The organism is Bacillus sp. FJAT-27245 (assembly GCF_001273955.1).
Lineage (GTDB): Bacteria > Bacillota > Bacilli > Bacillales > Cytobacillaceae > Bacillus_D.
In genome coordinates this window covers 2,025,644-2,082,514 of the sequence record NZ_LIGI01000001.1, presented here as the reverse complement: position 1 = coordinate 2,082,514, position 56,871 = coordinate 2,025,644, and the positions used below count along the sequence as shown (strand labels likewise).

68 protein-coding genes (2 of these 68 only partly in view) are annotated in these 56,871 nt (G+C 40.2%); 30 read left to right on the top strand and 38 right to left on the bottom strand.

The genetic code is table 11. The features are described 5' to 3' along the window. Window positions 1–107, bottom strand: the 5' portion of a protein-coding gene (locus ADU24_RS23315; RefSeq protein WP_197277496.1) for a hypothetical protein. Its footprint begins 46 nt before the window's first position; only the first 107 of its 153 coding nucleotides appear in the window; its start codon is at window positions 105–107; the stop codon falls past the left edge of the window. Window positions 108–305: 198 nt separating this feature from the next. Between ADU24_RS23315 and ADU24_RS10080 the strand changes: the two genes are divergently transcribed. Beyond that, window positions 306–1,379, top strand: a complete 1,074-nt coding sequence (locus ADU24_RS10080; protein WP_053366505.1) for a hypothetical protein — start codon at window positions 306–308, stop codon at window positions 1,377–1,379. Between the two features lie 21 nt (window positions 1,380–1,400). Continuing rightward, window positions 1,401–2,018: a hypothetical protein gene (locus ADU24_RS10075; RefSeq protein ID WP_053366504.1), complete on the top strand. Its 618-nt coding sequence runs from the start codon at window positions 1,401–1,403 to the stop codon at window positions 2,016–2,018. 196 nt (window positions 2,019–2,214) lie between these two features. On the opposite strand, the gene ADU24_RS10070 is transcribed toward ADU24_RS10075, so the two are convergent. From ADU24_RS10070 to ADU24_RS10040, 6 genes are all read right to left on the bottom strand, one after another. Then, complete coding sequence (locus ADU24_RS10070) at window positions 2,215–2,667, bottom strand: hypothetical protein (RefSeq protein ID WP_053366503.1); 453 nt, start codon at window positions 2,665–2,667, stop codon at window positions 2,215–2,217. Between the two features lie 168 nt (window positions 2,668–2,835). Further along, window positions 2,836–3,597, bottom strand: a complete 762-nt coding sequence (locus ADU24_RS10065; RefSeq protein ID WP_053366502.1) for a TraX family protein — start codon at window positions 3,595–3,597, stop codon at window positions 2,836–2,838. A gap of 192 nt (window positions 3,598–3,789) precedes the next feature. Next, the gene (locus ADU24_RS10060) at window positions 3,790–5,109 is read right to left on the bottom strand and encodes an FtsW/RodA/SpoVE family cell cycle protein (protein WP_053366501.1); all 1,320 of its coding nucleotides are present in this window, start codon (window positions 5,107–5,109) and stop codon (window positions 3,790–3,792) included. Next, window positions 5,106–5,540 carry a PadR family transcriptional regulator gene (locus ADU24_RS10055; RefSeq protein ID WP_053366500.1) on the bottom strand — a complete coding sequence of 145 codons (435 nt, stop codon included), beginning with the start codon at window positions 5,538–5,540 and terminating at the stop codon, window positions 5,106–5,108. The genes ADU24_RS10060 and ADU24_RS10055 overlap by 4 nt, the downstream gene beginning before the upstream one ends. Window positions 5,541–5,543: 3 nt before the next feature. Next, a complete protein-coding gene (locus ADU24_RS10050) occupies window positions 5,544–6,056 on the bottom strand; it encodes a sigma-70 family RNA polymerase sigma factor (protein ID WP_442853758.1) in 513 nt (170 codons plus the stop codon). 1,015 nt (window positions 6,057–7,071) lie between these two features. Then, complete coding sequence (locus ADU24_RS10040) at window positions 7,072–8,724, bottom strand: AMP-binding protein (RefSeq protein WP_053366497.1); 1,653 nt, start codon at window positions 8,722–8,724, stop codon at window positions 7,072–7,074. A gap of 375 nt (window positions 8,725–9,099) precedes the next feature. On the opposite strand from ADU24_RS10040, the gene ADU24_RS10035 reads away from it, so the two are divergent. Then, entirely contained in the window at window positions 9,100–9,585 is a 486-nt protein-coding gene (locus ADU24_RS10035) for a pyridoxamine 5'-phosphate oxidase family protein (protein WP_053366496.1), read from the top strand. A 435-nt stretch (window positions 9,586–10,020) separates the two neighbouring features. Here the strand turns inward: ADU24_RS10035 and ADU24_RS10030 are convergent, their stop codons facing one another. Then, window positions 10,021–10,758 carry a hypothetical protein gene (locus ADU24_RS10030; protein WP_053366495.1) on the bottom strand — a complete coding sequence of 246 codons (738 nt, stop codon included), beginning with the start codon at window positions 10,756–10,758 and terminating at the stop codon, window positions 10,021–10,023. A gap of 12 nt (window positions 10,759–10,770) precedes the next feature. Beyond that, a complete protein-coding gene (locus tag ADU24_RS10025; protein ID WP_053366494.1) occupies window positions 10,771–11,040 on the bottom strand; it encodes a hypothetical protein in 270 nt (89 codons plus the stop codon). 412 nt (window positions 11,041–11,452) lie between these two features. Here ADU24_RS10025 and ADU24_RS10020 point away from each other — a divergent pair, with 412 nt between their 5' ends. Together ADU24_RS10020 and ADU24_RS10015 are read left to right on the top strand one after the other, a co-directional pair. Then, window positions 11,453–11,851 carry a GNAT family N-acetyltransferase gene (locus ADU24_RS10020; RefSeq protein WP_053366493.1) on the top strand — a complete coding sequence of 133 codons (399 nt, stop codon included), beginning with the start codon at window positions 11,453–11,455 and terminating at the stop codon, window positions 11,849–11,851. 185 nt (window positions 11,852–12,036) lie between these two features. Next, on the top strand, window positions 12,037–13,161 hold the full coding sequence (locus ADU24_RS10015; protein ID WP_053366492.1) for a phosphotransferase: 1,125 nt from the start codon (window positions 12,037–12,039) through the stop codon (window positions 13,159–13,161). A gap of 55 nt (window positions 13,162–13,216) precedes the next feature. Here ADU24_RS10015 and ADU24_RS10010 read toward each other — a convergent pair whose 3' ends face one another. Beyond that, complete coding sequence (locus tag ADU24_RS10010) at window positions 13,217–13,540, bottom strand: CotD family spore coat protein (RefSeq protein WP_082306872.1); 324 nt, start codon at window positions 13,538–13,540, stop codon at window positions 13,217–13,219. A 280-nt stretch (window positions 13,541–13,820) separates the two neighbouring features. On the opposite strand from ADU24_RS10010, the gene ADU24_RS10005 reads away from it, so the two are divergent. From ADU24_RS10005 to ADU24_RS09975, 7 genes are all read left to right on the top strand, one after another. Beyond that, on the top strand, window positions 13,821–15,872 hold the full coding sequence (locus ADU24_RS10005; RefSeq protein ID WP_053366491.1) for a sensor histidine kinase: 2,052 nt from the start codon (window positions 13,821–13,823) through the stop codon (window positions 15,870–15,872). Between the two features lie 11 nt (window positions 15,873–15,883). Then, a complete protein-coding gene (locus tag ADU24_RS10000) occupies window positions 15,884–16,528 on the top strand; it encodes a response regulator (RefSeq protein ID WP_197277495.1) in 645 nt (214 codons plus the stop codon). Between the two features lie 177 nt (window positions 16,529–16,705). Continuing rightward, entirely contained in the window at window positions 16,706–17,356 is a 651-nt protein-coding gene (locus ADU24_RS09995; protein WP_053366490.1) for a hypothetical protein, read from the top strand. A 197-nt stretch (window positions 17,357–17,553) separates the two neighbouring features. Beyond that, window positions 17,554–18,345, top strand: coding sequence for an STAS domain-containing protein (locus ADU24_RS09990; protein ID WP_053366489.1), 792 nt, complete (start codon window positions 17,554–17,556; stop codon window positions 18,343–18,345). Between the two features lie 354 nt (window positions 18,346–18,699). Further along, window positions 18,700–18,960, top strand: coding sequence for a hypothetical protein (locus ADU24_RS09985; RefSeq protein ID WP_053366488.1), 261 nt, complete (start codon window positions 18,700–18,702; stop codon window positions 18,958–18,960). Window positions 18,961–19,081: 121 nt separating this feature from the next. Beyond that, window positions 19,082–20,113, top strand: coding sequence for a DUF3231 family protein (locus ADU24_RS09980; RefSeq protein ID WP_053368876.1), 1,032 nt, complete (start codon window positions 19,082–19,084; stop codon window positions 20,111–20,113). A gap of 255 nt (window positions 20,114–20,368) precedes the next feature. Continuing rightward, window positions 20,369–20,857: a hypothetical protein gene (locus tag ADU24_RS09975; RefSeq protein WP_053366487.1), complete on the top strand. Its 489-nt coding sequence runs from the start codon at window positions 20,369–20,371 to the stop codon at window positions 20,855–20,857. A 102-nt stretch (window positions 20,858–20,959) separates the two neighbouring features. Here ADU24_RS09975 and ADU24_RS09970 read toward each other — a convergent pair whose 3' ends face one another. After that, window positions 20,960–21,256, bottom strand: a complete 297-nt coding sequence (locus ADU24_RS09970) for a DUF6258 family protein (protein WP_053366486.1) — start codon at window positions 21,254–21,256, stop codon at window positions 20,960–20,962. Between the two features lie 475 nt (window positions 21,257–21,731). Here ADU24_RS09970 and ADU24_RS09965 point away from each other — a divergent pair, with 475 nt between their 5' ends. Then, on the top strand, window positions 21,732–22,094 hold the full coding sequence (locus ADU24_RS09965; RefSeq protein WP_197277494.1) for a DUF2750 domain-containing protein: 363 nt from the start codon (window positions 21,732–21,734) through the stop codon (window positions 22,092–22,094). A gap of 21 nt (window positions 22,095–22,115) precedes the next feature. Further along, a complete protein-coding gene (locus ADU24_RS09960) occupies window positions 22,116–22,400 on the top strand; it encodes a hypothetical protein (protein ID WP_053366485.1) in 285 nt (94 codons plus the stop codon). Window positions 22,401–22,449: 49 nt separating this feature from the next. Here the strand turns inward: ADU24_RS09960 and ADU24_RS09955 are convergent, their stop codons facing one another. From ADU24_RS09955 to ADU24_RS23655, 9 genes are all read right to left on the bottom strand, one after another. Then, the gene (locus tag ADU24_RS09955) at window positions 22,450–22,806 is read right to left on the bottom strand and encodes a hypothetical protein (protein WP_053366484.1); all 357 of its coding nucleotides are present in this window, start codon (window positions 22,804–22,806) and stop codon (window positions 22,450–22,452) included. 66 nt (window positions 22,807–22,872) lie between these two features. Continuing rightward, window positions 22,873–23,589 (bottom strand): hypothetical protein, encoded by a 717-nt coding sequence (locus tag ADU24_RS09950; RefSeq protein ID WP_053366483.1) that lies wholly within the window; start codon window positions 23,587–23,589, stop codon window positions 22,873–22,875. Continuing rightward, entirely contained in the window at window positions 23,573–24,106 is a 534-nt protein-coding gene (locus ADU24_RS09945) for an RNA polymerase sigma factor (protein ID WP_053366482.1), read from the bottom strand. The genes ADU24_RS09950 and ADU24_RS09945 overlap by 17 nt, the downstream gene beginning before the upstream one ends. A gap of 140 nt (window positions 24,107–24,246) precedes the next feature. Further along, the gene (locus ADU24_RS09940; protein WP_053366481.1) at window positions 24,247–25,014 is read right to left on the bottom strand and encodes a VanZ family protein; all 768 of its coding nucleotides are present in this window, start codon (window positions 25,012–25,014) and stop codon (window positions 24,247–24,249) included. Beyond that, window positions 24,966–25,337, bottom strand: coding sequence for a PadR family transcriptional regulator (locus tag ADU24_RS09935; protein WP_053368874.1), 372 nt, complete (start codon window positions 25,335–25,337; stop codon window positions 24,966–24,968). The genes ADU24_RS09940 and ADU24_RS09935 overlap by 49 nt, the downstream gene beginning before the upstream one ends. A gap of 171 nt (window positions 25,338–25,508) precedes the next feature. After that, on the bottom strand, window positions 25,509–26,684 hold the full coding sequence (locus ADU24_RS09930) for a D-alanyl-D-alanine carboxypeptidase family protein (protein ID WP_231689596.1): 1,176 nt from the start codon (window positions 26,682–26,684) through the stop codon (window positions 25,509–25,511). A gap of 21 nt (window positions 26,685–26,705) precedes the next feature. After that, the gene (locus tag ADU24_RS09925; protein ID WP_231689595.1) at window positions 26,706–27,443 is read right to left on the bottom strand and encodes a TraX family protein; all 738 of its coding nucleotides are present in this window, start codon (window positions 27,441–27,443) and stop codon (window positions 26,706–26,708) included. A 151-nt stretch (window positions 27,444–27,594) separates the two neighbouring features. Beyond that, entirely contained in the window at window positions 27,595–27,981 is a 387-nt protein-coding gene (locus ADU24_RS09920) for a cupredoxin domain-containing protein (protein ID WP_053366479.1), read from the bottom strand. A gap of 379 nt (window positions 27,982–28,360) precedes the next feature. Beyond that, entirely contained in the window at window positions 28,361–28,495 is a 135-nt protein-coding gene (locus ADU24_RS23655) for a hypothetical protein (RefSeq protein ID WP_269432223.1), read from the bottom strand. A gap of 277 nt (window positions 28,496–28,772) precedes the next feature. Between ADU24_RS23655 and ADU24_RS09915 the strand changes: the two genes are divergently transcribed. Together ADU24_RS09915 and ADU24_RS09910 are read left to right on the top strand one after the other, a co-directional pair. After that, complete coding sequence (locus ADU24_RS09915) at window positions 28,773–29,279, top strand: RNA polymerase sigma factor (RefSeq protein ID WP_053366478.1); 507 nt, start codon at window positions 28,773–28,775, stop codon at window positions 29,277–29,279. Next, the gene (locus tag ADU24_RS09910; protein WP_053366477.1) at window positions 29,276–30,607 is read left to right on the top strand and encodes a DUF4179 domain-containing protein; all 1,332 of its coding nucleotides are present in this window, start codon (window positions 29,276–29,278) and stop codon (window positions 30,605–30,607) included. Before ADU24_RS09915 ends, ADU24_RS09910 begins: the two co-directional genes overlap by 4 nt. Before the next feature lie 231 nt (window positions 30,608–30,838). On the opposite strand, the gene ADU24_RS09905 is transcribed toward ADU24_RS09910, so the two are convergent. Next, window positions 30,839–31,999 (bottom strand): CamS family sex pheromone protein, encoded by a 1,161-nt coding sequence (locus ADU24_RS09905; protein WP_053366476.1) that lies wholly within the window; start codon window positions 31,997–31,999, stop codon window positions 30,839–30,841. A 357-nt stretch (window positions 32,000–32,356) separates the two neighbouring features. Between ADU24_RS09905 and ADU24_RS23650 the strand changes: the two genes are divergently transcribed. Further along, window positions 32,357–32,482, top strand: coding sequence for a hypothetical protein (locus ADU24_RS23650; RefSeq protein ID WP_269432222.1), 126 nt, complete (start codon window positions 32,357–32,359; stop codon window positions 32,480–32,482). A 47-nt stretch (window positions 32,483–32,529) separates the two neighbouring features. Continuing rightward, complete coding sequence (locus ADU24_RS23005) at window positions 32,530–32,673, top strand: hypothetical protein (protein ID WP_156324550.1); 144 nt, start codon at window positions 32,530–32,532, stop codon at window positions 32,671–32,673. Window positions 32,674–32,796: 123 nt separating this feature from the next. Here the strand turns inward: ADU24_RS23005 and ADU24_RS09900 are convergent, their stop codons facing one another. The 11 genes from ADU24_RS09900 to ADU24_RS09850 all read right to left on the bottom strand — a co-directional run bounded on the left by ADU24_RS09900 (window position 32,797) and on the right by ADU24_RS09850 (window position 41,027). Beyond that, window positions 32,797–33,126, bottom strand: coding sequence for a hypothetical protein (locus ADU24_RS09900; RefSeq protein WP_053366475.1), 330 nt, complete (start codon window positions 33,124–33,126; stop codon window positions 32,797–32,799). A gap of 288 nt (window positions 33,127–33,414) precedes the next feature. Continuing rightward, window positions 33,415–33,612 carry a hypothetical protein gene (locus ADU24_RS09895; protein WP_053366474.1) on the bottom strand — a complete coding sequence of 66 codons (198 nt, stop codon included), beginning with the start codon at window positions 33,610–33,612 and terminating at the stop codon, window positions 33,415–33,417. A 209-nt stretch (window positions 33,613–33,821) separates the two neighbouring features. Next, window positions 33,822–35,198 carry a UDP-N-acetylmuramoyl-tripeptide--D-alanyl-D-alanine ligase gene (locus tag ADU24_RS09890; protein ID WP_053366473.1) on the bottom strand — a complete coding sequence of 459 codons (1,377 nt, stop codon included), beginning with the start codon at window positions 35,196–35,198 and terminating at the stop codon, window positions 33,822–33,824. A gap of 336 nt (window positions 35,199–35,534) precedes the next feature. Continuing rightward, window positions 35,535–36,272: a class I SAM-dependent methyltransferase gene (locus ADU24_RS09885; protein WP_053366472.1), complete on the bottom strand. Its 738-nt coding sequence runs from the start codon at window positions 36,270–36,272 to the stop codon at window positions 35,535–35,537. A gap of 173 nt (window positions 36,273–36,445) precedes the next feature. Continuing rightward, the gene (locus ADU24_RS23750) at window positions 36,446–36,736 is read right to left on the bottom strand and encodes a suppressor of fused domain protein (RefSeq protein WP_082306870.1); all 291 of its coding nucleotides are present in this window, start codon (window positions 36,734–36,736) and stop codon (window positions 36,446–36,448) included. Next, the gene (locus tag ADU24_RS23310) at window positions 36,672–37,010 is read right to left on the bottom strand and encodes a hypothetical protein (protein WP_053366471.1); all 339 of its coding nucleotides are present in this window, start codon (window positions 37,008–37,010) and stop codon (window positions 36,672–36,674) included. The genes ADU24_RS23750 and ADU24_RS23310 overlap by 65 nt, the downstream gene beginning before the upstream one ends. 139 nt (window positions 37,011–37,149) lie before the next feature. Continuing rightward, window positions 37,150–37,923, bottom strand: coding sequence for a Cof-type HAD-IIB family hydrolase (locus ADU24_RS09875; RefSeq protein WP_053366470.1), 774 nt, complete (start codon window positions 37,921–37,923; stop codon window positions 37,150–37,152). Between the two features lie 195 nt (window positions 37,924–38,118). Beyond that, window positions 38,119–39,039, bottom strand: a complete 921-nt coding sequence (locus ADU24_RS09870) for a phosphotransferase enzyme family protein (protein ID WP_053366469.1) — start codon at window positions 39,037–39,039, stop codon at window positions 38,119–38,121. Window positions 39,040–39,159: 120 nt separating this feature from the next. Further along, the gene (locus ADU24_RS09865) at window positions 39,160–39,606 is read right to left on the bottom strand and encodes an NUDIX hydrolase (RefSeq protein WP_053366468.1); all 447 of its coding nucleotides are present in this window, start codon (window positions 39,604–39,606) and stop codon (window positions 39,160–39,162) included. 193 nt (window positions 39,607–39,799) lie between these two features. Further along, window positions 39,800–40,417 carry a peroxiredoxin gene (locus tag ADU24_RS09860; protein WP_231689594.1) on the bottom strand — a complete coding sequence of 206 codons (618 nt, stop codon included), beginning with the start codon at window positions 40,415–40,417 and terminating at the stop codon, window positions 39,800–39,802. A gap of 118 nt (window positions 40,418–40,535) precedes the next feature. After that, window positions 40,536–41,027, bottom strand: a complete 492-nt coding sequence (locus tag ADU24_RS09850; RefSeq protein ID WP_231689686.1) for a redoxin domain-containing protein — start codon at window positions 41,025–41,027, stop codon at window positions 40,536–40,538. Between the two features lie 105 nt (window positions 41,028–41,132). On the opposite strand from ADU24_RS09850, the gene ADU24_RS09840 reads away from it, so the two are divergent. The 3 genes from ADU24_RS09840 to ADU24_RS09830 all read left to right on the top strand — a co-directional run bounded on the left by ADU24_RS09840 (window position 41,133) and on the right by ADU24_RS09830 (window position 44,926). Further along, window positions 41,133–42,455, top strand: coding sequence for an oligosaccharide flippase family protein (locus tag ADU24_RS09840; RefSeq protein WP_053366464.1), 1,323 nt, complete (start codon window positions 41,133–41,135; stop codon window positions 42,453–42,455). A gap of 121 nt (window positions 42,456–42,576) precedes the next feature. Beyond that, entirely contained in the window at window positions 42,577–43,992 is a 1,416-nt protein-coding gene (locus tag ADU24_RS09835) for a S1C family serine protease (RefSeq protein ID WP_053366463.1), read from the top strand. A 289-nt stretch (window positions 43,993–44,281) separates the two neighbouring features. Then, a complete protein-coding gene (locus ADU24_RS09830) occupies window positions 44,282–44,926 on the top strand; it encodes a superoxide dismutase family protein (protein WP_053366462.1) in 645 nt (214 codons plus the stop codon). 189 nt (window positions 44,927–45,115) lie between these two features. Here the strand turns inward: ADU24_RS09830 and ADU24_RS09825 are convergent, their stop codons facing one another. The 3 genes from ADU24_RS09825 to ADU24_RS09815 form a co-directional block, all read right to left on the bottom strand. Then, window positions 45,116–45,550 (bottom strand): hypothetical protein, encoded by a 435-nt coding sequence (locus ADU24_RS09825; protein WP_231689593.1) that lies wholly within the window; start codon window positions 45,548–45,550, stop codon window positions 45,116–45,118. A 412-nt stretch (window positions 45,551–45,962) separates the two neighbouring features. Continuing rightward, window positions 45,963–47,030, bottom strand: a complete 1,068-nt coding sequence (locus ADU24_RS09820) for an undecaprenyldiphospho-muramoylpentapeptide beta-N-acetylglucosaminyltransferase (protein ID WP_053366461.1) — start codon at window positions 47,028–47,030, stop codon at window positions 45,963–45,965. A gap of 394 nt (window positions 47,031–47,424) precedes the next feature. Then, window positions 47,425–47,976 (bottom strand): HD domain-containing protein, encoded by a 552-nt coding sequence (locus tag ADU24_RS09815; protein ID WP_053366460.1) that lies wholly within the window; start codon window positions 47,974–47,976, stop codon window positions 47,425–47,427. A 166-nt stretch (window positions 47,977–48,142) separates the two neighbouring features. Between ADU24_RS09815 and ADU24_RS09810 the strand changes: the two genes are divergently transcribed. Continuing rightward, window positions 48,143–48,517 carry a nucleotide excision repair endonuclease gene (locus tag ADU24_RS09810; protein WP_053366459.1) on the top strand — a complete coding sequence of 125 codons (375 nt, stop codon included), beginning with the start codon at window positions 48,143–48,145 and terminating at the stop codon, window positions 48,515–48,517. Window positions 48,518–49,132: 615 nt separating this feature from the next. Beyond that, on the top strand, window positions 49,133–49,726 hold the full coding sequence (locus ADU24_RS09805) for a DUF421 domain-containing protein (RefSeq protein ID WP_053368870.1): 594 nt from the start codon (window positions 49,133–49,135) through the stop codon (window positions 49,724–49,726). A 54-nt stretch (window positions 49,727–49,780) separates the two neighbouring features. Here the strand turns inward: ADU24_RS09805 and ADU24_RS09800 are convergent, their stop codons facing one another. Further along, window positions 49,781–50,602: an STAS domain-containing protein gene (locus tag ADU24_RS09800; protein WP_053366458.1), complete on the bottom strand. Its 822-nt coding sequence runs from the start codon at window positions 50,600–50,602 to the stop codon at window positions 49,781–49,783. A 488-nt stretch (window positions 50,603–51,090) separates the two neighbouring features. Between ADU24_RS09800 and ADU24_RS09795 the strand changes: the two genes are divergently transcribed. Further along, a complete protein-coding gene (locus ADU24_RS09795; RefSeq protein WP_156324549.1) occupies window positions 51,091–51,372 on the top strand; it encodes a hypothetical protein in 282 nt (93 codons plus the stop codon). Window positions 51,373–51,420: 48 nt separating this feature from the next. On the opposite strand, the gene ADU24_RS09790 is transcribed toward ADU24_RS09795, so the two are convergent. Beyond that, complete coding sequence (locus ADU24_RS09790) at window positions 51,421–51,828, bottom strand: NUDIX hydrolase (protein WP_053368869.1); 408 nt, start codon at window positions 51,826–51,828, stop codon at window positions 51,421–51,423. Between the two features lie 85 nt (window positions 51,829–51,913). On the opposite strand from ADU24_RS09790, the gene ADU24_RS09785 reads away from it, so the two are divergent. The 5 genes from ADU24_RS09785 to ADU24_RS09765 all read left to right on the top strand — a co-directional run bounded on the left by ADU24_RS09785 (window position 51,914) and on the right by ADU24_RS09765 (window position 55,766). Continuing rightward, window positions 51,914–52,714 carry a sensor histidine kinase gene (locus ADU24_RS09785; RefSeq protein WP_053366456.1) on the top strand — a complete coding sequence of 267 codons (801 nt, stop codon included), beginning with the start codon at window positions 51,914–51,916 and terminating at the stop codon, window positions 52,712–52,714. Beyond that, window positions 52,707–53,345 carry a response regulator gene (locus ADU24_RS09780; RefSeq protein WP_053366455.1) on the top strand — a complete coding sequence of 213 codons (639 nt, stop codon included), beginning with the start codon at window positions 52,707–52,709 and terminating at the stop codon, window positions 53,343–53,345. Before ADU24_RS09785 ends, ADU24_RS09780 begins: the two co-directional genes overlap by 8 nt. Before the next feature lie 210 nt (window positions 53,346–53,555). Beyond that, on the top strand, window positions 53,556–54,332 hold the full coding sequence (locus ADU24_RS09775; protein WP_053366454.1) for a FixH family protein: 777 nt from the start codon (window positions 53,556–53,558) through the stop codon (window positions 54,330–54,332). Window positions 54,333–54,624: 292 nt separating this feature from the next. Next, window positions 54,625–55,272, top strand: coding sequence for a hypothetical protein (locus tag ADU24_RS09770; protein ID WP_053366453.1), 648 nt, complete (start codon window positions 54,625–54,627; stop codon window positions 55,270–55,272). 179 nt (window positions 55,273–55,451) lie between these two features. Further along, window positions 55,452–55,766 (top strand): hypothetical protein, encoded by a 315-nt coding sequence (locus ADU24_RS09765; RefSeq protein ID WP_053366452.1) that lies wholly within the window; start codon window positions 55,452–55,454, stop codon window positions 55,764–55,766. Between the two features lie 115 nt (window positions 55,767–55,881). Here ADU24_RS09765 and ADU24_RS23645 read toward each other — a convergent pair whose 3' ends face one another. Then, window positions 55,882–56,610 (bottom strand): BsuPI-related putative proteinase inhibitor, encoded by a 729-nt coding sequence (locus tag ADU24_RS23645; RefSeq protein ID WP_053366451.1) that lies wholly within the window; start codon window positions 56,608–56,610, stop codon window positions 55,882–55,884. Window positions 56,611–56,763: 153 nt separating this feature from the next. Here ADU24_RS23645 and ADU24_RS09755 point away from each other — a divergent pair, with 153 nt between their 5' ends. Next, window positions 56,764–56,871 carry the start of a hypothetical protein gene (locus ADU24_RS09755; protein WP_053366450.1) on the top strand. 129 nt of this gene lie beyond the right edge of the window, so 108 of the gene's 237 nt are visible here — the first part of the coding sequence; its start codon is at window positions 56,764–56,766; its stop codon lies beyond the right edge, outside the window.

The following is a 56,871-nucleotide window of genomic DNA, read 5'->3' as shown; positions in this document are numbered from 1 at the left end:
AGTGGAATGATGGCCAACAGTTTAATCCATCTCTTTTTAGCAATAAATCCGATTATTAGAATGGCTAACCCCAATATAAACACTCCTAAAATCGTAAAAGCTGTCATTACTTCCCCTCCCCTTCCAACATACTCAACTCCCTTTTTTCTCATTAATGCCGGGAAACGCGTAATTATGTCATTGAGTTTTTGAATGGAAGACGTCTATTGATTTTCCCAACTTTTCCGAAGCATTTATTCCATTAACCGCAATATTCATATGAACATGGGGACAAACCCAAATTTTCCAAAAGGAGTGAGGATAAGATGGATCGGAAAATCAAGATCATTGGATTGCTTTTTGCATCGTTGTCGCTTGTCATATCGTCTGGTGTGGCAGCTGCTAAAAGTGACGCTCTTCAAAAATACTTGGGAAGGAATGAGGAAAGCGTTGAATCTCAGTTACAAACGTTAGAGACAGAACAGCTCATTGAAGAAATTGATGCGATTGCTTCAACAGAAGAAACGGATGATAAATTAATGCCCTTCGTTTCTGCCCTCTTTGAAAAGAAAAATAAAGTCCAGGATTCACAGTTATTAAAAGTCGTTAAAGACAAAACGAAAGCAGATAAAACCCGGCTGGCAATGGTTGACTTATACCTTCACAAACATGAAAAGGAACCAATTACAGAAGAATTGAAAGAGCTTCTGAAAAGTCCTGATATTAACGAAACGGTAAAGACAAAAATCGTGGCTGGGGCGAAATTTTCGGGGAAGGACGTTCCTCTTTTAAAAGAATTAATCGCAAAGGATGATGCTCTTGTCGCTTTCCATAGCTTAAAGCAGCTAACCAATGCGAATGCAAAAGAAGCCTACACCATTGCGAGTGAAATCCTTTCCAACCTTGATGTTGCCCCAAAAGATAAAGTTTCCGCCGCACTAAAATCCACAGCAAAGTATTTGAAAAAGCAAACACCTACCCCGAAAAATGACTTAAAGGCAGAAGAAGAATTCCTGAACTTAAGCTTTAAACTAATTGAAACGAGTGACGATGGCTATCTGAAAGATTCAGCTTTTTTTGCTGTATCTGATTTACAAAGTGAAAAAGCCATGAAAAAAATCATTGAAAGCAACTCGGTTGACCGGGAGCTGAAGGTATTTGCGATTGACCAGAACTTCGCTACATTAAAGAAAATGCTGCAAACAAACCCAACAGAATCGGATATTAAGGTAGTCGTTGAAGCAATGAAGCTGTATCCAATTGTTGATTTGGCAGACGCGCTTGAGAACGCAGTGAAAACAGTAAACAATCCACCATTGAAACAGGAAGCGAAAGACACCATCACTTTAATGAAAGAACAAGGAGTAAAAGGAAATGAGAAATGGCTCGATAAAAACTAAAAAAAATGCGAGGTGAATAAGATGAAGAAACACATTAAGAAAATTGCGGTATTGCTTTTCACATTGGCGCTGTTTGCCCCATTGTTTTCAACTAGTACAGAAGCTGCTACCGGTTACCAAGGGTATGCGATTTACCGGGATGGAGTATTTTATGGTTACGATTGGCATGCTGGTATGATGGATGATCCGTATAGAACCACTACGTCTCTTCCGGTTTTGCACGCACCTGGGTCCGGCAGTGTTGTGAGCTGGGATAGTTGGAGTAATTTCATGAAAGGAAATAATTTCAAAGGGGTTTACAGGCCCAATAGAGCACCCACTTCATCGGAACGTGATTTGTTCGTTTCAATGGGCAGAAATCTAAGAACTGAAAATATAGCCTATAATGTCGCTTACCAAGTGTATTATGACACTGGAAGTTCTGGTACTTGGGTCGATCCTAGCGAAATTTCATCAATGAGATGTGACGGCGTCGTTGAATATATACATGAATGGTATGGATTTAGAATCTATGGTAGTGACACCTATTGGGATGTAACAAGGAACTCATTTTGGGGACGGGACCATCATAGCGGCACAGCCATTACTCCCAAAAAGCAAGTGGGATATATGACGTTGGTAAAAAGCACAGCTCCTTAAAAGGCCTTTCGTTGCACAATAAGGTGATAATTGATTAAAACGTTTCGCTATCAACAAAAAAAGCAGCCGATGCACGTATTAACGGGTTTACTGGTGAGGTGCAAAACGTTAAATCACAGACCTATTCACAAAGCAGATATCATAAATTTCACAATAAAAAGGGCTTATTAACTTTAAGCCTTTTTTATTATCAGTTTTATTTTACTCTCTTTATTTCAGTTTTTTCTATAGAATCACCAGTAATCTCATAGAACACTTCTTTATTATTTTCTAATTCAAATGAAACTTTTTGGGTGATGTCCTTTTTCTCTGTTTTATTCCCTTTGGGTTTACCAACCAGGACCTCGACCTTCATGTCAGCGCTTCCATCTAAGGCAAAGTCATCTTCAAAGAATTCAAACCTAATTGATTCCCCTTTTTTTATTTTGGAACCATTCCCATTCACAGTTGTCTGTGATGCAGCGATAGGTGAATGATTCGACAAAAATACTTCAAGTCCATAAACATCAAAATTAGTGTTATTTTTTATATCGATTACCATACTGTTTTTACTTGGTCCAAGTGGAGTAGGAGAACTAAAAAATTGTGTACAAGCGGACAAAAAAGTAACTAATAAAATTGCGACTCCTGCCTTCAGTGTTTTGACCACATTGCCATCCCCTTATAAAAATCATTATACCTAGATAAATATAATATATAGAAATTCTAGGTATATGAGTATTGTAATTTATTTCTAATTTATTTTCAAATGTTATTAAATAAAACGCCTCGTATGTCCAATAAGAAATTCAACAAAAAGCTAAAACACTTCAGCACATCATTGCATATTCTTTCCAATAAAATAAAGAAGGATGATATGTATTGGATAGAAGAAATAGAAAAAGTATTTTAACCCAAACCCTTTCTTTCCGTTATACAGCAAAAATAAGGGTAGAGCTAATAGCATTAGCCACTGAAAATCTACAAAATTAAAAATAATCCTATTATGAACTGCCATCATGCTGCCACGCTTAACCGCAATGAGGAAGATAAGCCCAGAAAACAATAAATAGTACATTGATAAATGTCTTTTGGTTTGAAAGAAATAAAACCCGAGCCCTAACAAGATAAATAAAATGCCACCTTCAACACATAACGAATTCCCCAATATCGCTCCAAAAAAATACTTATCCCTCAGTCCATAAATAACAACGAATTCAGTAAAGAAGACAATGAGGGCTGTACTAATTAACTGCCAAAGGAGAAAAAATGTAAGCTTCTTTTTTTCAATTGCGTAAAGAAGAATACCTATTATAAATAAAGGTGCAAAGAAATTATAGTTCTCTGTATATTCTGTTCCTGGCACTACTTTTAGGATTAAATTGATTAATGCCATTATCACACTAGCAATATATAAACGTAATAGATACTTCTTTTTATTTGATGTATGCCTATATCCAACGGCAACACAATAAATAAAAATAGGTGCTGCGATGCGTCCTATCCATCTAAAATACTCTGGTGTATTCGGAATAAAGATACCAATGTGGTCAATTAACATTGCAACTAAGGCAATGATTTTAATCGTGGAAGTAGTCATTAAGGAATTCTCCCTTTTTTACCATACTAATGTTATATGCTACTTTAACTAAACTCCCGTTCGTATTATCAGTTAATTCCACAAAAAAAGCGTTAATCCTTCCTGGATCAATGAACCCGTTACTTCAATAAGGGAAGGGCGACAACTTTTATTTAGCTGTCGCCCTTTTTATCAACATTTACATGTTTGACTTTAACTTTTAATTTCATCTTCAATCATAGGTTCTACAAGATCTTTTCTTCGATAAACACTTAGAATGAGTCCTAAAACAGCTCCGTAAAAGACAATCCCACTGCCTCCATAACTAATAAACGGTAGAGAAACTCTCATTATAGGCAAGACTCCAAAGCCCATCAAGATACTCCAAGTAGTAGGAACAGCAAATAATGTAGCACCACCAATTACGATTAATCTCCCATAGAGGTCCTTTGTTTTAAACGCATTTTTTGAAATCCTTGAAATAAATATCAATATGATCAAACATAGAAAGATTCCGAATGCCCAGCCAAGAGAATAGACGAGGAAGGGGAAAGCAAAATCCGTATGTGCTTCTGGTAACAATTGTGAGTTCAAATCGTTGTAAAGGCCGTTACCGAACCATCCCGCTTCTGAAAGGACATTCCTAACCGCTATATACAAATATCCTGCTCCATTTGGATCGGCAGTTGGGTTTATAAAAGCAGATAATCTAGTAAATAAATAACTTTGGCGTGAGGTCATGTAGAACATAATAATGAAAATGATCCCAGCCAATAGATTTGTTAGCGCAAGATTTACAGCTAATTTCTTATGGATTCTAGCGAAAACCAACATCCCAAGAATACAGAAGAAGTAAATAATACTAACCATAAAGTCTGGCACCATCATGTAGAGCAAGGTGGGAGTCCAAAATAAAACAAAAAGTAAACCTTGCTTTTTCCAACTATGAAACTCATTCATTTTGTTAAAAATACCCGCCCAAGCTAGAAAAAAGAAAAATAAGCTCAACATGGTTCCATCCACCGTCAAACCTGGAAGGAGAACCCACTTTTTCATATATCCAAATAGATGGAGGTATAAAAGGATCAATAAGCCAATCGCATAAAAGTACTTCCACCCAATCTTTAATTTCTGGTAATCAAAGAAAAGGAATCCTATGAGTACAAGAACAGTCAGGGAGTACCAAATAACCTGTCTCCCCATAATATATGTGCCTGATATTGAAAGTTGAGGAATCCCCTCAACTAACGGGAGAAAACTAATACCAGCAAAAAGAACAAATAATACAATAAGAACCCAATCCATTTTTGGCTTATGGAGGGGATTTAAATTCTCTCCAATGGTAAATGGATTTCCCATTTCCTGAATGGCCTTTTCATCTGCATCCTCTTGGGAAAATCCTCTCTTTTTGTAAGATTGACTCAACTCTTGCAGATGATTAGCAAGCTCTTTTTTTATCTTATTGTGGGCTTCCTTAGATTTCACTTTGGACATTACCTTACTTAAAAATTCTTCAAATTTGGAAGAACTCATAGTGACGCCTCCTCTAGTATGTGTTTAAGGGAAAACTCCTGTGTTGATTTAGCTTGTTTATAGGAAGCTAAGTATTTTTTCCCTTTGGAATTTATAGAGTAATATTTCTTTTCGTTTATCCATTTTGAAGTAAGAATTTCTTTGTTTTCTAATAGATGTAGAAGTGTATAAAGCTGCCCTTCATTTTTTTGGAAAGTAAGTTCATTTTTTTGAAAAAGTCGGGTGGAAATATTGTAGCCATCCTGTGATTCAAGCTGAACCGATTCTAATATTGCTATGATGGTTTCTATCTTCCAAGAATCAAATTGTGATTGAGATTGTTTCATACGAATGGATTCCTTCACCGAATTTTTTCTTTCATTGGAAAAAGAAAAATCCTTGAAAATTGATTTTTTCATCGAACTCTTCAGGTTAGTTAATGGATCATTCATCTCCTAAACCTCCTCCATCATCTGATCTTTTAATAATTCTTTCGCACGCTTTAATCTCGTTTTTATTGTATTTATATTTACTGTCGTAATCTTGCTTATTTCGGCTAAGGACAGTTCTTCATAATAATGCAGGAAGACGACTTCCCTGTACTTTAGAGGTAAATTCATGACAGCATTTGTTAAGATGTTTTCTTCACTATTCGCGATAATCTCCTCTTCAACCTGTTTTGATTTCGAAGGTATATAATCCAAAATTTTATCGGTAAGCATTATTTTGCGATAATGCCAGCTTCGTAAGTAGTCCTTGCAATGATTACTCGCAATACGATATAGCCACGTTTTTATTGTGGAATGTTGATTAAATTGATTTAACTTTTCATAACACTTTATAAAAATCTCCTGAGTTAAATCTTCCGCTGTCGTTCGATTTTTAACATATGTATATACGAGATGCAGAATATCATCGCTATATTCATGCATTAGTTGATCAATTATCTGCTCTCTCTCATCCAGCATACTTTCATCTGTCACCGCCAGTTGTTTTAGTCCATTCATCTAGTTATCACCCTCTCACATATTATAGACGTAGCTAACCTTCATCTGGTTTGAAAAAATAAAAGATTTTTATTACCATCTATAATCAAAAGTATAAATAGAAAAAGGAACAACCCTCTTTTGGGATTGTTCCAGAATATTGTAGTAGGTTATGATGGCTTATAAGACTACTTATTCGATTAATAATACCTTACTTCTCAGAAGGCCTAAACTCCCATTAGCAGAATAAATAATGCTGCTTAAATAGATGCAACGAATCCTAACCCTTTAGATAGCCCTATCATTTATTCCGTCTATCTAACTTTTTTATTCCTTCCTGATATCTGCCGTCAAAATGCCGCCCCATATATTTAACTGCTTTCTTTTCAAACGAATTTTTTTCTAAAAAAGTGCCACAGTGTTGACACACAATTTGTGAGGCATTAATTTTTTGTGAGCAATTTTTACATACATATTTTTGATTAAACTTAAAATGGTTTGTAAGTCCGATTATGCTAAAAATACAAAAAATAAGAAACGTAAGAACACCTAGTAAATGTCCCATTAACTCACCTCATTTTTCGTTTTATCTACTCTACATACCTTTTCTTCTTTTAAAAGGTAAACTCATCTTTAATTGTGTTCGCTTACGATCTATTTTCAACAAACCTCCAGCGTTCAATAAAGAATTCCACAAAAAGGGGCCTTAACCCTTCTTGGATTAGGCACCTAACTTATTATTTATTCTTAACCTTTTTCATCGTGCTAAAAGGGATCCGAATTTGAGTGCTAAAACCTCCTTTAATACACAGAAAACGCTGTTATATCAACAAAAAGATGCAGTCCAATTCATTTGCGAATTGGACTGCTAATCTTTATGCGATTTATGTTTTTTGTACTCGAAGACCGAACCAGTTATGCGCGTATTTGGTTGCTTTTTGGTGTGCTCAATAAGTTTTCTACTCGAAAATGCTCTCAATCGGTCCTGGCGTTGTTGTCAGGAGAGCGCGCTTTTTGAGGAAACGGCCTCCTCCGCCATCTTCCTCAGTTTGTACTTCTGAATCTTCCCTGATGCCGTTGTCGGGAACGACTCGCAGAATTCAATATATCTCGGCACCTTGTAACGGGCGATTTTTCCGAGGCAGAATTCCCGTATTTCCTCTACTGTTGCGGTATGGCCTTCTTTGAGCTGGATCCAGGCCATGACTTCTTCTCCGAATTTTTCATCCGGGACGCCGACGATTTGGACGTCGAGAATGGCCGGATGCTGGTAGAGGAATTCCTCGATTTCTCGGGGGTAGATATTTTCGCCGCCACGGATAATCATGTCCTTAAGGCGGCCAGTGACCCGGCAGTAGCCGTTTTCATCCATGACAGCGAGGTCGCCTGTATGCAGCCAGCCGTCGTTGTCGATTGCCTCGGCCGTCGCTTCGGGATTTTTATAATAGCCTTTCATGACATGGTAGCCGCGTGTGCACAGCTCGCCCTGCTCACCGTACGGGACTTCTTCGTTCGTTACCGGGTCGACGATTCTCACTTCGACGTTCGGGAGCGCTTTGCCGACCGAAGAGACTCGCAGTTCGATTGGGTCGTCCGTCCGCGTTTGCGTGATGACCGGTGATGCCTCTGTCTGCCCGTAACAGATCGTGATTTCTGATGCACCCATTTTTTCAATGACCGCTTTCATCACTTCGATTGGGCAATTCGATCCAGCCATGACGCCTGTACGGAGGTTTGAAAGGTCGTATTTTTCAAAATCGGGATGGTTCAGCTCGGCGATGAACATCGTCGGGACGCCATGCAGCGCTGTACAGCGTTCCTTTTCAACCGCTTCAAGCACCTTTTTCGCATCGAATTCCTGGACAGGGACCATCGTTGCCCCGACCGAAACACATGCAAGCGTCCCGATAACGCAGCCGAAGCAATGGAAAAAGGGCACAGGGATGCAGAGCCTGTCCTCCGCTGTCAGCTTCATGCACTCGGCGATGTTGATGGCGTTGTTGACAAGGTTGTTGTGCGTGAGCATGACGCCTTTCGGGAATCCGGTCGTCCCGGATGTGTACTGCATATTGATCGGGTCATCCGGGTCGAGTGATGCCAACCGCCTGTCGAGTTCAGCGTCGGACACTTCATCCTTCAGCGCAAGGATATCATCCCAGTGCAGCATTCCCGGATAGCGGTTGTCGCCGAGTACGATGACATTTTTTAAAAAAGGAAGGTTCTTCGACTTCAGCTTTCCTGGCTCCGACGTCTTCAATTCGGGCGCGATTTCATAAATCATATTGATGTAGGAAGCATCCCTGAAATTCTCCATGAGGATTAACGTTGTCGAGTCTGACTGCTTCAGGAGGTATTCGAGTTCCGCGGTCCGGTAGCTTGTGTTGACGGTGACCAGGACGGCCCCCATCTTTCCGGTCGCAAACTGAGCCGTCACCCATTCGGGTCGGTTCGTCGCCCAGATGGCCACATGCTCCCCCGTTTCGATGCCAAGCTTCATCAATCCCTTCGCGACATCCCGGCACAGCTTTTCGAATTCGCCGTATGTATAGCGCAATCCCCTGTCAGGATAAACAACTGCATCATGGTCCGGCTGCCTTGCTGCGGTTTCCTCCAGAAGCCTGCCGACTGAAATGTTCTTGATTTCCGCCATCTCTTCCGCCTCCCAGGTATAATCATTTAATTAGAATTAGTTTCATTATAATCGGAAAATTCGGTTATTTCATCTTTTAAAAGCGGTGGCCTTTTCTCTCCTTGAAACAAAGCTGAAGAAAATTAATCCAATGTACCTGTTCCCTTCTCAGCGTTCCAAATGCGTTTGTGTATACAACATCATAATCATTGGTGCATCGGATCCCGTTCTTTCTTTGGACACGCAACCCTTGGAAATTCACTTTGCTATCCAGACACGGTTTCAAGTAAACATAGAGTGGTATGTGCTTTATGATTCCACTCTCATACCGCCAAACCGGACTAAAAACACGGTTAAAGGGTACTATACCTCTATAATCATAAATGAGGAGTTGGTATCCCTAACATGCTGAAAAAAGAAGAACTTGAAACGTTAAGGGAATTAATCAAAGACATAGACATAGCCATGCTGACTACGGCAACGGATGAAGGGCTTGTTTCACGCCCCATGAAAACTCAGGAAGTTGAGTTTGATGGCGACCTGTGGTTTTTTACGAAAAAAGAGACTGCTAAATATGAAGAAATTTTGAATGATCAAGATGTGAATGTGGCTTACGCGGGTAAATCGTATGTTTCCGTCCGTGGAAAAGCGGAAATCGTTGAGGATTTAAACAAGAAGAAGGAATTGTGGAGCAAAGCATATGAAAAGATTATGCAAACCACTTATGATGATCCTGACGTTGTCTTAATAAAGGTTAAAGCGGAAGCAGCCGAATATTGGGAAACCGGAAATTTGGCGAAAAAAATCGCGTTCATGTACAAGCGAATGACAGGGCAAAGTGCCAAATCGACAGATGTGAATGAAACGCTGGAATTGGAATAGAAGTAAGTGAAACTGGATTGTCTGGTTACAGGGGAACCCCCAGTTTTGCTCGGCTGATGTTGAGAGTGGGCAAAAGCTTTTGAAAGGGTATTTTTTAAGAAGACATTTTAAAAATGTCAGAGTCAAGTGACTAATAAAACAAGAAGAAACACTGTATCTACTCTGGTACAGTGTTTTTTCTTATTAGAAATCTGGCTATGTTCTCAAGACAACTATTAAAAAGTACATCAATATGGCTAGAATTATTGACCCGACTACAATATCATATGTTGTTTCTTTTTTATCTCTAATTCTCTTAGCCATAAATATACAGTTTATATAGAACAATACACTAAAGAAAATAGTCCCTAAAAAGAAGATATACAAATTAGTCACACCTTTTCTATATGATATTACAAAGAAGCTGAACCAATTAATACACCCTCTTTGCCAAATTTAAAAACTAAAAGAAACTCCTGTATCGGTCATTTTGGTTTGTTTTGCTGCCCCGGATACGGAAAGTGAATTTAAACTAATTTTCACCCCGATGCTTCCAACAATGCCCATCTCTGTATGAGTATAATGGCCGTATACTGCTCCCCTTGTATATTGAGAGCTTGCCTTTCTAAAATCGTAATACATTTTACCCCTATGGTTCAAAACAAGATACTTTGTTCCATTAACATATTCACTTTCAATAATGTCATATTTAAACGCCATTCCATTCGAATTCTTATCATCTGCAGTAGATTTAGTTTTGGTACCAGTGCTAACATAAGTCAAATTTGTATTGTTTGTATGGCGGTCATAAGTATAAGTGAAACGTTCACTATTCATATCAGGTGTTTGATACTCTGGATGTGATATCCCTATGGCATCTTCCAGAGTCCATACTGGTTCTGTCCACCAGTTGAAACTATTTTTAACTTGCCATACTCCAGTAGAAACCGTACTAACCGTGGTAAGCAACTGCATCCAGGATGTATTTTCAACATCGGTACCAATTTCAGCTTGAATGGATATATCTCCATTCAGTTTTTTCTTTTCTTTATCTTTTAATTTTTTGTATTCAATTAATGCTTCTTTTTCCGGCACCTCAGTTGTAACACCATCTTCTATTTTTATATACTTAGTATCAACTTCTATCAAAGTCCCCGTTTTATCTTTCAACGAATCGAACTCTTCTTGATCCATATCACTAATTTCCTACTTTGTGAATCCCAATTGAGCTAATCTTAAAACGTCTTTCTTTTTAATCTTTTTCTTTATGCCTTTCTCTGGCTTTTCAAAGTTTATATCCACCTTGTCTGGGTTTGCTTTTAAATCAATTAATTCCTCTTTTGTAAAGCCTATTTTTTCTAAAAGCTTACTATTTCCAACTTCACTATTGCCCACTGCTTGATTTGTGGCGAATGCGCTTGTTGCAAGTGCGATTAAGAGTCCCATACTAATTAAGATAGAAAATAATTTCTTCATTTACGATTGCTCCTTTTAAAGTTAGTTTTGTGAATAAAAGATTTGGGTCTAATAAAAGTTCTTCCTCCTTTCATTTTTTAATTTGTTGGAAATTTCTAAAACCTTCTTTGAAACAAGAAAAATATAACATTTTATGGTTATTTCAGTAAATACAATTTATGGATTTAAATGTTGGGAAAATAGTGTCTTTATAAAAGAGCATATAAAAAAATAATTGTTGCAAAATGCTTAGATTTCTGAATAGCGTGTTAGTGAAAGTTCGTTGAGCTTTTTACTTTAAAAAAGGTTTTTGTGATCTTGTGCCGAATAGTCTTAGGAAGTCCAAAATGTTTGGAGGCCTTCACTTTGTTACTTTACAATTGATTCTTATCAACTTCCCAGTCATTTTTTATAAAAAACAGGAGTTGATAAAATGATTTACAAACATACGATTGATGGCATTTCACCTCGTATGCTGCACGGATTTTTCGTGGGCTGGCCGAATCCGCCGAGCCCGGAAACCCACCTGAAGCTGCTTCAAAACAGTAGCCATTTCGTAATCGCTGTGGAGGATGATAAGGTTATCGGCTTTATCACGGCAATCAGTGATGGCGTTCTTTCCGCCTACATCCCCTTCCTTGAAGTGCTGCCTGAATACCAGGGAAAAGGAATCGGTAAGGAACTAGTGAAACGGATGCTTGAACAGCTTGGCAGCATCTATATGATTGACCTGAGCTGTGAAGACGACCTCGTCCCTTATTATGAAAAGCTCGGCATGTTCAAGTCGAACGGCATGCTCTTTAGAAATTACGATAGGCAGTCAGGGGTTTAAAGGAAAGCTGCATGTGTTTTTTTAAAAAAAGCCTTGAATAATTAAAATAGACAACTTTTAGTCCAATTCACATATGAATTGGGCTTCTCTTTTTTTCAAAAAAGAGAATGGGTCCTTTGTATGCAAGAAATCCTTGCTAGCTTTATCCAATCGATATGCGAAAATTTATGTAGGAGGGAAAGGAAATGAACATTGGTGAAAAACTCAGGATAAGGAGGAAAAAGGCGGGCTTTACCCAGGAACAAGTAGCCGAGAAAATAAACACTACGAGGCAAACCCTATCAAATTGGGAAGTCGGGAAGAATTTCCCCGATATTGACTCAATCATAAAGTTAAGCCAAATCTACCAACTTTCCCTGGACGAATTGCTGCTAGGCAAAATATTTTTCAAAGGGGCGATGGCAGTGGGCAAGAAATTGTCTGAAACGGAAGTTCAAAACTTGATCCAAACGCAAGTTCCATTCGCAAAAAAGGTTAGGGAACTTCATGGCGGGCTTGTTTCTCAAACATTTTCCTATCAAACAGGTACTGGCCACTATGTGTTTCAAGCGGGAAATCGGCGGGAGGTATACGAGAAGGAACGATGGGTACACAATCACTACAGCCCTCTCCTCCCACTGAGAGAGGTATTGGAGATTCAGGAAACGGAGAATGGGGTCGCTTATTCGATTTCAAACTACATTGAGGGAAGTAAACTATTCGATTTAAACAGCCAGGAGCTGCTTGATATTTGTCCATCGGTTATGGAAACACTTGAAACATTGGAAGCAATTGAAGTTCCGGCGGAAAAAGGATTCGGGCGTTTTGATCATACAGGGTACGCTGGTTTTCCGACCTGGGAAGAATATATTAAAGCTGTATACAATGAGAAAATTTATGACTGGTCGGCCCTTGAACGGAATGGGTTGGAGTCAGATGTCGTTGAGATGGCGATAAATGAGTTGAAGGCGTATATCCACTGTATTTCACTTAGCAAAAATCATCTCGTTCATGGAGATTTAGGTTCATTTAATTTACTGGCCAAAGATGGGCGGATCTCAGGCGTGATTGATTGGAGCCTTGCATTGTATGGTGATCATCTATACGACAAAGCGAATATTCTGTTCTGGAATGAGGATAAGCTCCAGCCACTCGTTCAACGGATCCGCAACAGCTATCTGCTCTCCGATGAATCGTGTGAGAAAGTGTACTGTTATATGATCCGAATCGGGCTCGAGGAGATTTATAACACTGTCATCCTTAACGAAATCGGATATGACATTGAATGGGTTGCGAATAGATTGAAGGACATTATTGAGCAAAAACATTAAAATAAAAGAAAACGCCCGGAGCAAGGAAGCTTCGGGTGTCTTCGCCGTATTGCCATTACATTCTGAACAGCCAATTGCGTGGTCCGCGATTGCCACCACCAAATCCAGGAGCTCCAGAAACTCTCCTGCATCGAGGATTGTTCACATCCCGCCCGCAATCAAAGTTTTCCTCAACAGTCTCATTCACAGTCCGCTCAGTAACCGGGAAAAAGTTTTCATTGCGGATAATTGTCCTGTTCACATTAATGATCTCAGTTGGGTGGATACGCCGCACGACCCGGGTTCTGGTCCTTTCGTTCACAATGGTATTAGTAGGATAGACGATCGTTTCCACCGGTCCTATGCCATGGCAGCCGCAAAAGTCTTTTTGGTACGACATTTTCTCACCTCCCCCCTTTTTCAAGTTCGGACACAATATCTTATTCATCTGGCGCGGACTTGTCCTAGACAAAAAAACCCTTTGCCAAAAACAAACGCTTGTCCTGTTTTTTGAAAAATTAACCGCCACTGCTTTCTTCTAATCTACTCATTTATCTCAAGTCCATTCTTCATTTCTATCAACCATATGGATTAAATGATTGCGTATAGTTCTATTATTCTTGTTTTTGAATAGAATTATATAAGGATTTGCTAGTAAGGAACCTTGAAGGAGATTCGATATGAACATGTTTGCCTTCTTAAAGGAAACAAAGATACATTGGCTGACGCGAATTGTATGGCTCGTAACCGCCTGTTTTGCGATTTATTTTTTTATAGTGGATTTTCCTTTTCGGCTCGAAATGTATAGTTCAGTATGCGGGGATGAGGCCAGCTGCCTTGAAACGGGTCAGCTTAACCTCGGCGAGGCACGGCAATTAAGTCAGTTGGGATTGTCCCTGGATGCTTTCGCGGGTTTTAAAATATTCCTTGAAATCGTGAAAGTACTTGTCTATTCTAGCGTTTCATCCATACTGCTTTTCCGTAAAGAACAGCCTTGGTTCAACCTCTATGTCTCCCTCGTATTCCTTTCACTGGGAATTGGTCTTTCCTACAATTTTCTTATCGATTATCCAACGCATATCTTCATGTACCATTTTATTAGCAATTTCGGAGCAACCTACCTTGTTTTGTTCTATATGCTCCCGGACGGGAAATTTGTCCCTAAATGGACCGTTGCCATCGCCGTGTTTTGGATTATGGTCGGTGTCTTTTCGGTGTATTTTAAAGGCAGCGTTATGGATGTGGAAAATTGGCCGTTATGGCTTGGAGCCTCATGCTGGATATCCTTCCATGTCATGTTGATTTTTTCACAAATTTATCGGTACATGAAAAGGTCGGATGCCATTGTAAGGCAGCAGATGAAATGGTATGTTTACAGCATTATTATGTACGTGATTGCCCTGTTGCTGTTAAATTTCGTCGGCCCGCTTAGCATTTCGCTAAAAATTGCAACGGAATTCCTATACGCCCTAAGTACAATTCTGATTCCCTTATCCATCGGTTTTGCCATTTTCAAATACCATTTATGGGACATTAATATTATTATCCATCGTACTGTTCTTTACGGGATTCTCAGTATCCTTGTTGTCCTTTTCTACAGCGTTAGTGTAAGTGTGTTGAGCCGGTATATCGTTGAAAAGGATAAAATGATTTCCTCCTTAATCACGGCAGGKATCATTGCTTTTTGTTTTCAGCCGGTAAAAGTAAAACTTCAATCGTTTGTGAACCGCCTAGTCTATGGGGACCGGGATAATCCCCTTTTCATTCTGACTCAGTTGAATTCCATCTTAACAGCCGCTAGCAGCATGGAAAATGTCCTTCCCTTGGTCGTCACTACATTGGCCAAAACCCTGAAAATTCCCTATGTGGCGATTCGCCTTATTGAGCAGGAAAACTCATATATTGCCGCTTCCTTTGGTAAACCAATTGAAGTGGACAGGGAAATTCCCCTTTTTTATCAGGGAAATCGGCTCGGTTCCTTACTGCTTTCAAGCCGGGATTCGCTTGAACCATTTAGGCAGTCGGATATGAAACTTCTCGATGACTTGGCGCAACAGGTTGGGATTGTTGCCCAATCGATTCTGCTCCACAAGGATTTGCAGCAATCGCGGAGCCAGCTTGTCCTGGCCCGGGAAGAGGAACGGCGAAGATTGCGCAGGGATTTACATGACGGGTTAGGACCTAGTTTGGCTAGCATAAAAATGAAGCTGGATGTTGCGGAATCATTTATTGAAGCGAAGCCTGAAAGCACCGCAAAAATCATCCATGATACCGGGAACCAATTAAAGCAAATGATTGATGAAATCAGAACCCTTGTCTATTCCCTTCGCCCTCCTGTCCTCGATGAACTCGGTCTAGTTGCAGCAATTCGCGAAATGTGCAACCACTATAGCCAGACAGGAATAACCTTTTCCGCCCTGTCGATCCCGGAACCTTTGCCCGCTTTGCCGGCTGCGGCCGAAATAGCGGTTTACCGGATTGCACAGGAAGCGATAACGAATGTGGTCCGCCACTCTTCCGCAAATGAATGCTCGATTACGATACATGCGGAAAATGAGAATTTGCATGTAACAATTATGGACAACGGCAACGGAATACCCAACCAGACTTTTAAAAAAGGCATTGGCTTTCATTCAATGAAAGAGCGCGCAGAAGAGCTTGGAGGAACTGCCCTCATTCAGAATATACCCGTTGGGGGCTTAAAGGTTTTTGCAAAAATACCAATCCAATAGAGGTGGAATTGATGATAAAGGTACTGGTTGTCGACGATCATCCGCTATTTCGGGAAGGAATTGCAACTTTGCTGCAGTCAACAGACGAAGCGGAATTGATTGGGGAAGCTACAAATGGGAAAGAAGCGATTGAGATGGCGGAACGGCTGAATCCGAATGTCATTTTGATGGATTTAAATTTACCTGTTTTAAATGGAATCGACGCCATCCAGTTGATAACCCGCCGAAAACCGCAAATCGGAATTCTTGTTTTGACGATGTTTGATGACAATGACTTAGTATTTGCCGCGCTAAAAGCTGGCGCTCGCGGATATTTATTGAAAGGTGCGAACCGTACGGAAACATTGCGGGCCATCAGCGCGGTTTCCAATGGCGAATCGATCTTCAGTCCGCTAATCGCCAGCAGGCTGTTATCCTATTTTCGGACAGGCCAATTAAAGGAAACCGTTATTTTCCCCGAATTAACGGAGCGGGAACGGCACATTTTGGAATTGATTGTGGACGGAAAAGATAATCCGGAAATTGCAAGGAAATTAGGCATTACCTTAAAGACGGTCCGGAACCACCTGTCGAATATTTACAACAAGCTTCAGGTGGCCAATCGCTCAGAAGCGATTGAACAGGCGAGGAATGAAGGTATGGGGAAAAAGTTTTAGAACATGCCGAAATGTTCCCAAAGCATTCCCGAAAAGTTCCCGGCTGTATCGGGTAATGGCTCCCATGACAGCGGGTGACTGCCGATGATAGATTTGAGATATAGAATACCGGAAATCTTTTGAACTCCTTTTTCCCTCCGGTATTTTAAAATTTCAATTAAGGGAGAATGAGAGAAAATGAAGTTTTCCGACCATTTTTTTCGGGTTAGCGGAGCATTTATGGTATTAGGCGCCATCACGGTTGTGATCGGCCACTTACTGAAGCCGCAGCCGCCAGTAACCAATGATGGAATCGAGCGTTTCATTTCACAATCGCTGCTTTCCGATACTTTATTATTGGTTGGGGTTCCGATCGTATTGCTTTGTTTGGCAGCACTTTTCATCAGGCAAACCAATTCCTTATCACTATGGGGATGGGCAGGATATCCTCTCATGTTTATTGGTTTGCTGGTCGTTGACCTGATACAGCCGATTATCAGGCTGGCCACCTATCCCCATGTCCTGGCCAATGTGAATGGTGAAAAGGAAATTTTCCAGGCCGTAACGACGATATACGACCAAGAACCCTTTGGATTTTTAAACTTTTTACTGCTGCTGAGCCTGATAGGCCCTCTTTGGACAGCCGTTGCTTTCTGGAAAAGCAAAACCTATCCGTCCTGGATGTCGTTATTGCTAGTACTTCTGATTCCAATCTTTATCATCGCGCCCCTCTTCGGATTCTATAACTTTCCGGCGTATATTTATCTCGTCTTCGCAATATTTGGAGTACGGTTGATTACGGATACGGTGCATAAGAAGCCTGCCCTGGTTCACACGGCTAATCAGTGAACTGAATTTTTTTAAGAATTTGGACCATTAATTTGTTCCTTTTTACTTGCGGGAAATGAAAATTTGAAATTCAGTTGCTTTACAAAACTGAAATTTCGCTTCCTTTTTGTTACATTTATAAAAATGGCGGTTACATCGACCTAAAAACGGGTAAATTCAAGGGGGTTATATATACTATTTATTAAGGCAGGTAGAAAATGCGAACGAGAATAATTGAAATTTTAAACGAACATCGAGATGAACTTTTGGCAAACTGGAAAGTGGAAATGCGTCATGCCCTGCCGGAAACGGAGTACACGGAGGGGATATTGGCAAATGAGCTGTTTGATATTATTTTTGAAAGCATTAAAAAAGTAGATACCGAATCCCCTTCTGACCTGAGTGCGTTTTATGCAAAGTTGATGGACTTCAATGGCTCTTTGAATTTTTTGACTTATGGATTCCAGTCATTCCGGAGAATCGCCTTAAAAACACTGCTTCAGGAGGATTTAACAAAAGAGGAAGTCCTTCAGGTCTATTACGAAATTGATCGATGGTTTGACCCAATTTTCTCGCAGGTTGTCCACGATTGCACGACCAATTGGGAAACTGCCCTTTCGCAGCATCGGGAGACAATCCAAGAATTATCCGCGCCGGCGATTCAGCTTTTTGAAAATATTGTCGTTATGCCTTTGGTCGGAAACATCAATGAACAAAGGGCTGCCACGATAATGGAAAGCCTTCTAAATGGGATCGAAAAACACAAGGCGGAAATTGTTTTTCTGGACGTAAGCGGCGTCCCGACGATCGATACGTTTGTTGCCCAATCACTTATCAATTCCACCACGGCTGCCAGGTTGCTTGGGACCGAATGCATGATTGTAGGCATGAGGCCCGAAATCGCCCAGACCATTATCGGCTTGGGCATCAATCTTAGTGAGGTTAAAACGTTCGGATCGCTAAACAGCGGGCTCACGTTTGCCATGAAGGAATTGAATTTGCAAAAATAGGCCGGCAAAACGCCCTTCCGATTGGGAGGGCGTTTAATATGTTCTTTTCGTTCGGAAATCGGGGAGAAATTCGTGAAACCACGCAATATTATCTGGAGCGATACATCCCCTCACCTCTTTGAAAGCTATCTCTGTCTATTCCCTGGAAAGCGAGCCCTTAACGCGAGGTCCACTATGGTATACTTTTGTTACCAGTCTTTTGTGTTGAATCAGGGAGTTACGGCTACAAAATATTGTTAGGGACAAGTTGCGTTTTAACTCGCCTTTAGGGCACCAATACTACATTTAGCACCTTCCCTGACCTTCTTAACGAAGATGTTCGGTCACTAATACTTCCTAGAAGGAGTTCGTCATATGGGATTATTTTTTGAAAAAAGGGAAAGCAGCAAGCCTTTCATTTGGTTAAGGCATTTCATTATGTTGATGGTTTTGGTCGTCATAGGCGCGGCCATTCTCAACGGCTTCAGTTCTATTTACCTTACCATTCTCTGGATTATCTTTGGTTGCAGTTCGATACTTGATGGCATTGAAGCATATCTGAAGAAAACGGCCAAAAAAAGATACTTAATGGACTTTGGCATAGCAGGATTATTCTATTTGCTGGCAGTTATTTAAACCTCCCTTTTTAATGTTCTCCTTTTTTGTGGATCATTTTTATAAATGAATGAAGTTGTATGAGATGGCAACCCTAAGAAAAAAGCGAGAGAAGGGATTGCTGTTGGAAACGCAAAATCCGATGGATGTGTTAAGGCCGATTCATTTAAGTACAGAAAAACTGAATGAAATGCAGCCTTTGAGCAGTGTGGAGATGGCCAAACTTTGGGCTACTTATACCGGGAATAGTATGTCCATGCAAATATTGAGTTATTTTTTGGAGCATTGTGAGGACGAACAAATTCGGACGCTTTTGGAAAATGGTTTGAATCTTAGTAAAGACTTTACACAGAGAATCGAAGCGTTTTTCAACGAAGCGGATTTTCCACTGCCAATCGGTTTCACTGAAGAAGATGTTAATCCTGGAGCTCCGCGTTTATACGAGGATCAATTTTACGTGCATTATTTAAAATACGCGGCCAAAGCCGGGATGAGTATTTATGCGGTAGCTATTCCATTAATGATGAGGGAAGATATTAGGGAGTTTTTTGTTTACTGCAGCGAATGCGTCGCCATCTTTTTAGGGCAGATCAATAATGTATTAATTGAAAAAAACTTTATTTCCAAGCCTCCGTTTATCCCGATTCCTGAAGCTCCCGACCGTATAAACAAACAAAGTTATTTGAGCGGGTATGTTGGCGATGTCCGCCCATTGCACGCACTTGAAATTACGCACCTTTATGACAACATTGAAAATAACACAACGAGTAAAGCTTTGTTGCTTGGTTTTTATCAAACAGTTAGGGATGAAAAGATAAAGGCGCTCTTCAAACGGGGTTTAGACATTACCGATAAATCCGTGAAAAAGTATATGGAAAAACTTCAGGAAGAACACTTGCAGACTCCGTCATACCTTGACCATCTCGTTACAACATCTGTCTCCCCACCCTTTTCCGATAAAATCATGTTGTTCCATAAGGTGGACATGTTTTCGATGAAAATTAGGGCCTTTGGCAATTCATTGGCCGTAAACGGAAGACGGGATATTGCGTTATTATATGGACGTTCTCTACTAAACACCGGCCTGTTTGTGGATGACGCGACAAATATTTTAATCGATAAGGGCTGGATGGAATCCCCGCCCAAGGCCTTTGACCGGGACAAACTTCATTGAGATAAATTGCGGGCAACCGTCTAAATGCATATCATTTTTTAACCCTCTGGCAATAACAGAAAGGCAAGTTGTGTCGCACACCTTGCCTTTTTTAGCATTATTCTTGTTGTTACTTTATGGTAAGATATTCAAAAGAGAAGAATTTAAAAACGATTGGTAATCGGAGGTTCTCAATAATGCTAAATACTGATGACTTGGAATCAGCTTTTTCCTAAAAATCTCGTTTCCCTCGGTACAAATGTTAGGAGGATAAAAGTGAAGCAAAAATTGTTTGTACTTTGTTTGTTTTTAGTATCATTCTTTTTAATCACTTTTTTCACAAATGGAACAGAGAAAGAACATGCAGAGACTGCAAAAGATTCAATAGAAACGATAAAACAATCAAATGATCAATGGGAAGTTAGGAGTGAGTATGTAAAAGATGGGGAAGTTTTATTAGAGGTTTTCCCAGATCCTGCTCTTCATGCAGGCAAATCCTTTGGATACATATTTCATTTTAAGGAACCTTATGAAACTTTTAAGGGAAAAAAACTATCAATTTATGCTTACCCTGAACAAATGGGAGAAAAAATCATTGCCTTGCCTCCAGAAACAATAAAAGAACCTACATCAGGCTACCGTACTTTAGAACGCTTTCCTGTTATTTTTGAAGTTCCAAGAGGCGGTTTGTGGCGTTATGAAGTCTTATTAGACGATAAATTTTATGCTGACGTAGTTTTGTTAGTTAAAAGACAGGATAAATGACTTCATTTACCCTGTTTATTAGGGTCAATAATAAATACGTCATCCCCTAAAAAAGTAATTCTAACATCATTTGAAACTAGGTCTTCACTAAAATTACAAGCCTCAATAAAAAAACATATACTTATTTTCTTCATCAACCCATTTTGCATAAACATCGTATATCTCGTCATTTGGAACCATTCCGGATGGATTGAAAATAATCTCTTTTACTCCCGTAAATAGTACGATGCCATGTGGTATGTCTTCCTCTGTATAGTAATCCCATTGTTCAGTTCCAGGTCTTAATCGTGAGATTCGGTCTACATGTAGTTCTAATGTTCGATCTTTATTATTAATAACAATTTTTTCACACCACCTATCCCCAAAATATAGGTTTTTCAACAATTCTATTGGATTCATTCGTCATTTCTCCTTTAATACTGGCAAATCATCATTCATTCGTTAATAAAGAATCAGTACTTCAATTTAAGAATGGTTAATAATATTTCCGCTAAAGTTGGAATACAATGAGCGACAATTGGGTTACAATGTTGTTCACGTAGGCACTACATAGGTTGAAATAGATTTTTACACCTTTATTTTAGAATGTAAGTTGATTGGAGCGGAAGGCACCGACTTCTCGAAAATGCTACGCATTTCCTTCGTGCGTGGGCAAATTCGAGGATGCCATTCAGTGTCCTGCGGGATGCAGAGGCAAGGTGGCGACCCCACAGGCGCTAGCGCCGAGGAGGCTCCACTGACGCCCCGCGGAAAGCGTGTGCCTGGAGCGGAATCAACCGCAAGGTTACTGAAAAATACACAATTATTGATTCAACCTATATAGTAAACAATAAGGAATGAGTATTTTAACCTTATAAAAAAGGAAGGTAAAACCTTGACCCAATCAGCTACAAATTGGACAGAATTTATTAATGAGATTATTATGTACCGTAAAGTCTGGACAATCAAGGACAAAGATGGGGTTCCCACTTCAACAAACGTTGACGGTCAAACGTCAATGCCATTTTGGTCATTGGATTCCAGGGCCCAAAAAATTATTGAAAGTGTTCCTGCTTATAGCCATTTCCAACCAGTTGAAATTGATTTTGATGAATTTCTAGATAGATGGTTAAATGGCCTAGAAAAAGATGGACTATATTTGGGAGTTAATTGGAGTGGCAAGCAGGCAACAGGATATGATATTAAGCCAAAAGAGGTTCTGGAAAGAATAAGATATGAACTCAGTTTAAACAATTAATATATATTAAAAGGAGAAAAAATGGCTAGATCAATCGAAGAAGCAATCGTGGAAATAATCAAGGATCTATTCATTTATATTAAATACCTCTTCCTATCTAAAGAAGAAAAGCTACAACAGAACCTTCTCTTAGTTAAAGAAAGATACTGGTTCCAGCAGTTGTTGCTAGACAGGCCAGCTTTAAACAAGCTACTTGATCAAGACATCGAACTGAAGCACTATTTTTCATCAAGAAAAAATGTCAGGAAGCTACTTAGGGACAAAGGTGAACGGAGTCGGTTCAAATCGTGGATTCAAAACAAGTAAAGGACCTTTTAAAGGGTCCTCTACTTTATCGGATTTGGCAATAAGGAGACTATTTGCCGCGTCGTTTATTTTTCAAAAGACTTGTTTCCACTATCGCAATAATGACAAACAAAACCGCGAATGCAAGTGTAAAATTCAGGGACGTTTCGTATGCTGCTCGAAAGGCCTCCATGGTCCCCCCGTCATCGCCCAGAATCCAGGTTGCAATACCCCTATTAATGGAATATCCATCGTTTTTTTCGGGATGAAGATTCACTGTGATGTTCTGCGCAAGACTAATATTCGCAAGCAGCCCGGTAACGATCAACAAGGCGGCCCCTTTCGTAAAAGGCTCCCTCACATTGAACCTTTTCATCAGAATCACCGAAACGGCAATAAATAATATGCTGCCAACCAGGTAAGCCATCCTTTTGCCACATCTCCTTTTTCACGCTTATCCAGGCCCTAAAAGGATATTAATTCAATTGAAAATCTAATTTTGTCCACTAGCAGATTCATAAATAGAAATGTCAATACCATCGTTTAGCTGGATATGAAGAGCTCTCTTCTCTTTTTTACTGCTTCCGGCAAGTTGATATCCTAGCTGCACCTCATAACTTGGCTCTGCTTTGCTTGGAGTGGCCTTATCAATCGTTATGGTTTCGTAATCGATTTTATTATAAATTTCTATCAGGTCCTCGATTTTTGATTCCCTTCTAGTAAATGCATATAACTTGATTTCATCCATATCCCTTTGCTTAAGAGCATGCAGATAAAGGATGAACACCTTCGCGCCTTCTTCCGACTTTATTTCTTTGGACAATGTTTGGTAAAGGTCTTTATAGTGTAGGTTTTCATTTAATAGTTGACCGAGATCGTAGGTGTGTTTTTCTACATGTGGTGGGGGTTCGGCATCTGAGGCAGTTGGAACTTCCTTTGCTGGTACTATTTGCTTGCGTGCTTGTGAAAGTTCCTTTTTTGTTGTCATGGAATCTAAAAATGGTAAAACCAGAATGAAAAATGTAAAAAGAGCTAAGGAACTTGCAAGTAGAATTGACAGCTTCCCGGGCTGGTTCACTGGTTTATTTGAAGTTTGCATAAGCCTGAACCTAAGTGATTCCACAAACTCCGGATCAGGATCCAAATCCTTTCTTTTCTTTAGCGCGAGTAAAAAGGCGAATTCATTTGGATGGCTATTTTGTTTCTTCAAGATACTTCCACCCTTCTTGTGAATGTAGGCTCCGTTTCAATTGGCTTAATGCCCGATGCAAGTCTACCCTTACCTTGAGTTCCTTGCATCCTAAAACATGGGCCGTTTCTTTTACACTTAAGTCCTTTAATACCCTCAGAATGATAATGCTTCTATAATGCGGTTTAAGCTTCAATATAGCCTGCTGCAGCTCCATCCATATTTCCTTGCTGATTAACATGCTGTCATGTGATTTTTCCACCGTGTATTTTGCTTCATTGAAGATATTCGGTAAAAAACTGATTATTTTCTGCTTCCTCTTAAGGTCGACCGCAGTATTTCTCGCAATAGAAAGAATCCACGTCTTCTTTTTAGTGGGATCCTTTAATTGGTGGATATTTCTCATTGCTTTAATAAAGGTATCCTGCGTAATATCCTCTGCTTCCTGTTTGTTGTTCGTAAAATACAACGCGAATTGATAAACATCTTTATAATATTCTTCATACAAGCTGCCAATTAATGAAGTGTTTTCATTCACCTATGTCCCTCCTGGCTCCCATTTGGTAATAAGTCGTTTAAGGGGATGTTTTTGTTTCAAAAATAAGAAAAAAGGCAACTACAAAGAAACGCGTGCCAAATGAATATCGACGCGCGTTACCTCAAAGCCTGCTAACACATTCAATTTATCATTCGCCGGAAAGTACTTCTATTCGGAAAAGCCACGATGCTTTTTAACACCTTAAAAAGCAAGAAACCAACGATACTGCCAACAACATTCAAAATGACATCGTCAATATCAAATTGCCCAACTTTTAAGGCAATCTGTAAAACTTCGATTGAGAAGCTGATAACAGTTGAAGTGACAATTACGTTGGTAAATCTGCTGTATTTTTTAACTAACAAAGGTAGGAACATTCCCAACGGCAGGAAAATTAATATATTGCCCAATGTGTTATTGATGATGATCTCCACGTTAAAGCGGTCGGAACCTGTTATGTACAAAAATGTATTTTTAAACGGAACAATATTGGAATTGTTTTTTAGAAAAGTGAGATACCCTTCTGAATTGCCTGGAGAAAAAGTATATCTACTCATCATTTCTCCATTTATATAATAATCGGTCATTCGAATAATGACTCGTTGAAATAGCAGCTTAAATAGAATAATAAATGAGTAAAGGCCAAATAAAAGCCATGTCCCTATCTTAAATGCATTATAGAATGGAAACAGAGACTCCTGTAAACCTTTCGTTAATTGCTTTTGTTCACCGAAACTTTCTAATGCCTTTTGTGTTGCCCCTTCTTGTGTAAACCCTTTTTCGATGTATTCATTTTTCAATAAATACAGATGGTCTCTCATCTCATCAGCTATTTCTCTTTTTTCTTCCTCATTACAATTTAATTGGCTAACAATTTTATCAATATAGGCCTCGACTTTTTTATCCAAGCTACTCCCTCCGAACATGCTTTAATTAAATTGCTAATCTGATTCCATTCGTTTAATTTCTTGGTTAGCTCTTTCTGTCCATCGCATGTAATTCTATAATATTTCCTTCTCCCGCCAACCTCTGGACTTTCCCAATAGGATTGAAGCCAATCTTTATTTTCCAATCTCTTTAAAGCGGGATATAGCGTTCCTTCACTCATGTTGTATAGTTCGTTGCTTTTTTCTTTTAACGTTTTTACAATTTCATAACCGTACATGTCTCTTTTATCTAGCAATGATAAAAGCAAAATATCAATACTGCCTTTCATAATTTCTTTTTCCATCATTACACCTTACCTTCAAACTCATTCTGTTTACATCGTATCACCAGGTTACATCGCATTACAAGGGTGAATACAAAAATTGGGCTTTAAAAACAATAAAACAGCGGGAAACAAAGCTTCCCGCTGTTTATCACGTTATTTAACTGGTTTCTTTTACGCATTTGAAAACAATCAATCCCGGTTCGAACTATAGCTTTCAGTCAAAACAAACTTTCCCTCTCCGGGATTGTCGGCTATTTCATTCATTGCCTCCAAATCGTTAAAGTGCCACCATTCCGATGCGAGCGGGCTAAGCCCGGCGCTTGTACAATACGTCTGCAACTTCATGGCAGCCTCATTCATGGACTCGGAATTAGCCGCACTCTTCCAAGCTGTTGCCGACCTCGAAGGGACTGGAGCGGCAAAAACCGCAGCTGCACCGCTCAACTCATGAATCGGTGTCGGCATCACATACTCAGTATAATCGGTAATCATTGAAACGGTGTAAGCGCCAATTTGCACCTCTTTTTTCTCATTAACTTTCACTAAACTCACATCGATGGCATAGCCCTTCTGATGATTCGAAACACCGTTTGTAATAAACCAGGTGATGTTCCATGGCGGCGTATTGATTCCCGTCATCACGTCCGGGTCTTTTTTTGCCAATGCACTCAGGCTATCGACGACTGCCTTTTGCACAGAGAAGGGCCTGAACGCTTCATAAATTTTGAGGGAATCCCCTTCTTTCAGTGCATTCTGTTGAGCCTTGTGGATTTTTTTCGACATCGTATAAAGAACAGGCATGATATATTCTTCTTTTCCCAGCCGCTCGTTAAAGGTTTTCCCTACATATAAAGCACGGCCGGTAATAGTGGGAATGGCCTTGCCCGATGAGACAAATTTGGATGAATACGTATTCGTGTTATCATACACAATCGAAGGGATGACATCAGGCAGATTGATAAAACAATATTGATGCGGCAGCCAGCCAGATGAAGGCCCTTGTTTTATGAACCACCATTCCCCTTCCTCGCTTATAATTTCAAAAGCGGTTCCAGCTTTCATTGTTTCAATTGTCTTTGAATCAGGATTTGCCGCTTCCTTTAATTCCAGTGGTATAGATGTGTAGCCTGTTACACCTTCGACCGGGAGTTCCAGCTCACCTTTATATGGTTTGCTTTCAACTGCCACTTTTTTGGCTGGTTGCTCTTCTGATGATTTTGAATTGCTTTCCTGATCCTCTGCAGCCGGCGGTGTTTGCCGATCGTTTCCGGAACGCTCTCCGCCATGTTCAGCTGTGCAGGCTGAAAGAATGAGGATAATCACCATCAAAAAAACAGGCAAAGACTTATATTTGCTATTAAACATCAACCTTCTCCTCATTTTCTACTACCCGAAAATTACATGTCTAAAAAGATACAAGATAATCAGGTGTGCCGGGTAAAAACCATAAAATCCCCATTTGATCAAATTTGATTTTTTGCCCCGCTCCCCATTGTATAATGCCAATAAAGGGATGACGAGAAAAATCCCAAACCGGAAAATGGAATCGAAACCCATTGAAACGATGCCGGGGATAATATAGAAAACTGTCCCAATTGTTGCATAACTCGTCATTTGCATTCTGAAATTCCCTCTGAATATACCGAAAAACATCACCCACAATACAGCGATATAATTCCAGTCAGCGGTATAGGCTAGCAGACAGCAGACGCCGACAAGCACTCCTTTTAAACCAAGGGATATATCCTCTCTTTGGCTAATCCCCAAGGCAACGAGCCCCATCAACAACGACCAAATTACACTTGTCGCCTGCCACCATTCAAGCCCTAAAAACATCACAAACGGGAAGTGCGAGATAAGCGCAAAAATAAATAGGCGTTTCTTATACTTTTTTAAATTAGATGTATAATGATATCCCTCTGCGATTAAATAACACATAATTGGTGCCGCAAGTCTTCCGAAAGTATGTATAACAATGCCGAGCGTTGTGTCTTTTTCAACCAGCCATATCGCCGTATGGTCAACGATCATTGCGATAATCGCAATGACTTTTATGGCATTTGCATCCAAAGCTCCAATTCTTATTGCATCCGAAGTCCATGTTCTTGTGTTGTTTACTTCCAAACCTTACACTCCCATCTTGCTAACTAATCTTTACCCTAACAATTACTATTCCTTAGAAATCAGAACATTAAACTTCTTTTTTCGACAAAAACTGAGTTTTTATCCAAATTAAAAAGAGCTACCTAGGTAGCCCTTTGCGGTGGTAAAAACATTATTTAACAATTACTTTTCCAACCATTCCGGTCTGATAATGGTACCGGCATATTAAATCATATGTMCCCGGCATATTTGGCTTTACGCTAATGGTTTTTGTTGTGCCCGCCTGGACAACGGCGTCAATTCCGAGCCTTTGCACTGTAAAAGTGTGCTCTTTCTGGCCATTGTTTTTCAAAATAATCGTCGTTGCTCTCCCATTTGGCAAAGTAATGGTTTTCGGATTAAAATAATCATCATTCAGCTCGACTGTAATGGCGTTCTCTCGCTCATCAGGCTGTGTTCCGCCACTGGATTCAGCCAATACATGGAGTGAGCCTAGAGTATTCAAAGCCAAAACCATTAAGAGCAACACGACGAACCGGTTTATACTTTTTAATAACATTCTTCAATCCCTCCTTTTCTAGGGATATGTTTTCCAAAACGGAAAAAATTATCACTAAAATCGTGTGGAAGGTTCAACTTCAAACTTAACTATTCAGAAATAAGCCTTTGTTCGAGGGTGTCAATGGCCTTGTAATCCAGAGGGGGATTCACAACAATATAAATGCGGGTCCAGGCGACTATATCGTGTTCAAATTCATATATTTTGAAATCCCCATCTTTATATTCGAGGTTAAGCGCAAACTTTTCACTTGGATGTTCAGAACTCCAACCTTCTTTAGTTGTTAGTTTTACCTGGTATTGATTAAGAAATTTCGTTAGTTGATTGATCGATTCATCATCTGCTCTTAAAAATTCAATTGTCTCAGGTCTTTTATTCCCTAATGAATATAAAACTCCTCTACATCCTTTATTTTCACTAAATCAGCCAGATTTTGTTCCCGATATTTATACACATTGAAAGCAATTACTGCGATTATTAACAACAACAACGGAATGAAGATATACTTATTCAAAATGGTTTTCCCCCTTCTCTTTTCTCTTTAAAACACTCCCACCAAAACACCATCTATTCCTCTTTCAATTTAGCATAGCTAATTATAAATAACCAAATTATTCCATCTAAATTAAAAAATTTAGAAATATCTTGTTAAATATAGCGGTAAATAACTATATCTTTCTGATATGCTAAATAATGTATTTTCCCTAAACGAATTCAATTTTAAAAAATACATCCGATCAAGTGAACGAACTAGCCGATTGAGGCATCTAATTAGTAAAGGAGGCTTTGGGATGGATGAAATTCAACTGGCCAGAGAAGCGATCAATGGAAACGAAGCTGCTCAAATGCAGCTTTTGAATTTATATAAAGACCCAATGTATCGAATTGCATATAGTTATATGAGAAATGAACAAGATGCAGATGATGCACTGCAAGAAATGACCTATCAATGCTTAAAAAACATCCATAGAGTGCAGAAGCCTGAGTTTTTAAAAACCTGGCTCGTCCGCATTGTTATTAATACATGTTTAATGATGAAGCGACGGAGAAAACGTGATGTCATAACGAATGACTTTCAGGAACAGCCTCAGCATATGGCAGAACTATTTGAACTGAACGATGTTATTTCTCAACTGCCCATCGAACAGCAGGAACTTATTCATTTGAAGTACTTTAAAGATTTAAAGAATAGTGAAATTGCTACCCTTCTAAATATTCCCGAGGGGACAGTTAAATCAAGATTACATAAAACATTAAAAAAGATTCGCCATTTATTCGGAGAGGGGGGCATTTCATGAGCCAGTTTGATAAACAACTAGAACAAAGATATTTGGAATTACTCGATTCAGTGCCACTGGAATCGTTACAGCCAGAAGCACAGCTTATTGCATTCGAACGATTAAAAAAACAAAGAATTTACCACAAGCGTCTCATCCAAACAACAATCTCCGTTGCCATTCTTATGATTGCCTTTATCGGATCCATCCGTGTGTCCCCTGCCATTGCGCACGCAGTCGCACAGATTCCAGGTTTAAAGCCAATTGTAGAAATGATTGCTTTTGATAAAGGCATCGAAGACATTGTAAATAATGACTATTTCGAGCAAATGAATGAAAGCCAAACAATCAATGGAAAAACCCTTACGATTACCGGGGTTGTAGCGGATGAATCAGGGATGATTATTTCATATAAACTTAAATCCGATGAGGATTTATCATTATTTACCGGAGTGACGCCGGAAGTGAAACAGAAAGATAAACTGGTTAATGCCGGGGTTGTCTATGGCTGGACATATCCGCCTGGAGGGACTTATGAGGTGGAAGATACTATTAATGTTACAGCAGCTAGCCAAGGTATGGACTATTCATCCCGGGATTTCGTGCTTAAATTAGCGCTTCGCGAACGTCCGGAAACCGTGTTTGAAATTCCTTTTACATTGAAAAAAGAAATTAAAGCCTCCAAAAGGTTTACTATTAACAAAAAACTAACCGTCGATGGACAACGCTTCACAATTCATGAGCTGATTATTTCTCCGATTAGGTCCGAACTCAGAATGTCCATTGACTCGTCAAATTCAAAGAAGATTTTAAAATTTGATGATATTCGGCTATATGACGAAAATAAAGAAGAATGGGGCAAAATTCGAAACGGCGTCGTAGGATTTGGCGAATATAAAGATGAGCAATTTAGTATCCTTTTAGAGAGCAATTATTTCCGGATGCCAGAATCAATTACCATAGAAATGCGGAAAATCGAAGCGATTGATAAAGCGGATGAATTTATTGTAGTGGATTTTGGCAAGAAAAAAGTGATTAGTCACCTAAACACAATCGACATCGAACTTGAAGTTAAAGATAACTATGAAATTGAATATAAAGTACCTTCTTATAAAAATAAGAACGAACATAAAGGTGTATTTAATAATTTGATTGACGCAGACGGGGAAATTTATCGTTCATATAGTGTTTGGATTTCCCCGCAAAAGAACTATATGTTAATTGGGCAGCATTTTGATATGGAAAATGCAGAAAAGCCCCCAACCAATCCGGTAAAGCTTGATATCGCACGCTATGAGCAATATCTTAATGGAACAGGTCGTATCAAAGTAGAACTAAATTCAGAATGAACCTTAAAGAAAAGCCGATTCAAGCAATATACTTGAATCGGCTGAATTTTTTTAACGAAAAATATAAACCAAATGGTTCTAAGCTCACCTATATCCCTCCAGGCTCCCATTTTGTAATAAGTCGTTTAAGGGCGTTTTTTATTTGAAAAGGAAGAAATAAAGATAGCTACCAAAAAAACGAGTGTCAAATGAAGTGGCAGGCGTTATCGACAAGCTTATTAAGGTCTTATTTTAATTATAAATATGAACAGTTGGCTCCTCTTGGTCAACTTTTCGGACAATTAGCGATTCGGGCCCGTTAATTGAATGAATATCAACTGAAACCGAAATATATTTCGGAAAATGTTCCACGACGAGGCCTGTAACATACTGGGTGAATCCAATGGCTTCCGCCTTTCCATAAAATTGATTTGTAATGGAAATGTCCATTTCCTGAAGCTGCCCATTTATATAGTGCGCTTTTCCGACTACTCCATTGTGGTCAGGGAAATACTGCTCGACGTCCATCTTGAAGTTTTCAAAGGCAAGGCTATCTTCCCGGTAGCTTCCATCCTTTGGTTTTTTTAAAGGAAAGAGAAAGTACTCTTCATCGATTTTCTCCCAGTTGCTGATATTTGCTCCGTCCTTTACAGTTGTGTAAGCGAAAAAGCTTCCGGGGACAATTGAATCACGGCTTTCTTGTTCAAAAAGAGCAATCGTAATCGGTACATTTCTTAGCTCATGCATCTCCCTTAACCGACTAAGCACTTCTTGCGCAAGTTTCTTACCTTCCCTTTCGAGGACATCCTTTTTAATAGGAACCTCAAACACATCACCATATTGTTCTTTTTGAAAATAGTGGACTGAGTTCAAAGCAAGCCCGATGACCACTCCGCCTAGCTTCAATTTATTATTGTCCAAGTAATCGTGTTCAACAATATGGGCGAGGTAAATCGGACTTTTCTTATTCCTGGCTTCAATTTCGCCGACTTCATCATCGACCGGATTAAGGCCAACATTTCCCCCTTCCTTCATTTCCCTCTCTTCCAACTGCTTTTTTGTATATTTACGTTTAAGCCATGCTTTTACAGTGTCGCCCTTTAAGTACTGGCCTTCACGGAACACATACTTTTCCGGGTTGAACGTGTTTTTGGCAATCCGCATTAGCGCCATTTCAAATTCATTGATATCGTAGCGCGTATTCAAATTGTTTACGGTAAGACCACGAGCCACACTTGGTTTAAATTCCTCAAGCGTTCTATAATGACTATCCGAGATTTGATATCTTGGTATAATCGTATTTTTCTTTAAAGTTTCCTTGTCGGAAATCGCTTCCTCCTGCTTTTTTAATTTCGGGGCGCATGCGCCGAGCAAAAGCGTTAAGGAAAGAAGCGCAATTGATAGCTTTTTCACATTTCCTGCACCTCTTTCAATTTGATTTCTACATAAGAAGCCTTTTTCAGAGTAAAAATTCACTTCTAAGTTCCTCGGCTTTATTGAATTAAATACGGCCTCTCTACCAGCAATAAGAATATCGTTTTTGTAGCTAGATTACCGGAGAAGCCACAAGCGATCCTGATCAAGCAGAAATTTATTCCTTTAGCAGCTATTATTTATGTAAACTTATGGTTTTAGCATTTGAACAAACAATTACTGTATATTTTAACATATATTTCAATGCGGCTGTTCTGCTAAACTCTATGTGAGATGTATTTTTAAAAAACGAGGTTACTATAGAATAACGAGTTGAAAAAATAATAGGAGGCTACTATGAGCGGAGATGGCGGAGATTTTTTAATTTGGATTAGTTTAATCGCAGTTCTTTTCATTGTTAATTATTTGGCGATTACTCTTTATAGCAAGAAGAAGACATCTTTTTCTGGTCTGGCTTACTGATTTGTATTCTTGGCCCAGTTATAGGGTTTATTACTGGGTCAATTTTCGTGAGTATGGACCATGGTGCGGGAGGGACTGGCGAGGGCGGTGCGATTGGAGGTGCATTTATAGGGTTGATTATCTTAGGTAACGGAATGATCTACGTTATTGTCGGAGCTATTCTTGCGGTTAGTAATTTCTTTAAAAAATAATGTGTTCCACATAAACTTACTGCCTAAGAGAGCAAAAAAGATTGCTCTCTTTTTGCTATTTTAAGGCCACACTATTTATTCTTATTGACTTAAAGACCAAGGGTTTAGAGCTCATTTACATGATTACCGTATATTTATTGTTTTTGAATGACACGAAATTTCATCGCCAGAGTTCAGCAAGATTATCGTTTTAATATGATCTGTAAAGTTGAAAAATTGAATGGAATTTATATAGAAACCACTTCCCCAAGGTTCATTTATAGTGACCTTAAAATCAACTACCTCTGAAAAGAGCAATTYCTTATGCTTGGCTCCAAGTTCTTTCGTTCCCGCTGTCAGCACCTGTGTAAGTACTTCTTTATTTTCATAGCTAATTTCTATATTTTGAAGCTCATAATCGCGAAAATATAGTTCAGCCAATTTATCGAAATTTGCAATTGTATAGGATTTCATTTAATTAATCTCCTGAAAAAATGCGATTTATAGAAAACGATTTCATGGGTTTAAATGCTTTTCGCCATTCATCCTATGACAACCTCACAACCCCAGTTATAAGGCATACAAAAAGCTAAGAGCCCTTAGTTTGCTTTATATTATTGTGTTTTTAAACATTAGCACCCGATAGTTTAAGTGTAATGCTTCACAATCTCCGTTATTGGATAAAGTATCTTCAAATTCTTTCAAGCACTTATACTCGATTGATTTGGTATTTCACGAAATAAACGGCAGGATGATATAAGTTTATAAATATTTCCTATCCCCCTTGCTTACCGAACCATCATATCCTTCCCCATCGTATACCAGCAAAAAAGTATTAGGGTCCTTCCTAATTTTATCAATTTGTTCACCTTGAACGATCATCTTTTTACTATTTGGTACTAACATTTTATAGAGTTTAAATAGTTGAGTTTTATCAGATTTTTCCGTTTCACGAATCATTTAGAGTTCAGCTCCTTTTGATTTTTATTCTCTACGGCATTATAAATGTTAATTATTCTTATTTAACTCCTTCCCACTTTAGTCAAAAAAAATGCCGCCTTGTAAGACAGCACTATCTGTAGCTTTTGCACTCGTTCGTTTAAATACATTTCCTTTAGAAAACCACCATATTTCTGCCTAAAGAATTTACACTATAAGTTGTAAATCGACTAAAGTATTTTTGTTACTACCTCATCCATTGCGGTTCCACGAGATCCTTTAATTAAAATTATATCGTTCGGTAGTAGTATGTTGTTTATTCGATTAATAAGTTTACCTTTATCCGTGAAATTTTCAGTTCTTCCTTTACCCAAGATTTTTTCAGCTTCAGAAGATATTAAGCTAGCCAGTGTGCCGTATGTAAAAACAACATCAATTTTATTTGGATTGACCAACCTTCCTATTTCTTTATGATATTCTTCTTCTAGTTCCCCCAATTCCAGCATATCGCCTAAAACCAAAATCTTTTTTCTATATCCTGATAGCTCCTGAAAAGTTTCAATCGCAGCTTTGACGGAGGTCGGACTTGAGTTCCAAGCATCATTGATCACAGTAAACCCTCTACTTGATTTTAACTTTTCCATTCGCATTCCTGTTATATTTATATTTTTTAACCCTTTCTCGATATTCTCCTCAGTAATATTCAACTGTTTTGCAACTGCTATGGAGGCTATAGCGTTGAATATATTATGTTTACCGATTAAGGGTAATGTGTAAGTAATGGTATGATTGTTATTGAGCGTAAATTTTAATCCATCTGATTCTCCGCTGAACCTACCTGGGTATAAATCATTTGTGTCATTTTCACCAAAGGAAATAAATCTTAAATTCTCCTTATTTTTCTGTGAAACAATATTTTGTAATAGAGGTTCATCACCATTATATATTAGTACACCGCCATCTTTTAAACCCTCAATAATTTCTGATTTTGCATTTGCAATTTCTTCCCTGGAACCTAAGGTCGCAATGTGTGATAAGCCAATCATTGTTATAACTGCTATATCTGGTTCTGCAATTTTAGCTAATCGCTGAATTTGTCCTCTCTCGCTCATCCCCATTTCAAGGACTACAATTTCATCAGTTTCTAAAATCTCTAGAATCGTTAATGGGAGCCCTATCTGACTATTAAGGTTCCCTTTTGTTTTATGTACCTTATACGATGTACTAGCAATAGAGTTTACCATATCTTTTGTCGTGGTTTTACCATTACTTCCTGTAATTCCTATAATTTTAATGGAAAGTTGTTTTCTATAGGCACTAGCCAATGACTGTAAGGCGGTAAGGGTGTTATCAACATAAATAAGAGGAATATCATCTGGAGGATTCTGATGGTTTTTATCCCAAAGCGAGGCTACAGCCCCTTTTCTGATTGCCTCATATACAAAATTATGTCCATCTTTTTCTCTCACAATGGGAACAAATAAATTTCCTTCCTTGACGGTCCTTGAATCAATAGAAACCCCTTCGATAAGAAGATCACCAAACTGTTTTGCTAACCCCTCGCCCATTGCCATCTCTTGAACAATTTTAAGAGTTCTTTTTATCAATTTAACTCCTCCAATAGAAAAACAACATTAATAATAGATATATTTCTATATCCTATGTAATTTTCCTCTATGAGTAACTAACCTTATTTAACTAAACTCCCCGTCGTTCAATAAGAAATTCAACAAAAGAGGGTTAATCGCTCCTGAATCATCACACCCGTATGTTTAAGTACATTTCTTCACAATCCTTCCAAAGTAATTACTTATGGAAATCATTTAATCGTAAATCAACATTTGTGTTTTAACTTTTTTGTATTAATCCAGCATGTCTCTGGCGTCCTGACAACATAAATTGGATAGGAAAAAGCTTGGAATCCAAGCTTTTTTTATGCTGAACTATTCACGCTTCGTGCAAGAAAAAGCCAGTACGACGGGGATTCTTTGCCTTCTTACAAACTCTGCTTCATTGGTAAAATGTTCTCGTTTTGGCTTTCCTTCTCGTAAATCAACTACTAAAAAACCAGATTTAGTAAGGGCTTTAAAGTAAGTTTCAATTGTTCGATGGTACTTTACAACTATTTGTTCAATCCAAGGTTCCTTTCTTTCACCTTCGAGAAAATAGTCATCAACTATCCAGTTCTCACGTTTATCTCCTGTTTGCTTGCTTATAAAAGATGATGTAGTGAGGGGATGTTGAACACTGAACACAAACTTACCATTATCTTTTAAGGTTTTATGCACATTTTGAAACAGTAAATGAATGTCTGAGACATAGTGTATAGCAAAACGAGAAGATACAATGTCAAATTTGTTCGTCGGGAAACTATATGACTCCATTGTCTCGTGATGAATTGTCCCGTTTTCTCTAACAATATTAAGATTTGCAGATGATACCATTAGTTTAGAACCTTCTATCCCAGTGTAAAAAGCTGCACCTTGATTCAGTAATTCCTTTCCAAATGAAGCATCACCACAACCTAAATCTAAAATACTTTTATTTTGAAAGTCACCAATAAGTTCATAAATGATAGGATTTTCGATAGCATTGTTGGGACTATCCTTTCTACCCCTTCTCTTCATATAATTTGAAAAAAAGTCCTCTTGGTCGTAAACGCTAGCACCTCTAAATTCCATACCAAACCATTCCCCCTTTCACACTCTTTTCTTAATAAATTTTCGTAATATTAATAAAGTTTATCGCTTTGGATATAAATTGTAAAATTTTAGAACCTTTTTTGGCGTGCCTCTATTCACCTTAAATTAGTATTCCTTCCTCCACTAAACTCCCGTTAATTAAAGAACACAGATTAGACGATACTTTTCCGATTCAGGTCAATCAAATCAGGGTCTGATACTTCGAGTTTAACTTCGAATTCTTCCCACCCATTTTTTCTGATAAATTCTGCTTCTTCTGAAGTAATCGGAATTAACCAAGCCATTATTATAGTTTTTGTGTTGTCTTCTTTAAAGGTATCAAATGAATCTGGAAAATAACCTGGACTAGTAACGTAAATGGTTTCTAAATTTGAACCATCAAAAATTGGTCCATACGGTCCAATTACATCGCCTCTTAGAAAAGCAGCCTGAGAATAAGGCAATTTTAGTAACTTGTGTCATTAATGCAGGTATCGTTAAATCTCCAGTATGAGAGTAGGAAACGAAAACCAGCTCTTGCCAGATTTGTTTTCCAGAAACAGAGGAGATCAATGGCACCTTATTCAAGCCCAAAGTAGAATATGATTTAGTACCTGAAAACGGTCCATTACTGTATTTTACAATTGGAACTGGAAGTGGTTCTCCTTTTTCAACTTCAGACCATCCATATTCAATCGGACCTAAATGTTTCTCTAGGAACTGTATAAATTCATCCATTTTTACACCCCGATTTTTCCACTTTACCTATTCTTCTATTTAATTTATTTGATTTCATTCTTCAGCTACCCGTTTGCTTAATAAGAAAAAAGCTATATTAATAATTGAACAATCGCTGTCCAAACCAGGTATTAATATTTTAAATAATTCCAAACTTTTTTAGTGCATAGTCAATTCCATCTTCACTTGAGGGTTTAGTAACAAAGTCCGCAATATTTTTCAATTTTTCTTTACCATTCCCCATTGCTATACCTAAACCTACGAATTCCAACATATCAATATCATTTTCACCATCACCAAAGGCAATAGCTTCCGATTTATCGATACCAAAGAAATCTAAAGTTTTCATTATTGCTAAAGACTTTGAAACATCCTCCTGTAAAACATTTAACACATAAGGATGCCATCTTTTAAATTTTAGGTGCGGAAACTTTATTTTATACTTCTCAACTGCTTCATCATTTGCAAACAAACACAGCAAAAATACATCTTCTTTATGAATCGTGCCATAAATTTCAGGATACTCATTCAGAGACAAAGTTTCTCTCAAGGCGGTTAATATTTCCTTCTCCGCTACGCCATTCATACTGAACTTTTCTGTATAGAATGACAAGCCGTTATTCATTAATTTGGCAAATTCCATAACTTCTTGAACAATACTTTTATCCATTGGTACTTTATGTATAATTTCTCGAATGTGTTTCACGTATCCACCATTTGCTGTAATAAATGTTTCTATACCTAATTCCTGTAATTCCTTACACATTGATAAGGGCCTTCCTGTTGCAGCTACCACCCTAATCCCTTTGTTCCTCAAAGCTTCTATTGCGGCAATAGTAGAATGAGGAATGCTGCCATCATGGTGATTTGTAATAGTGCCATCAATATCAAAAAAAACAATTTTATAACTCATTAAGATCCCCTTTATATAAATATAGGTCCAATAAAAGTAAATCCTATCTAATAATCAGCCTTTATTTAGCTAACCTGCCCCTTACGTCCAATAAGGAATTCAACAAAAAAGGCCGTTAATCCTGCATGATTAACGCACCCGTATGTTTAAGTACTTTCTTTCACATGCTATTAAATTAATTACTTCCCCAGTGAGTTAAACAAAAAGCTTACCTTCTATTTGATTTCTATTTTCAAAAATCCATTGAAACATCGCTTTATTAAGTAGATAAATTTCATCGTTACTTGTAAAATAAGCCATAAATATAGTTTGAATACAAAGCATTACGTACCATATAGACTCTTTTTCATTAGTTGTTAAAGGATTAACTTGATTATAACTAGCTACAAAATTTCCAACAAAGGATATCCACATTTCCCTTAATTCCTCTTTAGAAAATACTTCACTTAAAACACTTGTGCAGCAATAACAAACATCAAGTATGCTAACATTGACCTCCACTATTTCATAATCTATTACACCAGAAAGACTGTTGTTTTTAAATATTATATTATGAATATGAGCATCCCTGTGGACTAACTTTTTTGGAAGAGAATTAACTACCTTATTTATATCCTCCTCCAATTGTCGATACACATTACGTAGTTCCTCTGAAGGATCGATTTTTTTAATTTCATTTACGGCAAAACCGTATACCATTTGGTATAAATCTTTAATAGGGTACTCGCTAAAAAAATCAGCAGATTCCATTATTCTATTTAAGTCAGCAATTGTTTCTCCAAGAAGCTTAGGTATTATAGGACTTCGCAAACTTTCTTCTGCCCCAAATGTGGAACCTTCAAGATAGTGGTATATACAGTAATGCGAATCTTTGTAAGGTATACTAAAGCACCCTTGTTTATTGGTTAGAGGAAAATGAGTTAAAAAATTGTTTTTTCTTAGGAGCTTTATGAGTTTTAATTCACTATAAAACTTTTTTAAATCATCCTTTCTCTTTATAATAAATTTCTTCTCATCATTAGTGAAAATTAATGTTGCTCGTTCAGAAAGCTTCTTAAATTTATGAATTTCAATATCCCAATGCGATGAAATATTATTAATATCCGAAAACTCCATATAACTAAAACTCCTCCCCCTTAGCCTTAATATATAGATTTATTGTATTAAAGAGAGTAAAGTCCTCTAACACCTTTGAATTCCTTAATGAACAAACCTCCCAGTTCGTTGAAGAAGGCATTAATCATAATTCTTTTTTACTTTGATGTGGGAAATACTCTTCTGGTTAGCAGTGATAAAGTCCGATATCCCCTCTGGATAAAATGGTCTCTCATTTAAATGATGAATTGCACGCCAAATGAGTTTGATCTTTGGATTCTCTTTATGTATGAATTCATTCTCGTTTTTATTGAAGCTTGAACACCAATGGATTAAAGTACAATCGTGCCTTTTCTTCCCATCATACTGAACAATACTTTCGTTTATACAAGCAAGTTCACCAACATCCAAATCTAAATCAAATTCTTCAATTAGTTCCCTCTTAATAGCCTCCTCAGCTGTTTCACCGAATTCAATACTTCCACCTGGAAGACGATAAAAACTTTCGTCTAAATCACATTGCACAAGAATTTTTGTCTTACCTTCATTTACAATAATCCCTTCAGCTCTTAGCAAAGGCTTATTCATGGAACCACTTCCTAATGAGATTTACATTTTAATTTCTACCTTCCAAATAATAATTCCTTCTATTCATTCATTTGATAGTCGATTCCTGGCTTTTCCGGAACTCCTTTTGCTCCTAAAACAAGAAATGAGTCCCGATTCCGTTCTTTTCGGGACTCATCTTATTCAAGCAGTACTCGGTATTCCATTACGCAAATTAATACTTCCCAATATTCTTCGGATCTCGTTTAATGCCCGGATTGCCTGGCACCCAATTTGCGGGGACGCCTTCCCCGGTCATGCGTCCGTATTGGATTCCTTGGATGACGCGGAGGATTTCGTAGACGTTGCGGCCGACTTCGGGCGGGTAGACGAATTTGGCACAGATTTTTCCTTCGGGGTCGATGATGACGGTTACTCGGAAGGTGGCGCCAGCCGTTTCATTCAAAGCCCGGTATGCTCGGCAGATTGTGTGGGTCCGGTCGCTCAGCAATGGAAATTGCACCTTCATCGCGGACGGGGATGTTTCCGTGAAAACCTTATGGGCGTACACGCTGTCTGTACTGATTGCCAGAATGTCTGTGTTATGTGCCTTGAGCTGATCATGAATGGCAGCGACCGCTGCCAGTTCTGTCGGTCAGACAAAGGTGAAATCGCTCGAATAAAAGAACAACACAACCCAGCGGCCGCGATAATCGGCGAGGCGGATTTGCTTCATCTTCTTCTCGCGGTTGTCATATGCCTCTGCTGTAAACAACGGAGCCATATCGTTAGTATGTGCGCAGGATGGAAGCTTCGATTCCCTTCCGTCCAACGTTTCCTTCTCGTTTGCCATTGCTGCACCCCCTGCTATCCGGATGGGACTTCGGAATGAATTAAAGCCGGTTTCTGAATAGTTTATGTAGGCGCGCAAAAAACCGTACCAATGGACTTTCTGGGTACGGTTTACGAACTTAATGGGTCTTTATTTTACCAAAAGCCTCAAAAACTGCTTCGTAATCGTCTTTCTTGTCTGCCTTGAACGATGTGTTCAGGTAGGCGATCTTCCCTTCTGTATCCACGATAAAGACGGATCGTTTCGCGACGAGGCCTTTGTCATTGTAGACGCCGTAATCCTTTACGGTTTGTTTCGTCCAGTCTGAGAGGAGCGGATACGGGAGTGTTCCCATGCTGGCCGCGAATACGCGGTGGGAGTGGATGTGGTCCACGCTGATTGCCAGGATTTCCGCGTTCAGTTCCTCGAATCGTTTGTAATCCTCTTTCCAAGAGGCGATTTCCTTAATTCAGCCAGGTGTAAAGTCCATTCCATAAAATGCGACAAGCACATTCTTTTTCCCAAAATAGTCGGATAGCGACAGTTTCTCGGCAGTTGTTGCTTCGAGTGAGAAGCCGGGTGCCTTGTCGCCAATTTTTAAAACATCCTCCAAAAGGCTTCCTCCTTCCATAATACTGCTGTTATTCTCCCCGATTTTCCCAACATTTAGCCTCGCTTGCCATTGGCTCATAAAAGTATGGCTCGTCTCATATCTTTTTATATCGGGGGTGAGGTCGTGAGTACATTTTTAAGGGGGACGGCAATCCTGATTTTTGCCGCTTTTTTGAGTGAGTGTGTTGAGTTCCTGGTAAATATGCAGCTGGCCAAGGAGTTGAAGGAGGAAGGCATGGGCCTGTACATGTCCGCCATGCCTGTCGTTTTCCTTATATTTATCCTGGCAAGCCTTGAGTTGCCGATTTCAATATCGAAATACATAGCCGAACATAAACGGGATACCCATTTGAGCCTTTTGAAACATGCGTTGCGGCTTGGGCTTGTTTCAACCTTCTTCTTTGTTATTGTTGTGGCGGTGGCAGCTTCGTTTCCATCAGTATTAAGCAGGTTTCCGGCTCATATCCACTGGCTGCTGTTCGCCCTTGTGCCAATTGCTGCTTTTTCGTCGATTGCCCGGGGTTACTTCATGGGAATCCAGCAAATGAGCAAAATCGCAGTTTCGAATTTTTTGCGGAAGTTCGCGCAGCTCGGGCTGCTCGTGGCGATTTTTCAGTTGTTTGATTCAAGCCTTGAAACCTCTCTTCTCATTGCTCTCGGAGCCTTGATTGGCAGTGAGTTGATTGTTTTTCTCTACCTATTCAGTTTTTTCCTAATTCAACTGCGGGTTTTAAAAACGCAGTCGCACGAACTCCTGTCTTCCAAACAGGCCCGGCAGAAGCTGATGGCGGTTTCGGTCCCCACTGTCGGCCTCCGGATTTTTCAGTCTTTCGTCAATGCGGTCCAGCCCTTCCTTATCCAGCTAACGCTTGTCCGGTCGGGATTTACGGCGCTCGCTGCTACTGAACATTTTGGGATGCTGATGGGTGTGGCGATGTCGATCGGTTTTTTTCCCGCGTTCATTGCCCATTCGCTCATGGTTGCGTTAATTCCGAATGTTTCCGATGCGTTTGCTCGGTCCGATTCGGCCAAGCTTCATGCCCTTTTGCGGCAGTCGATGTGGCTGACAATGCTGTATGGGACTGTTTCCGTGTTTGTGATGTACATGTTTGCCGGGCAATTGGCCTCGTTGTTCTTTTCATCCCCTGCCGCAGCCTATTATTTGAAAATGCTCTGGCCGTGTTTCCTGTTTCATTTTTTCATCATCCCGCTTCAGGCGTATTTAATCGGCGCCGGGTTGATCAAGGATGCTTTCCTGCACAGCATTTGGGCAAATTCAATTACGTTTGCCGTGGTATTCCTGTTCGGCTCGATGCCCGGCTTAAATATGGACGGAGTCATCCTTGGGATGAACGCCGGTGCTGTGCTTCAGGCACTGCTTCATTACTTTACCGTTTGCAAGCGGATTGGCGTGCGGACTTGGCTTGTGGAGGAGAAAATGCCTTGATGGGATGGTTTGGCCTCGAATATTTTCCCAACATATTAATGTTTAAATTTTCAAAAATCAGTAGGACAAACGCCCCTTTTTTATGGTAATATTTAGTTATTCGTGTATAGGGGGTCAATAGATGAGGAAAGTTTTAATGGCATTTTTATTTTTATTTAGCTCGACATTCTTTTTCAACGCCGAACAGGCATCAGCCGCAGATACATCTTTTTGCGCGCAGTTTAAAGGCCAGTCGAAAATTTTCTGGAATGGGGTTGAATTGAAGCCCGGCCAGATTGGCAGATTGACAGTTTTGCAGAATACGACGCTTTACAAGGTAAGCGGCGAGCAAAAAACAGCTTCAAAAACGCTTAAAAAAGGCGAGTTTTACAGAATCTATGCCTTTAAGCCTGGCATGCTGAGCGTGGGCGGCGGCTATTACGTTAACCGTGATGTTAAAGTAAAGTATGAAACCCCGAGCAAGGCAAAACTGGATGCGGTTAAGTGCATCAGCAATCCGGCTGGAACAACCACTCCAAAAGACAAAACTCTTACCATTCAGGAAATTGTCTCCCTAAACGATGATAAAGTTGTTTTACTGAATGGAAATGCTGGCCAGGGCAGCGGTGTCCTTATTAGCAAAAGCTTGATTTTAACGAATGAACATGTCGTAAGCCATAACCCGAATTTGACAGCACTTTTCATTAACGGCGAGGAAGTTGATATTGAAGGGGTCGTTGTGAAAGATGCCGACAAGGACCTTGCAATCGTCAAGCTCGCAACACCAGTAAATGTTAAGCCAGTTACCATGGGAACAGTGAAAAACAGCAAAAAAGGCGACACAGTCGTTGCCATTGGAAGCCCTGTTGGGTTGCAGAATACTGTCTCACAAGGGCTGATCAGCAGTTTCCGTAATGAAGATGGAGTCAGTATCATCCAAACGTCCGCATCCATTTCATTTGGAAGCTCGGGCGGGGGATTATTCAATACAAAAGGTGAGTTGATCGGAATTACAACTGCAGGAATTTTTGGCACGAGCCTGAATTTCGCCATTTCCATTGACGAATCATTTGTTTGGAAAAAATATCTGGCAGTAGAACATAAAAGCATACCGCTACTTCCAAAAGAAACGTTGAAGGTTTACTTAAATGATTATATGTACGTCGGCATGACGAAGGAACAAGTGAAACAAGCTAATCTGGTCTTCGGCAACCTGGCCGAGGAAACACCGGATTATCTCCTTTTTGATGAAATCTCGTATTACGATTACCCGGTAGTTGAAGTTTACAATTTCAAAAATGGTAAATTGGAGTCAGTTGCCGTACTTTTCTTGGTAGAGTTGAAGGACAATGCAGATGGAAAGGCCTTTTTCGATGAGCTTCTAGGCTACATCGAGGAAGATTGGGATGAAGCGGCAGATCGTGTCGATACAAATTGGGACGATAACATGATCGAAGCGACATGGAACGGTGATGACAGGTCTTCGGCGATGAGCCTGGTCGTCTTCCCTAAGGATGGCCAATTGGTCGCATCCGTAATATTTCATGTTGAGAAATAAGTAATCTTTTTAAAAAAGGCGCCTGCTCAAAATAATTAAAAGCCCTGAGTTAAAAAAGAGAGTGATGCTACTCTCTTTTTTTATGTAGCTAAACAAATATCTGCATAGTCGCAATAATGGCGCCCTTCAACATTTTACTCGAGGAGGAGCAGGAAAGAAGGTTCACATAAACTTGGCCCTCTAGACATAAAGTAGGAATTCTTTAATGTACAGAGCAATTCACTTTAAATAATGATTTACTCCTGTTAGTATAGTTGGAACATTCAACAAATTTAGAAAGGAGCATAAAATGAGTAAATATTGGGCGAAGCTTCTACTGGTAATTTCTGTGGTGATGGGGCTAAATGGATGTGCTGCAGGAGAAAAATCAGATGGCGAGAAAGCGACAAATACGGGAAATAAAGCTGAGAAGAGCGTAAATACAGAGGAAAAGACACGACCAGAAGCTAAAGCAGAACTAAAAGATGTGGAAAATAATACTGTAGGCACTGTAAGCTTTTTTGCTCATGACAATCATGTTCAGATTGTCGCCAATATAGACGGTCTAGAGCCGGGACACCATGGTTTTCATATCCATGAAAAGGGCGTCTGTGAACGTGATGCCAAGGAAGGCCCTTTCACAACAGCAGGTGGACACTTTAATCCAGATAAGAAAATGCATTCGGGGCATGCTGGAGATATGCCTTCACTCTATGTTAACGAGGATGGAACTGCTTCATATTCTGCAACGTTCGATCGCATAACCATTGATCAATTGAAAAAAGAAGAACTGGCTGTCATCGTCCATGCAAATCCTGATAACTTCGGCAATATACCTGATCGCTATCAGACAGAAGGAAAACCTGGTCCCGATGAAGCAACGATGAAAACTGGGGATGCAGGTGACAGACAAGCATGCGGAGTCATTTTGAGTACAGATGAAGATAAGAAATAGTAAAGTATAACAAAAAGAACCCTATACGAAGTTGTTTAACGGGTTCGGTTTTGAAGTACAAAATTTGAATTAGCCGACACATTAGCAGTAAAAAGAGCACGAAAAAGAGCTCGAAGCCATTATGATATGCTTCGAGCTTCCTTTATAGTAGTGCGCTGTTCAACTAAAGGACCCTTTAATTGAACAAGGTTACTTATTATTAATATGCAGTTCAAATGACTCTTCAAAGTCATCCCATTTTACATTTACTTTAATCACTTCATCCTTACTTACTTTTGCCCCACCTTTTGAACTACCTGAAGACGAAAATGTTACTTTTGATGGGGGTTCCGTGAACTCCTCAGTTCTTTTCCCACTACTACTAATAGTTTCATAAGAGTATTCAAGTTTTTGTAATGAAGACAACTCTTCTAAAGAACCTTTATATTTTAATACGAATTCATAGCTATCTTCGTTCGAATAAGTTTTTTTTCCGTCCTTTTCACCCCATTTTTCTGTTCCTTTATAGGAGTATTCAGCTTCCCAATGTTCACTTTCTCCACTAAATTGATAATCATTGGTCGTAGTTTCTGAACAAGCTGTTAAAAGCATTATTGTAAATAATAAAGTAATTATTTTCTTCAAATTTACTCTCCCCCCAAAAAATATTGAAGTGGAACATTCATACATATTACTTATTTCAACATACTTCTAATAATGCCTTTTCTTTCACTAAACTGTACCTTATGTAAAGAAGCTCCCTCTTTAATTTTAACATAAATATCCAAAAACTGCTTATCATATTCAGTACATTAATTCGCATAGTAATTAGATACGAATTCGCACGCTGACAATAACTTCAGTCACTCTGCTAAAATGGGTGCGAATTTGAGTACCAATACATGATTAAATGCACAGAACAAAAGGATGCAGTCCAATTCAGTTGCGAATTGGACTGCGAGTGGGTGTGCTAATTTAGTTTTGTACTCCAAAATCAAACCTTTTCTATTTGGCCTTTTTTTTACAAGATAAAGACTTCATATCGTTCCGGCAACACCTATCGGACCTTCGCTATCTCCTCAAGAAGCGTGTCAAGCGCGTTTTGCTTATAGGCGGCTTTCATCTTCTTTTTCACATCGGCGCTTTTATTTTCTAACTCCTCAAGAGCAGCCAGCAACGTCTCATCTGACAGGTTTTCTTCGTGTAATGTAAGGGAATAGCCCTTTTCCTCAAACGAGCGTGCATTCAAAATCTGGTCTCCCCTGCTCTGCTGCAGTGTCAGAGGGATGATCACCATTGGAATCTCAAGCGCAAGGAATTCGAAAATCGAGTTTGAGCCGCCCCGGGTGATGACCATGTCCGTCGCGGCCAGGATGTCCGGCAGTTCACCATGGATGTATTCGAATTGCCTGTAACCCTTCACATCCGAAAGGCTTTCATCCACATTCCCTTTCCCGCAAATATGGGCCAGCTGGAAGTGTTCCGTAAGCTGCGGCAACACGCTTCGGACCGCCTCGTTAATGCGCTTGGCACCGAGGCTTCCGCCCATTATCGTTATGACCGGCTTCCTTGAATCGAAGCCGAGATACTTCCGGCCTTTTTCGGCAGAACCTTTTAAGATTTCCCGTCTAATCGGGGACCCGATGGCGGTTGTTTTATTGGCCGGGAGGTATTTGACCGTTTCATCGAATGACGTGAAAATTTTCGTCGCAAACCGCTGGGATATTTTATTGGCGAGCCCAGGCGTCAAGTCGCTCTCATGAATGAAAATCGGTATTTTCAGCGTACGAGCGGCAATGACTACCGGGACGCTGACGAAGCCCCCTTTTGAAAACACGAGCCGTGGCTTCAATTTTTTCAAAGTCCGCCTAGCTTCAAAGCAGCCGCGAAGCACCCTGAAAATATCCTTCGCGTTTTCCATATCAAAGTACCTGCGGAGCTTGCCGCTGCTGATGCCATGGTATGGAATCCCCGCTTTCTCGACCAGTTCCCGTTCAATCCCCTTTTTGGAGCCGATGTATTGGATAGTCCATTTCGTTTTATCAAGTTCATTTATTAAGGCAAGGTTCGGGGTCACATGCCCGGCAGTTCCTCCACCTGTGAACACAATCGTTTTCTTTTTCATAATGCCTCCATTTTCAATCACTGATGTTCTATATGTATGCAAAGCCTACTGCTCATTTTAACATCTTTTCCGTACTGGTGGGAAATCGATTGGTCGGAGGAAATTTATTCGCAAAAATAGTGAAATCCTGTCGCAGGATTGAAGTGGTATGCTTTAACAAAAACAATGGCTGGCGTCTTAACTATTCCCAACTGTGTATTCCACGATACGATTATGATGGGATTGCTCAAGTCGGAATTCATTCCGATTAGTAGCTATGTTTTTTTGACAAAGAAAAGGCACGCTTGTGGTAAGCGGGCCTTTTTTGCTTCTTCGGCTTAAATTGGGCGGAAACTCTTCACTGCCTCCACCTTAATTGGCCGGGTCGGAAAATCTCCCCCCAAGCGATAGTGCATCAAAAAAGCTTTCCTTGTGGAAAAGCAGTCTCGACAGCGGATTTTAGTTCTTCTAACAGTGGGAAAGTGCCCTGGCTTCCGAGGCTGTCAATGAGGTTTCGGTAGTACCATTCCTGTTTGTCGCGGCCCCTATTGAACCGGCCCCAAACCTCCTCGCCTCCCTGAGCAACGTCATCCATAATGGATGAAATATTGTGAAGTTTATCGGCACAGGCGACAGCCCTGATTTCGTTGGTGGTTGTTTTTAAAAACTCGATCGTATGCTCCTTTCGCTCTTCCCAGCTGAGCGATTTGTCTGGTTCTGAGCAGCCAGCTACTATTTCTGCAACTGTCCGGCCGAAGCCTTTCTCGATATCCTCTAATGTAGCTTCGGTATCTTCGACTGTATCATGCAATATTCCCGCTGCGACCAACTCTTCATCATACCCGTACTTTAACAGCAGCATCCCGACCGCAACCGGATGGGAAATGTAAGGCGTTTTCGTTCCCTTTCTGTATTGCCCTTCATGTGCTTCGGCGGCGAACCGGAGCGCCTTATCGATCAAATGCATACTATTCCTCCTTCAAAGTGGAGCTTTTTTCGATTATAAGTAACTTTTCTTTTAAAAAATTCAATAAGAAAGGCAAAAATCCCTTTTGCTCTTAAAAAAATTTTGGGTACTCTTGGTTTCCATCCTTTTCTTGTGGTAAAGTAGGTGAAGACAAGGAAGTGATACGATGATAAAAATTGAATTGCCAGCTCCAGACGTCGTCCTTACTAGAAAAAAACAACTGGGCGAACCGGTGGAAGCACCTATCAGCAGCAAATACGGCTTTACCGACTATAACCGCATTCCGAGGGACAAAGGCGGAATCATCCTATTTTTCAACGCGGATGATGACCTGTTATTCGTAGGCAAAGCCCGAAAGCTTCGCCCCCGTGTGAAAAAACATTTTGAAGACACGGTATCTCCTTTGAAAAACCACCGCGACGAGATTCACAAAATTGCCGTAGTGGTGGTCGACGAGCCGATGGAGCGCGAAATTTACGAAACGTATGCCATCAACACCCTGAAAGCGAAATACAATATCGACAAAGTGTTTTACAAATAGGAAAGGCGCCCCCGATTGCGGAGGCGTTTTTCTTTTGGACACACAACCCCCGGAAACTTACTTTGCTGTCCAGGGACTAGGCCTCTTTGGACACACGCCCTCCCCCTTGGGCAATATAAAAAAGCTTTAGAGCCCGAACGGCAGTGTGTAGCGTGGCCTTCGGGCGTTAAATGAAGCTTTAGAGCCCGAACGGCAGTGTGCAGCCTGGCCTTCGGGCGTTAAATAAAGCTTTAGAGCCCGAACGGCAGTGTGCAGCGAGGCCTTCGGGCGTTAAATGAAGCTTTAGAGCCCGAACGGCAGTGTGTAGCGAGGTCTTCGGGCGTTAAATGAAGCTTTAGAGCCCGAACGGCAGTGTGCAGCCTGGCCTTCGGGCGTTAAAAAAGGCTCCCCGTGGAAATCCTCTTCATTGTCCAAACACAACACACAATTTGTTATCATCCTCCATAAACGGTGAAAGGCTCTGTTTCTGTTCCCGCCAAAAGCAGCTGAAACAAGATATGATTGAGCATTCTCATAAGCCCGCTCTCCCCTTTTACCTCATTCCCCTGAATAAGAATAGAATCGCCCAAAATGCAAAATTTAAATAGAAGACTTCTTTTCGAAAAAGGTGATGGTGTGGATTTTATTTGGCAGTCGGCCGTTTTGATTGTTGTGGGAATCATCCTTTTGAAAATTGCGGGACGGAAGTCGATTTCGCAGTTGACTTTGGCCCAGACGGTCGTGATGCTTTCGATTGGCATGATTATCGTGCAGCCAGTTGTGCAAAATAGTTTATTTAAAACCATTATCGTTTCGGCTTTTTTTATTTCGGCGGTTGTCGTTCTCGAATATATACAGGTAAAGTCAAATGCCATGGAAAAATTCATAACAGGGAAGTCGAAATTAATTATTAAAAACGGTGAACTTGATTCAAAGACGATGCGAAAACTGCGGATTACCGTAGACCAGCTGGAGATGCGGCTTAGGATTCACGGTGTCGCGAATTTAAAAGATATTAAAAATGCTTCCCTTGAGGTGAACGGGGAACTTGGCTATGAGCTAAAGGATGACGCGAAGCCGCTGACTGTCGGCGAATTTAAAAAGTTGATGGATATGTATTTCCCTGGCTTGCAACCACCCGCCGATGCACACAATGGGGACAAAAGCGATTTAAGCTTATTTGAAGAGCTGGATGGAGAGGAAAAGAAGAATCGGGGGTACCTTCAGTGAAAAGCCGCCCCAATTAAGTTGGTGGCGGCAACTTTTAAAAAAGAGAAAAGTGCGCTATAAGTATTTTTTCAGTGTTTCCTGCAGCGTTCCTTTTGTTTCGGCCTTATCGGAGAAATTAATGCCAGAGTGGACCATTTCCTTAACAAGGTCGGGGCGCATCCCGGTAATGATTGCTTTGCAGCCCATCATTTCAACGCCTTTCAGCACTTTCATGAACTGATCGATTACGTCCAATTCCATTGTGGCGATTCCGGATAAATCGATGACCAGAGATTGGACTTTTTGATTGCCAATTTCAATAAGGACTTTCTCCTCGATTGTCTGCATCCGGTAGGAATCAATCAGGCCAATCAGCGGCAATACCGAAACTGTCGGGCTGACAGGAATGATTGGAACAGACAGGTGCTCCACCAATTTGCGCTGGGTGTTCAAAAGTTCATCCTTGAATGTCGAGTAACTTAGGAAGAAATTGTTCAGAAACTGGTCAATTTGGTCATTGATTTTCTTTTCAAGAATAAAAAAATCCTCTTTTTCCAGGAAGCTGTTGCTATGTTCATCAAACCGTTCGACGAATTGCCAGAGTGTGCGGCGGATTGCCTGAATCCATTCAAGTTTGAAGGAAAGGGTCAGCGCATGCTCCGCCCAGATCTGCCCTTCCTGCTCGGCAAATTGAATTAATTCGACTTCTTTCTCTTCAACAACATAATTCACTAGCCTTTCCGCATTTTTCAAGAGATCGATGTTGCCTTGCCTAAGGATATCATTAATTTTTGAGGCCACCCCTACTGCTTCGGACAACAGCATTCCCTTAAACTCTTCGCGGTTCTCGAATACGTAATCCCAAATCTGGTTACCTAGATTGTATGTTGATACCATTATTTTCTCCCTCGACAATTTAATTTTTACTTTGAATATAGTGTTAATGAAAGTATACATTAGCTTCCTGTTTTTTTAAAAAATTTACACTTGGAAATCACAACTAGGAACCATTTACCAAATTTTCATCAAATAAATGCTTTGCATTAAGATACTCAAACAGGGTTAGATTTATATCCTGTTCTTTCAAGGGAGTCCTATGTTAAAAGCTCTTTATTTTTTCAAATTTTACAAAAGTATGAATATATGAGAATAGTCATTGCAATTAGACAGTTAAAAACTTACTATTTAAGTATAGTGGTTTATTTTGGTATTTGTGTAAATGTACTGCCAAACCCCAAGTGGAAAAGTTGGGAGGAATGCAATGGTCATTGTTTCCTGGCTATGTTATTGTATGGCCAGTTCAACGTGCGCTTCTTCTGCCGGCCTTTCGGATTTTGAAGTTGCATTTGTTCTACATAATAGATTCCTATAAGGAGATGTTCGATTTGGCCAAAAAAATCGCTCTTGTTGCCGTTATCATTGTGGCAGCTGGGATTTTGGCTTACTTTAACCCAACCGAAAAGGATTATATCACCTATTCGAATGAAAACCTGGTGGACTCCCACCCCGATGACATTGAAAAAACCAATCTGTTGATCTTTTCTATTTATACGCCTGTCCTGGATGAAAGGTATGGGATATCCCACCTCGGCATCATGGGCCAGTTCATAGAGCTTTCCGAAGAAAATTTCAACGTGCCGATTTGGCTGAAGTTCTTTTTCCGCTAGTACATACAAAACGACTGCCGGGACAGCCAGGCAGTCTTTTTTTAAAATTTACCCCTGAAACGTATATCCCGCCGGCTCCCTCAGAAGCTCCGCTACGCCACCTTTGTGGAACGGCAAGAGCGAGTCGGCTGTTTGCAAATCCATCCATCTGATTTCGGAAATTTCGTCTGGATGGAGAATTGCTACATCCCCTCGAATCGCTCTTGCTTCAAAGGTAAAAAACAAAACATGGTTTCCCCTGTCGGGCCGGAAAGCCTCATTCACAGCCAGAAGGCGCCCTGCTTCAGCAGCGAGTCCAGTTTCCTCCATCACTTCCCGAATGAGTGCTTCTGTCAATGTTTCCCCTTTTTCCACCGCGCCGCCGGGAAGTGTCCAGCCGGCTCCTACATTCCTTACCATAAGCACTTTGTTTTCATTGTTTACTATTAATCCATACACAACATCGACTCGTTCCACCCGTTTCTCCCCCACCCAATTCATTATTTCTCAACTCCAAGTATGATATAACTAAGATAAGAACGCTAATTTTGGAGAGATAACGATGTCCTACCGGTATTTAAAGATTGCAAGCATCCTCCTCCCCACGATCCTGATTGGCGGGTTCGAGTTTTTGCGCCATGGAATTTTCCTTGACCATGTTTCAATGGAGACGGGGAATTATGTGATTACCCTTCTGACTTTCCTCATTTCGTGTGTTTATACTTTCTGGATGTTTCGGGTGATTGAGGTGAAAAATAAACGGATTACAAAGGAACGTGAAGTTCACGCCATTTACGAGGAGCGCGAACGGCTTGCGAAGGAGCTGCACGACAGCATCGCCCAATCGCTGTTCCTGATGAAGGTCCATTTAAAAAAAGAGAAAATCAATGAAGCGGGTGCGCTGGCAAATTCAATTGATACCCAGCTGAGGCAGGCCATTTTTAACCTGCGGCTGACTCCTGATGAAGGGATTTCTTTTGAAAAAAGAATCAGCCACTGGCTCGACAACTGGAGCGCTGTTTCCGGAATTGATGCCGACGTGGAAGTCGGTGTGGCCGAGGATTTCTTTTCCGCTTCCGAGGAAGTAATCCTGTTCGGAATTATCCAAGAAGCCTTTACGAATATCCAGAAGCATTCCGCGGCAACTTCCGCCTCCCTGAAACTTTCCGGGGAACATGGCCGTTGGGAATTATTGATTGAAGATAACGGGATTGGATTCAGCCCGGATGAAGTGAAGCACGCCCATTACGGGCTAACGATGGCGAGGGAGCGGGCTGACCTCCTCCAAGCCAAGCTCGACATCCGTTCGGAGCCCGGCGCAGGTACAAAGTTTAGTTTGAAAGGAAACAAATGTGATGGATAATATTTGCCGTGTTCTTATATGTGATGACCACCCGCACGCGCGCGAGGCAATTTCTGCGATGCTTGACGGGAATGAAGATTTTACGATTGCCGGACAAGCCCGGAACGGCCAGGAGGCAATCGAGCTTTGCAGGAAGCTCAATCCGGATCTCGTCCTGATGGATATCAACATGCCCGGTGTCAGCGGCCTTGAGGCTACGAAACGGATTAAGGAAGAATTTCCTTCGCTTAAAATCATTATGCTTAGCGTTTCCGATGACGTAGCCGACTTGTTTACGGCCGTTCAGTACGGAGCCCAGGGCTACCTCCTGAAAAGCATGGATCCGGATGACTGGCTCCATTACCTCCGCGCGCTCCTGCAAGGAAAAGATGACGCCGCCCGCAACCTGGCGGGAAAATTGTTCGGCCAGTTCAGGGGGGTTGAGCCTGCTGATCTAGCAACTTCCCTCACTCCAAGGGAAAAGGAAATTCTCCTTCTAGTAAAAGAAGGGCTGACAAACCGTGAAATTGCGGAGAGGCTGTCGATTGCTGAAAACACGGTGAAAAATCATATAAAAAACCTTTTGGAAAAGCTGGAACTTGATAATCGCGTCCAGCTTGCCGGCTACGCCGTAAGGCATAATTTGGCCTAGAGGTTGAGGCCTGATTGCGATGGCCAATTTTCTCAAAAAGAGGCCTTGAACGGAGCCGAAAACGCCAATTGTCATAATTTCGCCATAGTTTGGTTGCGAGTGTAGCCCTGTTGAGCCATTAAAGGTTCTATGGTTATAGTGTAAAATAGGCATATACACGAGTGAGCCGGGGTGCCTGGCACTTAACTACTTATGACGAGGGGACAGTTTATGAAGAAATTATTGTTTTTGCTTATTGGGTTAATGGCGTTTGCATTGGCGGCGTGTTCCGATGCGAAGGATAATGATAAGAGTGCGGGCGATGAGCTTCCGAAGATGGTCGAAGTTTCGATTCTGCTTCCTGAAAAAATCGACCCGAATGTGGAGACTGAGATTAAGGCGCATGTGACGCAGGATGGAAAGAATGTCGAGGATGCGAACGAGGTTAAGTTCGAGGTTTTCAAGAATGGCGACAAAGAGCACGAGATGATTGAGGCAAAACATGCTGGCGACGGCATTTATACGATTAAGAAGACGTTTGCCGAGGCTGGCCATTATGTGGTGATTAGCCATGTAACTGCCCGGGATATGCATAATATGCCGAAGAAGGAGTTTGTCGTCGGCAATCCTTCAGAGGAAAGCGCGGATGGGCACGATCACCATGAATCCGGTGACGGGCATGGGTCTGCGGAAGGACACGATCATGGGCATGGGCACGGCTCTGTTGCAATTGACTTCCCGGTGACTTCGGCTGCTGCTGGCGAGGAAACGCTTCTAAAAGCGGACATTCAGCATGAAGATAAACCGCTGACAGGTGCAAGGGTGACATTCGAAGTGTGGAAGGAAGGCGTGAAAAAGCATGAGTTCCTCCCAGCGAAGGAAACGGCTGGCGGCTCGTATGAATTGAAGCATGCTTTCCCTTCCGCGGGCGATTGGACGGTCAATGTACATGTGGAAAAAGGCGATGACCTTCATGAGCATCAGGAAAAAATCGTTACGGTAAAATAATGTTGAAAACCAGCAGGCGCAGGCTTGCTGGTTTTTTTGTAATAGAGGATATCGATTTTACTGGAATTAGAATAGTAAGCAATCTGGTAATTAATTTTGAACAGCGACATGCTTGGAGCCATAGTTTGCTCCAAGCAATTTTAGTTTGTTTTAATGCATTCGAAATAATGCTGCCCTCGTATTTTTAACATCCTTCCTCGCTGACTGGGCTACTCACAATATAAACTCATATAATAATCCTATTTTGCATATTAATTATAGAATAAAATTTTTATGCCCAGGAGGTAAAAGGATGGGTTCAACCATTTTCAGGTTAAGTGGAATTTCCTTAATCCTTGGATCAGCAATTATGGTTTATAAGGCATATTTTTTTCCCGACCTTTTGGAACTTGATCAGGTTGACAGTTTTTTAGCCACAGTGAATAACATTGCCCTTCTGTTGCTTTTTGGGATAATATTTTTGTTTCTCGGTTTTATTGGAATATATGGAAAAATAGCCTCTAAAGCAGGCGTCTGGGGACTTATTGGATTTGTTTTTTTGTTTATTTATATCCTTTTGTACGAAATGACGACATTTACTTTACTTTCTTCGGTTGCACCAGTTGTCTTTGATGGCGTAACCACCCAGGTGACATTTAAAGAGGCAGATACATTTATGACGAACGTGTTTGATCATTCCGTTTTCAAGTATTTTATCTTCTTTATTCCTTTAGCTTTTTTTGGTTCTCTTGGTTTTGGGCTAGGTACACTAAAATCTAAAGCTTTACCAAAATGGCTCGCTTATACAATGTTTCTTGCTATGATAACACCACTTCTGGGATTTATTCCTATTCCTTTTCTACAATTATTCTTTAATAGTGGAATATTTTATTTAGGTTTACTTTGCTACGGCATTGTTGCCGCCTTTCAAAAAAACCAAGCAGAGACCTTGAACGCTTAAGATCTAATGTTAAGAAAAATTATTTAAGCACTGCAAAATTTTGCAGTGCTTTTTAATTTGCGTTTAATTCCATATCTTTTTTACCTTTAGCCGACCTTTCGAAAAATCGGCTGCAATTGATGTTTACCAATTGATGGTTTTAGTGTAAAATTACACTATACAATGGAGGGGTTGATAAGATGAGTGGTGAAACTTTGCCTGGTTGGGTGTGGCTCATTTATTACGCGTTTCTAATTGTTACTTTTTGTATATCAGTCTACAGCGTTGTTAGCAAGAAAAACATTGCCCTTTCCATCGTGAATATTATTGTAATCCTGACTGTTCCAGTAGTGTCGCTCGTAAAGTCAATCCCAAGGACAGCAGGAAACGAGCTGGAATTCCTCTTTAAATCTTTATTTGAGGGTTCGGTTTGGGCCTTCTATGTGTTGGCGGGTTATTTGTTTATCGCCGGCTGGTGGGCAATTTTTTTAAAATCAAACGTGGCAAGGAAATAGTGAGTTAGAAGGTTCTGGAGTTCTGGCAAAACTAACAGGGTTCTGAGGCAAAACGAAAGCCCAGCCCCTTTTTGAAGGTTCTGAGCTTTCATTTGCTGTGCTATTATGGAAGTTCCTATTTCAATTCTACCTTAGTTGCTGTTTTCGTTACCCCGTCATCGGTATAAGTAACGGTCATTGGATGATCCGGTTCGGTCGTTGACAGCTGGTTTAGGATGGTTTCGTCGATTTGCAGGGAGATTGCTTCACCATTTTTGTCTATGACTTCAATTGTATGGTTATCCGCAAGGCCGACATACGTTACGTCCTCGGTAACCGTCTTATTGGCAACGGCTTTGCTGTCCCCAGGCCAATCGACTCTTGTTACGGTTTTAAGCTCTTCCGCCCCTTTTGCTACCGGCCATACTTCGAGAGTGTATTGGCCTTTTGCTAGTCCTTTGAATCCTTCTGAAGCATCGACCTCAACCTCAACGCTTTCGGATGGCTTCACTTTCTTCTCGGTTACTGCCTGGGCGAAACTTTTGTCCTTTGAAAAAGTGTATACGACATTTCCTGAACTGTCTTTAATGTTGTAATCGTACACCTGCGATGATCCGTTCTCAAGCACCACTTCCTGATCGCTTGTATTTTTCAGCGTTAGCTTGTATTTCACATCTTCCTGTGAGCTGCTTTCCTGGTCTAGTGAAACATCAATTGCTTCGTTCGGTTCTGCAGGTGTTTCCTTATTCACAGAGCCGCCGGTATTGACAACTTTTTTCTCAGTGCTTTCCTCTTTTGACCCGCAAGCCGTCACGCCAATTGCGAGAAGAAGCACTACTGATGTTTTCAAAATCGTTTTCTTCATGTCATTTACCACCTTTATGTGTTTGATATTATGTTAGACGGAGGAGTCGTTGGAAAGTTACATTTGAATAGCAAATTGAGTCTAATGGCCTTTTAAATTGCCATTCCCTTCTAAAGGAGTTTAAAATAGTAAAAATAGATAGGAGTGCATTTTATGAAGCTGAAATCTTTTCTCGTTTCGTTTGCCGCGTTCGTTGGGACGGCTGGCATCCTGTATGCAATCGGACACATTTTTTCGATACCACTACTCATGTTCCGGCAT

Bases quoted from the DNA above. Each gene is read 5' to 3' on its own strand.
- ADU24_RS10080 (WP_053366505.1), top strand. From the start codon at position 306: ATGGATCGGAAAATCAAGATCATTGGATTGCTTTTTGCATCGTTGTCG.
- ADU24_RS10075 (WP_053366504.1), top strand. From the start codon at position 1,401: ATGAAGAAACACATTAAGAAAATTGCGGTATTGCTTTTCACATTGGCG.
- ADU24_RS10065 (WP_053366502.1), bottom strand. From the start codon at position 3,597: ATGACTACTTCCACGATTAAAATCATTGCCTTAGTTGCAATGTTAATT.
- ADU24_RS10060 (WP_053366501.1), bottom strand. From the start codon at position 5,109: ATGAGTTCTTCCAAATTTGAAGAATTTTTAAGTAAGGTAATGTCCAAA.
- ADU24_RS10055 (WP_053366500.1), bottom strand. From the start codon at position 5,540: ATGAATGATCCATTAACTAACCTGAAGAGTTCGATGAAAAAATCAATT.
- ADU24_RS10050 (WP_442853758.1), bottom strand. From the start codon at position 6,056: ATGCTGGATGAGAGAGAGCAGATAATTGATCAACTAATGCATGAATAT.
- ADU24_RS10040 (WP_053366497.1), bottom strand. From the start codon at position 8,724: ATGGCGGAAATCAAGAACATTTCAGTCGGCAGGCTTCTGGAGGAAACC.
- ADU24_RS10030 (WP_053366495.1), bottom strand. From the start codon at position 10,758: ATGGATCAAGAAGAGTTCGATTCGTTGAAAGATAAAACGGGGACTTTG.
- ADU24_RS10025 (WP_053366494.1), bottom strand. From the start codon at position 11,040: ATGAAGAAATTATTTTCTATCTTAATTAGTATGGGACTCTTAATCGCA.
- ADU24_RS10020 (WP_053366493.1), top strand. From the start codon at position 11,453: ATGATTTACAAACATACGATTGATGGCATTTCACCTCGTATGCTGCAC.
- ADU24_RS10015 (WP_053366492.1), top strand. From the start codon at position 12,037: ATGAACATTGGTGAAAAACTCAGGATAAGGAGGAAAAAGGCGGGCTTT.
- ADU24_RS10010 (WP_082306872.1), bottom strand. From the start codon at position 13,540: ATGTCGTACCAAAAAGACTTTTGCGGCTGCCATGGCATAGGACCGGTG.
- ADU24_RS10000 (WP_197277495.1), top strand. From the start codon at position 15,884: ATGATAAAGGTACTGGTTGTCGACGATCATCCGCTATTTCGGGAAGGA.
- ADU24_RS09995 (WP_053366490.1), top strand. From the start codon at position 16,706: ATGAAGTTTTCCGACCATTTTTTTCGGGTTAGCGGAGCATTTATGGTA.
- ADU24_RS09990 (WP_053366489.1), top strand. From the start codon at position 17,554: ATGCGAACGAGAATAATTGAAATTTTAAACGAACATCGAGATGAACTT.
- ADU24_RS09985 (WP_053366488.1), top strand. From the start codon at position 18,700: ATGGGATTATTTTTTGAAAAAAGGGAAAGCAGCAAGCCTTTCATTTGG.
- ADU24_RS09980 (WP_053368876.1), top strand. From the start codon at position 19,082: ATGGATGTGTTAAGGCCGATTCATTTAAGTACAGAAAAACTGAATGAA.
- ADU24_RS09970 (WP_053366486.1), bottom strand. From the start codon at position 21,256: ATGAATCCAATAGAATTGTTGAAAAACCTATATTTTGGGGATAGGTGG.
- ADU24_RS09960 (WP_053366485.1), top strand. From the start codon at position 22,116: ATGGCTAGATCAATCGAAGAAGCAATCGTGGAAATAATCAAGGATCTA.
- ADU24_RS09955 (WP_053366484.1), bottom strand. From the start codon at position 22,806: ATGGCTTACCTGGTTGGCAGCATATTATTTATTGCCGTTTCGGTGATT.
- ADU24_RS09935 (WP_053368874.1), bottom strand. From the start codon at position 25,337: ATGGAAAAAGAAATTATGAAAGGCAGTATTGATATTTTGCTTTTATCA.
- ADU24_RS09930 (WP_231689596.1), bottom strand. From the start codon at position 26,684: ATGTTTAATAGCAAATATAAGTCTTTGCCTGTTTTTTTGATGGTGATT.
- ADU24_RS09915 (WP_053366478.1), top strand. From the start codon at position 28,773: ATGGATGAAATTCAACTGGCCAGAGAAGCGATCAATGGAAACGAAGCT.
- ADU24_RS09910 (WP_053366477.1), top strand. From the start codon at position 29,276: ATGAGCCAGTTTGATAAACAACTAGAACAAAGATATTTGGAATTACTC.
- ADU24_RS23650 (WP_269432222.1), top strand. From the start codon at position 32,357: ATGAGCGGAGATGGCGGAGATTTTTTAATTTGGATTAGTTTAATCGCA.
- ADU24_RS09895 (WP_053366474.1), bottom strand. From the start codon at position 33,612: ATGATTCGTGAAACGGAAAAATCTGATAAAACTCAACTATTTAAACTC.
- ADU24_RS09885 (WP_053366472.1), bottom strand. From the start codon at position 36,272: ATGGAATTTAGAGGTGCTAGCGTTTACGACCAAGAGGACTTTTTTTCA.
- ADU24_RS23310 (WP_053366471.1), bottom strand. From the start codon at position 37,010: ATGGATGAATTTATACAGTTCCTAGAGAAACATTTAGGTCCGATTGAA.
- ADU24_RS09875 (WP_053366470.1), bottom strand. From the start codon at position 37,923: ATGAGTTATAAAATTGTTTTTTTTGATATTGATGGCACTATTACAAAT.
- ADU24_RS09870 (WP_053366469.1), bottom strand. From the start codon at position 39,039: ATGGAGTTTTCGGATATTAATAATATTTCATCGCATTGGGATATTGAA.
- ADU24_RS09865 (WP_053366468.1), bottom strand. From the start codon at position 39,606: ATGAATAAGCCTTTGCTAAGAGCTGAAGGGATTATTGTAAATGAAGGT.
- ADU24_RS09835 (WP_053366463.1), top strand. From the start codon at position 42,577: ATGAGGAAAGTTTTAATGGCATTTTTATTTTTATTTAGCTCGACATTC.
- ADU24_RS09830 (WP_053366462.1), top strand. From the start codon at position 44,282: ATGAGTAAATATTGGGCGAAGCTTCTACTGGTAATTTCTGTGGTGATG.
- ADU24_RS09820 (WP_053366461.1), bottom strand. From the start codon at position 47,030: ATGAAAAAGAAAACGATTGTGTTCACAGGTGGAGGAACTGCCGGGCAT.
- ADU24_RS09815 (WP_053366460.1), bottom strand. From the start codon at position 47,976: ATGCATTTGATCGATAAGGCGCTCCGGTTCGCCGCCGAAGCACATGAA.
- ADU24_RS09810 (WP_053366459.1), top strand. From the start codon at position 48,143: ATGATAAAAATTGAATTGCCAGCTCCAGACGTCGTCCTTACTAGAAAA.
- ADU24_RS09800 (WP_053366458.1), bottom strand. From the start codon at position 50,602: ATGGTATCAACATACAATCTAGGTAACCAGATTTGGGATTACGTATTC.
- ADU24_RS09785 (WP_053366456.1), top strand. From the start codon at position 51,914: ATGTCCTACCGGTATTTAAAGATTGCAAGCATCCTCCTCCCCACGATC.
- ADU24_RS09780 (WP_053366455.1), top strand. From the start codon at position 52,707: ATGGATAATATTTGCCGTGTTCTTATATGTGATGACCACCCGCACGCG.
- ADU24_RS09775 (WP_053366454.1), top strand. From the start codon at position 53,556: ATGAAGAAATTATTGTTTTTGCTTATTGGGTTAATGGCGTTTGCATTG.
- ADU24_RS09770 (WP_053366453.1), top strand. From the start codon at position 54,625: ATGGGTTCAACCATTTTCAGGTTAAGTGGAATTTCCTTAATCCTTGGA.
- ADU24_RS09765 (WP_053366452.1), top strand. From the start codon at position 55,452: ATGAGTGGTGAAACTTTGCCTGGTTGGGTGTGGCTCATTTATTACGCG.
- ADU24_RS23645 (WP_053366451.1), bottom strand. From the start codon at position 56,610: ATGAAGAAAACGATTTTGAAAACATCAGTAGTGCTTCTTCTCGCAATT.